The sequence below is a fragment of the Streptomyces sp. NPDC107654 genome (assembly GCF_055639035.1).
The window spans coordinates 57,672-113,893 of the sequence record NZ_JBVKBI010000025.1 but is presented as its reverse complement, the minus strand read 5'-3'; the positions used below and the strand labels follow the sequence as shown (position 1 = coordinate 113,893).

General features: G+C 72.4%; 51 protein-coding genes, 1 pseudogene and 1 riboswitch (1 of these 53 only partly in view). Of the genes and pseudogenes, 38 read left to right on the top strand and 14 right to left on the bottom strand.

Features of this window, described 5'->3' with window-relative positions:
- The first annotated feature begins 121 nt into the window (after positions 1-121).
- On the top strand, positions 122-2,281 hold the full coding sequence (locus ACZ7N4_RS32320; protein ID WP_471365532.1) for a primosomal protein N': 2,160 nt from the start codon (positions 122-124) through the stop codon (positions 2,279-2,281).
- Positions 2,282-2,483: 202 nt separating this feature from the next.
- On the opposite strand, the gene ACZ7N4_RS32315 is transcribed toward ACZ7N4_RS32320, so the two are convergent.
- Positions 2,484-3,017: a hypothetical protein gene (locus ACZ7N4_RS32315; RefSeq protein ID WP_471365529.1), complete on the bottom strand. Its 534-nt coding sequence runs from the start codon at positions 3,015-3,017 to the stop codon at positions 2,484-2,486.
- 233 nt (positions 3,018-3,250) lie between these two features.
- On the opposite strand from ACZ7N4_RS32315, the gene fmt reads away from it, so the two are divergent.
- The 11 genes from fmt (at position 3,251) to ACZ7N4_RS32260 (ending at position 15,967) form a co-directional block, all read left to right on the top strand.
- Positions 3,251-4,180: a methionyl-tRNA formyltransferase gene (gene fmt, locus ACZ7N4_RS32310; protein ID WP_471365525.1), complete on the top strand. Its 930-nt coding sequence runs from the start codon at positions 3,251-3,253 to the stop codon at positions 4,178-4,180.
- 661 nt (positions 4,181-4,841) lie between these two features.
- The gene (locus ACZ7N4_RS32305; protein WP_471365522.1) at positions 4,842-6,260 is read left to right on the top strand and encodes an RsmB/NOP family class I SAM-dependent RNA methyltransferase; all 1,419 of its coding nucleotides are present in this window, start codon (positions 4,842-4,844) and stop codon (positions 6,258-6,260) included.
- A gap of 127 nt (positions 6,261-6,387) precedes the next feature.
- Positions 6,388-7,074, top strand: a complete 687-nt coding sequence (gene rpe / locus ACZ7N4_RS32300) for a ribulose-phosphate 3-epimerase (protein ID WP_471365518.1) — start codon at positions 6,388-6,390, stop codon at positions 7,072-7,074.
- A 90-nt stretch (positions 7,075-7,164) separates the two neighbouring features.
- Positions 7,165-8,208, top strand: a complete 1,044-nt coding sequence (locus ACZ7N4_RS32295; protein WP_356154937.1) for a sugar-binding transcriptional regulator — start codon at positions 7,165-7,167, stop codon at positions 8,206-8,208.
- 121 nt (positions 8,209-8,329) lie between these two features.
- Complete coding sequence (locus ACZ7N4_RS32290; protein ID WP_471365514.1) at positions 8,330-8,752, top strand: guanyl-specific ribonuclease; 423 nt, start codon at positions 8,330-8,332, stop codon at positions 8,750-8,752.
- Entirely contained in the window at positions 8,749-9,078 is a 330-nt protein-coding gene (locus ACZ7N4_RS32285; protein ID WP_471365511.1) for a barstar family protein, read from the top strand. The genes ACZ7N4_RS32290 and ACZ7N4_RS32285 overlap by 4 nt, the downstream gene beginning before the upstream one ends.
- A 132-nt stretch (positions 9,079-9,210) precedes the next feature.
- Positions 9,211-10,653, top strand: a complete 1,443-nt coding sequence (locus ACZ7N4_RS32280; RefSeq protein WP_471365506.1) for a GuaB1 family IMP dehydrogenase-related protein — start codon at positions 9,211-9,213, stop codon at positions 10,651-10,653.
- A 430-nt stretch (positions 10,654-11,083) separates the two neighbouring features.
- On the top strand, positions 11,084-12,571 hold the full coding sequence (locus ACZ7N4_RS32275; RefSeq protein WP_471365504.1) for an amino acid permease: 1,488 nt from the start codon (positions 11,084-11,086) through the stop codon (positions 12,569-12,571).
- Between the two features lie 27 nt (positions 12,572-12,598).
- A complete protein-coding gene (locus tag ACZ7N4_RS32270; RefSeq protein ID WP_471365501.1) occupies positions 12,599-13,051 on the top strand; it encodes an Lrp/AsnC family transcriptional regulator in 453 nt (150 codons plus the stop codon).
- Between the two features lie 375 nt (positions 13,052-13,426).
- Positions 13,427-14,215: a carbon-nitrogen hydrolase family protein gene (locus ACZ7N4_RS32265; protein ID WP_471365495.1), complete on the top strand. Its 789-nt coding sequence runs from the start codon at positions 13,427-13,429 to the stop codon at positions 14,213-14,215.
- Positions 14,216-14,269: 54 nt separating this feature from the next.
- The gene (locus tag ACZ7N4_RS32260; RefSeq protein WP_471365490.1) at positions 14,270-15,967 is read left to right on the top strand and encodes a flavin monoamine oxidase family protein; all 1,698 of its coding nucleotides are present in this window, start codon (positions 14,270-14,272) and stop codon (positions 15,965-15,967) included.
- A gap of 131 nt (positions 15,968-16,098) precedes the next feature.
- On the opposite strand, the gene ACZ7N4_RS32255 is transcribed toward ACZ7N4_RS32260, so the two are convergent.
- Together ACZ7N4_RS32255 and ACZ7N4_RS32250 are read right to left on the bottom strand one after the other, a co-directional pair.
- Positions 16,099-16,785, bottom strand: coding sequence for a DUF5995 family protein (locus ACZ7N4_RS32255; RefSeq protein ID WP_471365484.1), 687 nt, complete (start codon positions 16,783-16,785; stop codon positions 16,099-16,101).
- Between the two features lie 76 nt (positions 16,786-16,861).
- Entirely contained in the window at positions 16,862-18,271 is a 1,410-nt protein-coding gene (locus ACZ7N4_RS32250; RefSeq protein WP_471365481.1) for a uracil-xanthine permease family protein, read from the bottom strand.
- Positions 18,272-18,474: 203 nt separating this feature from the next.
- Here ACZ7N4_RS32250 and ACZ7N4_RS32245 point away from each other — a divergent pair, with 203 nt between their 5' ends.
- Complete coding sequence (locus tag ACZ7N4_RS32245) at positions 18,475-18,933, top strand: acyl-CoA thioesterase (RefSeq protein WP_471365477.1); 459 nt, start codon at positions 18,475-18,477, stop codon at positions 18,931-18,933.
- On the opposite strand, the gene ACZ7N4_RS32240 is transcribed toward ACZ7N4_RS32245, so the two are convergent.
- Positions 18,893-20,104 carry an MFS transporter gene (locus ACZ7N4_RS32240; RefSeq protein WP_471365475.1) on the bottom strand — a complete coding sequence of 404 codons (1,212 nt, stop codon included), beginning with the start codon at positions 20,102-20,104 and terminating at the stop codon, positions 18,893-18,895. The genes ACZ7N4_RS32245 and ACZ7N4_RS32240 overlap by 41 nt on opposite strands.
- A 119-nt stretch (positions 20,105-20,223) precedes the next feature.
- On the opposite strand from ACZ7N4_RS32240, the gene ACZ7N4_RS32235 reads away from it, so the two are divergent.
- Positions 20,224-21,921, top strand: coding sequence for an ROK family transcriptional regulator (locus tag ACZ7N4_RS32235; protein ID WP_471365470.1), 1,698 nt, complete (start codon positions 20,224-20,226; stop codon positions 21,919-21,921).
- 11 nt (positions 21,922-21,932) lie between these two features.
- Here the strand turns inward: ACZ7N4_RS32235 and ACZ7N4_RS32230 are convergent, their stop codons facing one another.
- On the bottom strand, positions 21,933-22,304 hold the full coding sequence (locus ACZ7N4_RS32230; RefSeq protein ID WP_471365467.1) for a hypothetical protein: 372 nt from the start codon (positions 22,302-22,304) through the stop codon (positions 21,933-21,935).
- A gap of 31 nt (positions 22,305-22,335) precedes the next feature.
- Positions 22,336-23,088: an SDR family oxidoreductase gene (locus ACZ7N4_RS32225; RefSeq protein ID WP_471365464.1), complete on the bottom strand. Its 753-nt coding sequence runs from the start codon at positions 23,086-23,088 to the stop codon at positions 22,336-22,338.
- 356 nt (positions 23,089-23,444) lie between these two features.
- A riboswitch (FMN riboswitch) is annotated at positions 23,445-23,575 on the top strand.
- A gap of 161 nt (positions 23,576-23,736) precedes the next feature.
- Between ACZ7N4_RS32225 and ACZ7N4_RS32220 the strand changes: the two genes are divergently transcribed.
- The 9 genes from ACZ7N4_RS32220 (at position 23,737) to ACZ7N4_RS32180 (ending at position 31,064) form a co-directional block, all read left to right on the top strand.
- A complete protein-coding gene (locus ACZ7N4_RS32220; RefSeq protein WP_471365461.1) occupies positions 23,737-24,342 on the top strand; it encodes a riboflavin synthase in 606 nt (201 codons plus the stop codon).
- The gene (locus tag ACZ7N4_RS32215) at positions 24,339-24,980 is read left to right on the top strand and encodes a nicotinamide mononucleotide transporter family protein (RefSeq protein ID WP_471365458.1); all 642 of its coding nucleotides are present in this window, start codon (positions 24,339-24,341) and stop codon (positions 24,978-24,980) included. The genes ACZ7N4_RS32220 and ACZ7N4_RS32215 overlap by 4 nt, the downstream gene beginning before the upstream one ends.
- Positions 24,977-26,278: a bifunctional 3,4-dihydroxy-2-butanone-4-phosphate synthase/GTP cyclohydrolase II gene (locus tag ACZ7N4_RS32210; protein WP_471365455.1), complete on the top strand. Its 1,302-nt coding sequence runs from the start codon at positions 24,977-24,979 to the stop codon at positions 26,276-26,278. Before ACZ7N4_RS32215 ends, ACZ7N4_RS32210 begins: the two co-directional genes overlap by 4 nt.
- 23 nt (positions 26,279-26,301) lie before the next feature.
- Positions 26,302-26,787: a 6,7-dimethyl-8-ribityllumazine synthase gene (ribH, locus tag ACZ7N4_RS32205; protein WP_358646555.1), complete on the top strand. Its 486-nt coding sequence runs from the start codon at positions 26,302-26,304 to the stop codon at positions 26,785-26,787.
- Positions 26,788-26,821: 34 nt separating this feature from the next.
- Positions 26,822-27,094: a phosphoribosyl-ATP diphosphatase gene (locus ACZ7N4_RS32200; protein WP_471365449.1), complete on the top strand. Its 273-nt coding sequence runs from the start codon at positions 26,822-26,824 to the stop codon at positions 27,092-27,094.
- Positions 27,095-27,145: 51 nt separating this feature from the next.
- A complete protein-coding gene (hisG, locus tag ACZ7N4_RS32195) occupies positions 27,146-27,994 on the top strand; it encodes an ATP phosphoribosyltransferase (protein ID WP_471365445.1) in 849 nt (282 codons plus the stop codon).
- 15 nt (positions 27,995-28,009) lie between these two features.
- Entirely contained in the window at positions 28,010-28,477 is a 468-nt protein-coding gene (locus ACZ7N4_RS32190) for a PH domain-containing protein (protein WP_471365442.1), read from the top strand.
- A gap of 164 nt (positions 28,478-28,641) precedes the next feature.
- The gene (locus ACZ7N4_RS32185) at positions 28,642-29,976 is read left to right on the top strand and encodes a hemolysin family protein (RefSeq protein WP_471365440.1); all 1,335 of its coding nucleotides are present in this window, start codon (positions 28,642-28,644) and stop codon (positions 29,974-29,976) included.
- Positions 29,973-31,064 carry a hemolysin family protein gene (locus tag ACZ7N4_RS32180; protein WP_471365436.1) on the top strand — a complete coding sequence of 364 codons (1,092 nt, stop codon included), beginning with the start codon at positions 29,973-29,975 and terminating at the stop codon, positions 31,062-31,064. Before ACZ7N4_RS32185 ends, ACZ7N4_RS32180 begins: the two co-directional genes overlap by 4 nt.
- On the opposite strand, the gene ACZ7N4_RS32175 is transcribed toward ACZ7N4_RS32180, so the two are convergent.
- Positions 31,061-32,944, bottom strand: coding sequence for an AAA family ATPase (locus ACZ7N4_RS32175; protein ID WP_471365557.1), 1,884 nt, complete (start codon positions 32,942-32,944; stop codon positions 31,061-31,063). The genes ACZ7N4_RS32180 and ACZ7N4_RS32175 overlap by 4 nt on opposite strands.
- Before the next feature lie 429 nt (positions 32,945-33,373).
- The gene (locus tag ACZ7N4_RS32170; RefSeq protein WP_471365553.1) at positions 33,374-33,994 is read right to left on the bottom strand and encodes a uridine kinase family protein; all 621 of its coding nucleotides are present in this window, start codon (positions 33,992-33,994) and stop codon (positions 33,374-33,376) included.
- Positions 33,995-34,275: 281 nt separating this feature from the next.
- Between ACZ7N4_RS32170 and ACZ7N4_RS32165 the strand changes: the two genes are divergently transcribed.
- The 5 genes from ACZ7N4_RS32165 to ACZ7N4_RS32145 all read left to right on the top strand — a co-directional run bounded on the left by ACZ7N4_RS32165 (position 34,276) and on the right by ACZ7N4_RS32145 (position 39,419).
- A complete protein-coding gene (locus ACZ7N4_RS32165) occupies positions 34,276-35,232 on the top strand; it encodes a hypothetical protein (RefSeq protein WP_471365433.1) in 957 nt (318 codons plus the stop codon).
- A gap of 41 nt (positions 35,233-35,273) precedes the next feature.
- A complete protein-coding gene (locus tag ACZ7N4_RS32160; RefSeq protein WP_471365430.1) occupies positions 35,274-36,812 on the top strand; it encodes an amino acid permease in 1,539 nt (512 codons plus the stop codon).
- 154 nt (positions 36,813-36,966) lie between these two features.
- On the top strand, positions 36,967-38,331 hold the full coding sequence (locus tag ACZ7N4_RS32155; RefSeq protein ID WP_471365427.1) for a peptidase C39 family protein: 1,365 nt from the start codon (positions 36,967-36,969) through the stop codon (positions 38,329-38,331).
- 155 nt (positions 38,332-38,486) lie between these two features.
- On the top strand, positions 38,487-38,627 hold the full coding sequence (locus ACZ7N4_RS32150) for an SCO1431 family membrane protein (protein ID WP_471365424.1): 141 nt from the start codon (positions 38,487-38,489) through the stop codon (positions 38,625-38,627).
- A gap of 123 nt (positions 38,628-38,750) precedes the next feature.
- A complete protein-coding gene (locus ACZ7N4_RS32145) occupies positions 38,751-39,419 on the top strand; it encodes a TetR/AcrR family transcriptional regulator (protein WP_471365421.1) in 669 nt (222 codons plus the stop codon).
- Here ACZ7N4_RS32145 and ACZ7N4_RS32140 read toward each other — a convergent pair.
- Positions 39,412-40,656, bottom strand: a complete 1,245-nt coding sequence (locus ACZ7N4_RS32140) for a glycoside hydrolase family 18 protein (protein ID WP_471365418.1) — start codon at positions 40,654-40,656, stop codon at positions 39,412-39,414. The genes ACZ7N4_RS32145 and ACZ7N4_RS32140 overlap by 8 nt on opposite strands.
- 400 nt (positions 40,657-41,056) lie before the next feature.
- On the opposite strand from ACZ7N4_RS32140, the gene ACZ7N4_RS32135 reads away from it, so the two are divergent.
- From ACZ7N4_RS32135 to ACZ7N4_RS32125, 3 genes are all read left to right on the top strand, one after another.
- Complete coding sequence (locus tag ACZ7N4_RS32135) at positions 41,057-42,229, top strand: acyl-CoA dehydrogenase (RefSeq protein ID WP_471365415.1); 1,173 nt, start codon at positions 41,057-41,059, stop codon at positions 42,227-42,229.
- Between the two features lie 342 nt (positions 42,230-42,571).
- Positions 42,572-43,672 carry an Rv3169 family protein gene (locus tag ACZ7N4_RS32130; RefSeq protein ID WP_471365412.1) on the top strand — a complete coding sequence of 367 codons (1,101 nt, stop codon included), beginning with the start codon at positions 42,572-42,574 and terminating at the stop codon, positions 43,670-43,672.
- Positions 43,673-43,689: 17 nt separating this feature from the next.
- Positions 43,690-44,787: a phosphotransferase family protein gene (locus ACZ7N4_RS32125; RefSeq protein ID WP_471365409.1), complete on the top strand. Its 1,098-nt coding sequence runs from the start codon at positions 43,690-43,692 to the stop codon at positions 44,785-44,787.
- A gap of 6 nt (positions 44,788-44,793) precedes the next feature.
- On the opposite strand, the gene ACZ7N4_RS32120 is transcribed toward ACZ7N4_RS32125, so the two are convergent.
- Positions 44,794-45,228 carry a hypothetical protein gene (locus tag ACZ7N4_RS32120; RefSeq protein ID WP_471365406.1) on the bottom strand — a complete coding sequence of 145 codons (435 nt, stop codon included), beginning with the start codon at positions 45,226-45,228 and terminating at the stop codon, positions 44,794-44,796.
- A gap of 234 nt (positions 45,229-45,462) precedes the next feature.
- Between ACZ7N4_RS32120 and ACZ7N4_RS32115 the strand changes: the two genes are divergently transcribed.
- From ACZ7N4_RS32115 to fxsA, 7 genes and pseudogenes are all read left to right on the top strand, one after another.
- Positions 45,463-45,903 carry an Lrp/AsnC family transcriptional regulator gene (locus ACZ7N4_RS32115; protein ID WP_391844817.1) on the top strand — a complete coding sequence of 147 codons (441 nt, stop codon included), beginning with the start codon at positions 45,463-45,465 and terminating at the stop codon, positions 45,901-45,903.
- 68 nt (positions 45,904-45,971) lie between these two features.
- A complete protein-coding gene (locus tag ACZ7N4_RS32110; RefSeq protein WP_471365403.1) occupies positions 45,972-47,588 on the top strand; it encodes an amidohydrolase in 1,617 nt (538 codons plus the stop codon).
- Between the two features lie 619 nt (positions 47,589-48,207).
- Complete coding sequence (locus ACZ7N4_RS32105; protein ID WP_471365399.1) at positions 48,208-49,002, top strand: polyprenol monophosphomannose synthase; 795 nt, start codon at positions 48,208-48,210, stop codon at positions 49,000-49,002.
- Between the two features lie 110 nt (positions 49,003-49,112).
- On the top strand, positions 49,113-50,075 hold the full coding sequence (locus ACZ7N4_RS32100) for an IS481 family transposase (protein ID WP_471365396.1): 963 nt from the start codon (positions 49,113-49,115) through the stop codon (positions 50,073-50,075).
- A 333-nt stretch (positions 50,076-50,408) separates the two neighbouring features.
- A complete protein-coding gene (locus tag ACZ7N4_RS32095) occupies positions 50,409-51,530 on the top strand; it encodes a M48 family metallopeptidase (protein ID WP_471365393.1) in 1,122 nt (373 codons plus the stop codon).
- 26 nt (positions 51,531-51,556) lie between these two features.
- Positions 51,557-52,443: pseudogene (locus tag ACZ7N4_RS32090) on the top strand (IS5 family transposase); the annotation flags it as partial.
- Between the two features lie 153 nt (positions 52,444-52,596).
- Positions 52,597-53,154 carry an FxsA family membrane protein gene (gene fxsA / locus ACZ7N4_RS32085; protein WP_471365390.1) on the top strand — a complete coding sequence of 186 codons (558 nt, stop codon included), beginning with the start codon at positions 52,597-52,599 and terminating at the stop codon, positions 53,152-53,154.
- A 100-nt stretch (positions 53,155-53,254) separates the two neighbouring features.
- Here fxsA and ACZ7N4_RS32080 read toward each other — a convergent pair whose 3' ends face one another.
- The 4 genes from ACZ7N4_RS32080 to yczE form a co-directional block, all read right to left on the bottom strand.
- The gene (locus ACZ7N4_RS32080) at positions 53,255-53,629 is read right to left on the bottom strand and encodes an RNA polymerase-binding protein RbpA (protein ID WP_003977404.1); all 375 of its coding nucleotides are present in this window, start codon (positions 53,627-53,629) and stop codon (positions 53,255-53,257) included.
- 278 nt (positions 53,630-53,907) lie between these two features.
- Positions 53,908-55,254, bottom strand: a complete 1,347-nt coding sequence (locus ACZ7N4_RS32075; protein WP_471365386.1) for an MFS transporter — start codon at positions 55,252-55,254, stop codon at positions 53,908-53,910.
- Positions 55,255-55,307: 53 nt separating this feature from the next.
- Positions 55,308-56,084, bottom strand: coding sequence for a glycerophosphodiester phosphodiesterase (locus ACZ7N4_RS32070; RefSeq protein WP_471365383.1), 777 nt, complete (start codon positions 56,082-56,084; stop codon positions 55,308-55,310).
- A protein-coding gene (yczE, locus tag ACZ7N4_RS32065) for a membrane protein YczE (protein WP_471365380.1) crosses the window boundary here: on the bottom strand, positions 56,081-56,222 show its end. Its footprint extends 545 nt past the window's final position; the window shows 142 of its 687 coding nt (coding positions 546-687); its start codon lies beyond the right edge, outside the window — the gene reads right to left on this strand; its stop codon occupies positions 56,081-56,083. The genes ACZ7N4_RS32070 and yczE overlap by 4 nt, the downstream gene beginning before the upstream one ends.

Genomic DNA, 56,222 nt, shown 5'->3' with positions numbered 1-56,222 from the left:
CGCGGGTCCTCCAGCGGACGCGATGCCGATGCGGTCATGGTCGTGGGCCCAGGGGCGCACCGCCGGGGCGGGAACCGGCCGGGCGGCGGCGTTGTCAGTGGCGTTTGGTAAGAATGCAAGCGTGAGCAGCGAGAACGGGGTTCCCGGAGCGGACGGGGGCGGCGGGGCCGAGGGGGCGCCGCCGGAGCAGCTCGCGCTCATCCGGGAGAGCGTGCGCCAGGCCAGGACGCCGCGGGCCAAGCCGCGGACGTGGCGGGGGGCCGCGCTCGCCAGGGAACTGCCCGTCGCGCGGGTCCTGGTCGACAAGGGCGTGCTGCACCTCGACCGGTACTTCGACTACGCCGTGCCCGAGGAGCTGGACGCGGAGGCACAGCCCGGCGTGCGGGTCCGGGTGCGGTTCGGGGCCGGGCGGCACCGGGTGCGCGAGGGGCGACGGGAGGGCGGCGGGCTCATCGACGGCTTCCTGATCGAGCGGCGTGACGAGTCCGACTACTCCGGGCCGCTGGCCGCCCTCGCGCAGGTCGTGTCGCCGGAGCGGGTGCTGAGCGAGGAACTGCTCGGCCTCGCCCGGGCCGTCGCCGACCGGTACGCCGGCAGCCTCGCCGATGTGCTGCAACTGGCCGTCCCCCCGCGCAACGCCCGCGCCGAGCAACGCCCGTCCCCGGCGCCGCTGCCCCCGCCGAACGCACCGGACACCGGCTCCTGGGCGCGGTACGAGCACGGGGGCGCCTTCCTGGACGCGCTGGCCTCCGGAGGGACCCCCAGGGCCGTGTGGAACGCGCTGCCGGGGCCGCTGTGGAGCGAGGAGCTGGCCCGGGCCGTCGCCGCCGCTCTCGCCTCCGGGCGCGGCGCCCTCGTCGTCGTACCGGACGGGCGGGCCGCCGCGCGCGTGGACGCCGCGCTGACCGCGCTGCTCGGCACGGGCCGGCACGCGCTGCTCACGGCCGACGCCGGGCCCGAGAAGCGGTACGCGCAGTGGCTGGCGGTGCGGCGCGGTTCCGTCCGTGCCGTCGTGGGGACCCGGGCGGCGATGTTCGCGCCCGTGCAGGAGCTGGGGCTCGTGGCGATCTGGGACGACGGCGACGACAGCAACAGCGAGCAGCACGCCCCGCAGCCGCACGCCCGCGATGTCCTCCTGCTGCGGGCCGCGCTGGACAGGTGCGCCTTCCTGCTCGGCAGCCGGAGCTGCACCGTGGAGGCCGCCCAGCTCGTCGAGAGCGGCTGGGCCCGGCCGCTGGTCGCCGGACGGGAACAGGTACGGCTCCACGCGCCCCTCGTCCGGACGGTCGGGGACGAGGACCTCGCGCGCGACGAGGCCGCCCGCGCCGCCCGGCTGCCCACCCTCGCCTGGCAGGCGGCCCGCGAGGGGCTGCGGCACGGGCCCGTGCTGGTGCAGGTGCCCCGGCGGGGTTACGCGCCCCGCATGGCCTGCGCGCAGTGCCGGGCTCCCGCCCGCTGCCGGCACTGTGCCGGCCCGCTCCAGGGCCAGGACGCGGGCGTTCTGCGGTGCGGCTGGTGCGGACGCGAGGAAGGCGCCTGGCACTGCCCGGAGTGCGGCGGGTTCCGGCTCCGCGCGCAGATCGTGGGGGCCCGCCGCACCGCCGAGGAACTGGGGCGGGCCTTCCCCGCCGTACCGGTGCGGACCTCCGGCCGCGAGCACGTGCTGGACACCGTGCCCGACACCCCCGCGCTGGTCGTCAGCACCCCGGGCGCCGAACCCGTCGCCGAGGGCGGCTACGCGGCGGCCCTGCTGCTGGACGGCTGGGCCATGCTCGGGCGGCCCGACCTGCGGGCCGGTGAGGACGCCCTGCGCCGGTGGATCGCGGCCGGGGCGCTGGTGCGGCCCCAGGGCGAGGGCGGCACGGTGGTCGTGGTGGCCGAGCCGACGCTGCGGCCGGTGCAGGCGCTGGTGCGCTGGGACCCGGTCGGGCATGCCGTGCGGGAGCTCGCCGAGCGGGCCGAGCTGGGCTTCCCGCCGGTGTCCCGGATGGCGGCCGTGTCCGGGCCGCCCGACGCCCTCGGCGAGTTCATGGCGGCGGTCGAGCTGCCGCCGGACGCCGAGGTGCTCGGTCCGGTACCGCTGCCGCCCGCACCGTCCGGCCGGCCCCGCAGACCCGGCGCACCGCCACCCGGCGAACACTGGGACCGGGCCCTGGTCCGCGTACCCCCGGGCAGCGGGGCCGCTCTGGCCGCCGCCCTGAAGACCGCCCAGGCCGCGCGCATGGCCCGGGGCGGCGCGGAGGCGGTACGGGTGCGGATCGACCCACCGGACATCGGCTGACGCGGACATCGGCTGACGCGAGGGTGGCCGACGCGGGGAGAGGCGACCCGGGGAGAGGCGACCCGGGGAGAGGCGACGCGGGGAGAGGCCGACGAGGGCGGGCCGGGAGGGCGGTGCGGAAGGGGCCGCGCACGCGGCTGCCCTCCCGGGGACGGGCCGGGAGGGCAGGGACGGCGGAGGGACGGGAAGGGCGACGGGGGAGTCAGCCGTTGCGCGGGCCGGGGAAGGCCGTCGGGCGTACGTCGTCGCGCAGCGTAGGGCTGCCCGCGGTCGGCTGGGTCGGCATGGAGCGGGCCGCGGGGACCGTGGGCAGACCCGCGGTCACGTTGAGCGTGCGGCTGCCGGACGGCTCCGGCGACCGCTCCGCCTCGGCCGCCGCCTGGGCCGCGGCGCGGCGGGCGCCGTAACGGCGGTGCACCGCCTGCTTGGTGACCCCGAGCGCCGAGCCCACCGCGTCCCAGGAGAAGCCGAGCGAGCGGTCGAAGTCCACGGCGGCCGTGACCAGGGTTTCGACACTGTCCCGGAGCTCCTGGGCGAGACGGACCGTCGGGGCGGGAGCGCGTCCGTAGACGACGAAGCCCGTGGACGGGCCGGTGCGGCGCGGGCGGTAGACGTTGCCCAGCTGGGCGGTGAGCGTGCGCAGCGCGTCCACCTGCCGGCGGACCCGCTCGATGTCCCGCACCAGCAAGTGCAGGCTGGCCCGGGCCTGGGCGTCGTGGGTTGCGTGGTCGGCCATGAACAAGCCTCTCGAACCGGCGTTGAAAGGAATTGGGCCGCGAAAGCGGGAAAGCGGCCCGATGTGGTCAACTCTTTCTTGACCAACGCTCTCGCGGTCCGCTGGTCACGGGGTGGGGGCGTACGGGCATATGCGTACGCCGCCTGCCCACCCGTGCGCCGTGCGGCGCGGGTTCGTGGTCATAGACTGGTGCGCTGCCCGCCGCCCCCCGCCCGAGAGGCCCGATCCCGCCCATGAAGCTCGTCTTCGCCGGTACCCCCGAGGTCGCCGTTCCCGCTCTGGACGCTCTGCTCGCCTCAGGGCGGCACGAGGTGGCCGCCGTCGTCACGCGGCCCGACGCGCCGGCCGGGCGCGGGCGCCGACTGGTCGCGTCGCCCGTGGCCGAGCGGGCGGAGGAGTCCGGCATCGAGGTGCTGAAGCCGCTGAAGCCGCGGGACCCCGAGTTCCTGGAGCGGCTCAGGGAGATCGCGCCGGACTGCTGCCCGGTCGTGGCCTACGGCGCCCTGCTGCCGAGGGCCGCCCTGGACATCCCCGCGCACGGCTGGGTCAACCTGCACTTCTCGCTGCTGCCCGCCTGGCGCGGAGCGGCGCCGGTGCAGCACGCCATCATGGCCGGCGACGAGATCACGGGCGCGTCCACCTTCCTCATCGAGGAGGGGCTGGACTCCGGCCCGGTCTACGGCACCGTGACCGAGGAGATCCGCCCCACCGACACCAGCGGTGACCTGCTCACCCGGCTCGCCTTCGCGGGCGCCGGACTGCTCGCCGCCACCATGGACGGCATCGAGGACGGCACCCTGAAGGCCGTACCGCAGCCCGCCGAGGGCATCACCGTGGCGCCGAAGATCACCGTCGAGGACGCCCGGGTCGACTGGGCGACGCCCGCGCTGCGCGTCGACCGGGTCGTACGCGGCTGCACCCCGGCGCCCGGTGCCTGGACCGTCTTCCGCGGCGAGCGGCTCAAGCTGATCCAGGCCACGCCCGTACCCGACCGGACCGACCTCGCCCCGGGCCGGCTCGCGGTGGGCAAGAACAGCGTCCACGTGGGCACCGGTTCCTACGCCGTCGAGCTGCTGTGGGTCCAGGCCCAGGGCAAGAAGCCGATGCGTGCGGCCGACTGGGCGCGGGGGGTGCGCATCACGGAGGGGGAGAGGCTGGGCTGACGCCCCGGCCGACGCCGGCGGCGCGGATCCGGGCGGCGGTGTCGCGGCGGATCCGGGCGGCGGCGGCCGGTCCTTCGAGAGGGCTGGCGCCGCGCTTACGAGCGGACCGGCGCGGCGCTTGCGAGGGCGCGGGCAGGTGCCTGAGAGCGGACCGGCACGGTCGCGCAGGAGACCAGGTGCTTGTGATGGTGAGGGGCCCGGCGGTGTGCGTACGACGGGCTCTGGCGTGGTGCCTGCGAGCAGCCGCCGGGTGCTTTCGCGGGGACCAGACCCAGTGCCTGCGAGCGGACCACCATCCTGCTTCGCAGGGGACCGCAACCGTGCTCCGAGCGCACCGGTACGGTGCTGCACGAGGGGACCGCAACGGTGCTCTCCGGGACCGCAAGGTGCTTTGCGAAGGGACCGCGACCCCCGCTTCCGAGGAGACCGCGACCCCGCTTCCGAGGAGACCGCAGCCCCGCTTCCGCGGGGACCGCAAACCCTGCTTCCGAGAGGACCGCAAACCCCGCTTCCGAGAGGACCGCAACCTCGCTTCCGAGGGAACCGGAACCCCGCTTCCGAGCGAACCCAACGTCGCCGAGGAGCCCGGGCGATGGTGGCGGGGGTTCGGCGACGTACGCTGGAGGCGCATTCCTCTCTTCACACCCGGAGCACCTTTCTCGTGAGCGAGCAGTCCCGGCGGCCGCGCAGGCCCGCCAAGCCCTACCGCCGTCCCCAGAAGGACCCCGTCCGCGTCCTCGCCTTCGAGGCGCTGCGCGCGGTGGACGAGCGGGACGCGTACGCCAACCTCGTGCTGCCCCCGCTGCTCAGGAAGGCCCGCGAGAAGGGCGACTTCGACGCCCGGGACGCCGCCCTCGCCACCGAGCTGGTCTACGGCACGCTGCGCCGGCAGGGCACCTACGACGCCGTCATCGCCGCCTGCGTCGACCGGCCGCTGCGCGAGGTCGACCCGCCGGTGCTCGACGTGCTGAGCCTGGGCGTGCACCAGTTGCTCGGCACCCGGATCCCGACCCACGCCGCCGTCTCCTCCTCCGTGGAGCTGGCCCGGGTCGTACTCGGGGACGGGCGGGCCAAGTTCGTCAACGCCGTGCTGCGGAAGGTGGCCCAGGACGATCTCGACGGCTGGATCGAGAAGGTCGCGCCGCCCTACGACGAGGACCCCGAGGACCACCTGTCCGTCGTCCACTCGCACCCCCGCTGGGTCGTCTCCGCGCTGTGGGACTCCCTCGGCGGCGGCCGGGCCGGCATCGAGCGGCTGCTGGCGGCGGACAACGAGCGGCCGGAGGTGACGCTCGTCGCCCGCCCGGGCCGGTCCACCACCGAGGAACTGCTCCGCGAGGACGCCGCCGTCCCCGGCCGCTGGTCGCCGTACGCCGTCCGGCTCGCCGAGGGCGGGGAGCCCGGCGCGGTCGAGGCCGTGCGCGAGGGGCGGGCCGGCGTCCAGGACGAGGGCAGCCAGCTGGTCGCGCTCGCGCTGGCGAACGCCCCGCTCGACGGGCCCGACGCGAAGTGGCTCGACGGCTGCGCGGGCCCCGGCGGCAAGGCCGCACTGCTGGCCGCGCTCGCCGCCGAGCGCGGGGCCGCACTGCTCGCCTCCGAGAAGCAGCCGCACCGCGCCGGACTGGTGGCCAAGGCCCTGCACGGCAACCCGGGGCCGTACCAGGTCATCGCCGCCGACGGCACCCGCCCGCCGTGGCGCCCCGGCAGCTTCGACCGGGTCCTGGTCGACGTGCCCTGCACCGGCCTCGGCGCCCTGCGCCGCCGCCCGGAGGCCCGCTGGCGCCGCCGCCCCGACGACCTCGACGACTTCGCCCCGCTCCAGCGCGGGCTGCTCCGCTCCGCCCTGGACTCGGTCCGCGTCGGCGGTGTCGTCGGCTACGCCACCTGCTCCCCGCACCTGGCGGAGACCCGCGCGGTCGTCTCCGACGTCCTCAAGCAGTGCGCGGACACGGAACTGATCGACGCCCGTCCCCTCCTCCCCGGCGTCCCGGACCTGGGCGAGGGCCCGGACATCCAGCTCTGGCCGCACGTACACGGCACGGACGCGATGTACCTGGCGTTGATCCGCAGGACCGCTTGACGCCGCTCAGGAACGCGCCCCGGAAGGGGCGCGGCCGACTGCGCGACCAGCCCCCACCGGCCCCGCAGCCGCACCACAGCCGTGGACCGCGCTACAGCCCGGGGCAGCGGCATGGCAGGCTTGGGTCATGGCCGCGCAGATCAACCCCAGCATCCTGTCCGCCGACTTCGCCCGCCTCGCGGAGGAGGCCAAGGCGGTCCAAGGCGCCGACTGGCTCCACGTCGACGTCATGGACAACCACTTCGTCCCGAACCTCACGCTCGGCGTGCCGGTCGTGGAGTCCCTGGCCCGTGCGACGGACACCCCGCTGGACTGCCACCTGATGATCGAGGACCCCGACCGGTGGGCCCCCCAGTACGTCGAGGCGGGGGCCTCGTCCGTCACCTTCCACGTGGAGGCGGCGGCCGCGCCCGTGCGGCTCGCCCGGGAGATCCGCGCCAAGGGCGCCCGTGCCTCGATGGCGCTCAAGCCCGCGACGCCGATCGAGCCGTTCGAGGACCTGCTGCCGGAACTCGACATGCTGCTCGTCATGACGGTGGAGCCGGGCTTCGGCGGCCAGGCGTTCCTCGACATCATGCTGCCGAAGATCCGCCGCACCCGAGAGCTGATCGACAAGCACGGTCTGCAGCTGTGGCTGCAGGTCGACGGAGGTGTCTCGGCCTCGACGATCGAGCGGTGCGCGGACGCGGGAGCGGACGTGTTCGTCGCCGGCTCGGCCGTCTACGGGGCGAAGGACCCGGCGGAGGCCGTACGCGCCCTGCGCTCGCAGGCGGAGGCGGCCACCGCCCGGGCGACCTGGGCATGCGACCACTGAGCCACGGCCAAGTGAACGCTTGAATGAACGCCGCCCATCAGGGCGGAGCAGTCGCGCCGAATCTGCAAGGATGAACGGCGAATCCAGAGTGTGAACAGCAGTGAGGAGATCGCCGTGTCGGGTATGTCGGCGGGCCGGTCAGCCATGCGGATGGGACCCGCTGAGCTGGTGCAGGCGGCGGCCATGGCCCGCCGCTTCTACCTCGAGGGCAAGTCCAAGATCCAGATCGCGGAGGAGTTCGGCGTCAGCCGCTTCAAGGTGGCCCGGGTCCTGGAGACGGCCCTCGAACGGGATCTCGTACGCATCGAGATCCGCGTGCCGGCCGAGCTGGACGCCGAGCGCTCCGACGCGCTCCGCGCCCGCTACGGCCTGAGGCACGCCGTCGTGGTCGAGTCCCCGCCCGAGTCGGAGGAGACCCCCGACCCCGAGAACCTCGGGGAGGTCGCCGCCGACCTGCTCGGCGAACTCGTCAACGAGGGGGACGTGCTCGGGCTGGCCTGGGGCCGGTCCACCATCCACATGGCGGCGGCGCTCGACCGGCTGCCGCCGTGCACGGTGGTGCAGCTGACGGGCGTGTACGACGCCGGGACCGCCGAGCGCGGTTCGGTGGAGGCGGTCCGCCGGGCCGCCCAGGTGTCGGGGGGCGACGCCCACCCCATCTACGCGCCGATGCTGCTCCCGGACGCGGCCACCGCGGTGGCGCTGCGCCACCAGACCGGGATCGCCCGGGCCTTCGAGTACTTCGACAAGGTCACGGTCGCCTGTGTCTCCATCGGCTCCTGGGAGCCGGGCATCTCCACCGTCCACGACATGCTCAGCGACGAGGAGCGGGCGCACTACGCCTCGCTCGGGGTCGCCGCCGAGATGTCGGCACACCTCTTCGACGCGGAGGGACGCCGGATCGGACGGGACCTGGGGGAGCGCTGCATCACGGTCAAGGCCGACCAGCTGCGTCGTATCCCGGAGGTCGTGGCGATCGCGGGCGGGCAGCGCAAGGCCGCCGCGATCGACGCGGTGCTGCGCTCGGGGCTGGTCACCAGCCTGGTCACCGACACCTCGGCCGCCGACTACCTGATGACGGCGGGCCCCACGCCGAAGCCGGCGCTCAGCCGCCAGGACCCCGACGGGGTCTGACAGCGGCTGGCGGCGGGCCAGTGCTGGAGGGCCTGACAGCGGGTGGCGGCGGGTCCGTGAGGGGGCCAGACAGCGGGTCGCGGGGGGCCCGTGACGGGACGGCCGTGGCAGCATCGTCCGCATGCCGCAGCGGTTCGTCCCTCGTGCTCTCGCCGGGCTGCTGGTCTGTCTCGCCGTCCTCCTGACGGCGTGCTCCAGCGCCTCCGGCCCGGCCCCCCGTGCCCCCTCCGCCTCACCGGCCGCGTCCACCCCGGCCTGGGCGCGGGGCACGGCCACCGTCCCGGTGTCCCGGCTGCCCGCCGAGGCCCGCAGGACACTGGTCCTCGTCGACCGGGGCGGTCCCTTCCCCTACGCCAGGGACGGGACCGTCTTCGGGAACTTCGAGGGCCGTCTGCCGAAACACCCGCGCGGCTACTACCACGAGTACACCGTGCCGACCCCCGGCTCCCGCGACCGCGGTGCCCGGCGCCTCGTCACGGGGCGGGGCGGGGAGATCTACTACACCGACGACCACTACGCGACGTTCCGGGCGGTGCTGAGATGACGGAAGACCTGGGTGGCCGGTACACGGTCACCCTGGACCTGGACGGGGTCACCGGCAAGGCGGCCCTGATGGACCGGGTCGCCCGGGCCCTGGCGCTGCCCGACTGGTTCGGCCGGAACTGGGACGCGCTGGCCGACTCCCTCTCCGACCACACGGTGTGGCCCCAGGCCGCCGTGGAGCAGGGGCTGCTGATCGTCGTACGGGGCTGGCGGCCGTACGCCGACGCCGCGCCGGAGGAGTGGCGGACCGCCGAGGAGGTGTTCACCGAGGCCGCGGACCGGACGGAGGCCCTCACCGTCGTCCTCGCCCTTGGAGGAACCTCCTAGGTGATCGGCGGCGACCCTGGATGTTCTGTCAGGGCATGTCACATGCGCCGACATGGGAGAATGAAGTACGTGCTCTTTCCCCCTGGCACACCTGTCAGGGGGTCACCTCTGATCGACTGGGATGTGCAGCACGTGCGTTTCCTCAATGACATCCAGCCCGCGTACGACCTGACGTACGACGACGTGTTCATGGTGCCGAGCCGCTCCGCGGTGGGCTCGCGTCAGGGCGTGGACCTCGCCTCGCCGGACGGCACGGGCACCACCATCCCGCTCGTCGTCGCCAACATGACCGCCATCGCCGGCCGCCGGATGGCCGAGACGGTGGCCCGCCGGGGCGGCCTGGTGGTCATCCCGCAGGACATCCCGATCGACGTCGTCACCGACGTCGTCTCCTGGGTGAAGAGCCGCCACCTGGTGCTGGACACCCCGATCGTGCTGGCCCCGCACCAGACCGTCGCCGACGCCCTGGCGCTGCTGCCCAAGCGGGCGCACAACGCCGGTGTGGTCGTGGACGAGCACCAGCGGCCCGTCGGTGTCGTCACCGACACCGACCTGTCCGGCGTCGACCGCTTCACCCAGCTCGAAGTGGTCATGTCCAAGGACCTGCTCCTGCTGGACGCCGACATCGACCCGCGCGAGGCCTTCAACACCCTCGACCACCACAACCGCCGCTACGCCCCGGCCGTCGACAAGGACGGCAGGCTCGTCGGCATCCTCACCCGCAAGGGCGCCCTGCGGGCCACCCTGTACACGCCGGCCGTGGACGCGAACGGCAGGCTGCGGATCGCCGCCGCCGTCGGTATCAACGGCGATGTGGCGGGCAAGGCCAAGCAGCTGCTCGACGCGGGCGTGGACACGCTCGTGATCGACACCGCGCACGGCCACCAGGAGTCGATGATCAACGCGATCAAGGTGGTGCGCGGACTCGACCCGCACGTGCCGATCGCCGCGGGCAACATCGTCTCCGCCGAGGGCGTCAAGGACCTGATCGACGCGGGCGCGGACATCGTCAAGGTCGGTGTCGGCCCGGGCGCCATGTGCACCACCCGCATGATGACCGGCGTGGGCCGCCCGCAGTTCTCCGCCGTCCTGGAGTGCGCCGCCGAGGCGAAGAAGTACGGCAAGCACGTGTGGGCCGACGGCGGTGTCCGGCACCCGCGCGACGTCGCCATGGCGCTCGCCGCCGGCGCCTCCAACGTGATGGTCGGCTCCTGGTTCGCCGGCACCTACGAGTCGCCCGGTGACCTCCAGCACGACGCGCAGGGCCGCGCCTACAAGGAGTCCTTCGGCATGGCCTCCGCGCGCGCGGTGCGCAACCGCACGTCCGAGGAGTCGGCGTACGACCGTGCCCGCAAGGCGCTGTTCGAGGAGGGCATCTCGACCTCCCGCATGTTCCTCGACCCGGCCCGCCCGGGTGTCGAGGACCTGATCGACTCGATCATCGCGGGCGTCCGCTCCTCCTGCACCTACGCCGGCGCCGGTTCCCTGGAGGAGTTCGCCGAGAAGGCCATCGTCGGCATCCAGAGCGCGGCCGGCTACGCCGAGGGCAAGCCGCTGCACGCCAGCTGGAGCTGACCCGCACGCCCCCACCGACGGCCCCCGTCGTTCCCGAGCCCGGGAGCGGCGGGGGCCGTCGTCATGCCCGTCGTCATGCCCGTCGTCATGCCCGTCGTCATGCCCGGTGGCGTGTCCGACGGCGTGGCCGGTGGCGCGTGGGCGATCAGGAGAAAACGGACTCCCGGGACCCCTGCGCAACAGTCCACAGGTCCCGCGCAACGATTTGTCATTCCGACCCGATGAACGCAATGATCATGCGGGGATGCGCAAGGTTGCTGCATTACGCCCGTGAAGGCCCGCCTCGTAGGGTGCTGCGCTAGTACGTGCGTGGCAGGGACCCCGCTCGGTGGGTTCCCGCCCTTGCGGGCTCCACCGGTCCCCACCACGAGGGCCGGCCGTCACGCCGGTCCGCACCCCCGAATCACCGGCAGCGATAAGGAGCCAGCGCGTGCTCGACCAAGGCGCACCAGCGCAGAACCAGATACCGGCCGCCCCCGCGTCCCAGGGCGTCGCCGCGCGCCTGATGCGTCGCAAGCCCGTGGAACTCCTGATCGCGGAGGGCGGTCAGGGTGAGGGAGGGCAGCTCCGACGCTCCCTCGGGCTGTGGCAGCTGACCATGATCAGCATCGGTGCCACCCTCGGCACCGGTATCTTCGTCGTCCTCGGCGAAGCCGTGCCCAAGGCCGGTCCCGCGGTCACCCTGGCCTTCGTCCTGGCCGGTCTCACGGCGTTGTTCTCGGCCCTGTCGTACGCCGAACTGGCGGGCAGCATCCCCGTCGCCGGCTCCTCCTACTCGTATGCGTACGCAACGATGGGTGAGCTGGTCGCCTGGGTCTGCGGCTGGTGCCTGGTGCTGGAGTACGGCGTGTCGGTGGCCGCCGTCGCCGTCGGCTGGGGCGAGTACCTCAACGAGCTGCTCGACGGCACGATCGGGGTGACCATCCCGGCCTCGCTGTCCTCGGCGCCGGGTGAGGGCGGCATCGTCAACCTGCCCGCCCTGATCGTCGTCCTCCTGGCGATGGCGTTCCTGCTCGGCGGCGCCCGCGAGTCCGCCCGCGCCAACACGATCATGGTCTGTGTGAAGATCGCCGCCCTCGTGCTGTTCTGCGCGATCGGCTTCATGGGCTTCCAGTCCGGCAACTACGCCGACTTCATGCCGCTCGGCATGACCGGGGTCAGCGCCGCCGGTGCCTCGCTCTTCTTCTCGTACATCGGTTTCGACGCCGCCTCCACCGCCGGTGAGGAGGCGAAGGACCCCAAGCGGGACCTGCCGCGGGCGATCATGCTGTCGCTGATCATCGTGACCGCGCTGTACGTCCTCGTCGCGGGTGTCGCCGTCGGCGCCTGGAACTGGAAGAAGTTCGACGGTTCCGAGGCCGCCCTCGCCGCGATCATGAACGACGTCAGCGGCCAGACCTTCTGGGGCACCCTGCTGGCGCTCGGCGCGGTCATCTCCATCGCGAGCGTGGTGCTCACCGTGCTCTACGGCCAGACCCGCATCCTCTTCGCGATGTCCCGCGACGGGCTGGTGCCGAAGGCGCTCGGCAAGATCCACCCCAAGACCGGCGCGCCGCGTCTCAACACGGTGATCGTGTCGCTCTTCTGCGGTGTGCTCGCCGCCTTCATCCCGCTCGGCAAGCTGGTCGACGCCACCAGCATCGGCACCCTGTTCGCCTTCGGCCTGGTCAACATCGCGGTGATCGTCCTGCGGTACAAGCGCCCGGAGCTGGAGCGCACCTTCAAGGTGCCGTTCGGGCCGGTCCTGCCGGTGCTGGGCTTCCTGTTCTGCGCGTACAACATGTTCAGCCTCGACACCGTCACCTGGGTGGTCTTCGGATTCTGGATGGCGGCCGGGCTCGTGTTCTACTTCCTCTACGGCTATCGCCGTGCCCGTCTCGCAACCGGTGAGGGTCTCGCGGTGACGGTGGAGAAGTGACCGGACCGAAGAAGTGAACAACCCCCAGTGCTGAACGATCTCGACGAACGCATCGTGCACGCCCTCGCCGAGGACGCCCGCCGCTCCTACGCGGACATCGGGCAGATGGTCGGCCTGTCCGCGCCCGCGGTGAAGCGGCGCGTGGACCGGCTGCGGGCCACAGGAGCGATCACCGGATTCACCGTGCGGGTGGATCCGGCCGCACTCGGCTGGGAGACCGAGGGGTTCATCGAGATCCACTGCCGGAGCAACACCTCGCCGGAGACCATCCAGCGGGGTCTGGAGCGGTACCAGGAGGTCGTGGCCGCGTCCACCGTCACCGGGGACGCGGACGCGATCGCCCAGGTCTTCGCGTCCGACATGCGTCACTTCGAGCGGGTGCTGGAGCGGATCGCGGGGGAGCCGTTCGTGGAGCGGACCAAGTCGGTGCTGGTGCTGTCGCCCCTGCTGCGGAGGTTCTCGTCGGGAGCGCCCGGGTAGGGGCGGCTCGGTCCCCTTCCGCCGGGCGCGTTCCGCGCACCGAGCCGACGGCGTCCGGGCGGCAGCGGTCCTCTGGACCGCTGCCGCCCGGACGCCGTTCGCGTGTGGTGGCCCTCCCGGGTCCGTGCAGGCCCTCCCGGGCCCGTCCCGGGACCGGCGAGCCGCACCGAGGTGGCCCGCCGCAGGTCGGGAGCGTGATCCAGCCCGGCCCCCGGCGCCGTCCCTCCGCCGACCGCGCAACGAATCGCCGTCCCGCGCCCGCTCCACGCAACGATCCGCGCACCGGCGCGCAACGGCTCCTTCTTGTCCGGCCGAGCGTGCCGACCGTACCGTCTTTCTGGCCCCCTAAACCCCCCGTTCCGGTGAGGATCACGCATGCGCACCGCCCTGCTCCAGAGCTCCGGCCGCCCCGGCTCCGTCGCCGAGAACCTCAAGGTCCTCGACGAGGCCGCGGGCCGGGCCGCCGCCGCGGGCGCCGGGCTGCTGGCCGTGCCGGAGATGTTCCTCACCGGGTACGCCATCGGCGACGACATCGCCCGCCTCGCCGAGCCGGCCGACGGTGACTCCGCCGACGCGGTCGCCGAGATCGCCACCCGGCACGGCCTGGCCGTCCTCTACGGCTACCCGGAGCGCGAGGGCGAGACCGTCTTCAACTCCGCCCAGCTGATCTCCGCCGACGGCACCCGCCTCGCCAACTACCGCAAGACCCACCTCTTCGGCTGCTTCGAGCGCGACCACTTCACGCCGGGCGAGCAGCAGGTCGTCCAGGCCGAGCTGAACGGCCTCACCGTGGGCCTGCTGATCTGCTACGACGTCGAGTTCCCGGAGAACGTCCGCGCCCACGCCCTGGCCGGCACCGACCTCCTCGTCGTCCCGACCGCGCAGATGCACCCCTTCCAGTTCGTCGCCGAGTCGGTGATCCCGGTGCGCGCCTTCGAGAACCAGATGTACGTCGCCTACGTCAACCGGGTCGGCCGGGAAGGGGAGTTCGATTTCGTCGGCCTCTCCGTCCTCGCCGGTCCCGACGGCGTCGCCCGCACCCGCGCCGGACGCGCCGAACAGCTGGTGCTCGCCGACGCCGACCCCGCCTTCCTGGCCGCCTCCCGGGAGAACAACCCGTACCTGAAGGACCGCCGCCCCGGTCTGTACGGCTCCCTGGTCTGAGCCGCCGCCCCCAGCCCTCCCCCTGTTTCACCTCGTGCAAGGAGTCCGTACCCCATGACGTCCACGGTGCCCAACGCCGTCGAGCACACCGACGAGCAGCAGCCGCCGATCACCATGTTCGGCCCGGACTTCCCCTACGCCTACGACGACTTCCTCGCCCACCCCGCGGGCCTCGGCCAGATCCCGGCCACCGAGCACGGCACCGAGGTCGCGGTCATCGGCGGCGGTCTGTCCGGCATCGTGGCCGCCTACGAGCTGATGAAGATGGGCCTCAAGCCCGTCGTCTACGAGGCCGACCAGATCGGCGGCCGGCTCCGCACGGTCGGCTTCGAGGGCTGCGACGACTCGCTGACCGCCGAGATGGGTGCCATGCGCTTCCCGCCGTCCTCCACCGCGCTCCAGCACTACATCGACCTGGTCGGCCTGGAGACCAGGCCGTTCCCGAACCCGCTCGCCGAGGCGACCCCGTCGACCGTGGTCGACCTCAAGGGCGAGTCGCACTACGCCGAGACGATCGACGACCTGCCCCAGGTGTACCGGGACGTGGCCGAGGCCTGGGGCAAGTGCCTCGAAGAGGGCGCGGACTTCTCCGACATGAACCGCGCCATGCGCGAGCGGGACGTGCCGCGCATCCGCGAGATCTGGGCGAAGCTGGTCGAGAAGCTCGACAACCAGACCTTCTACGGCTTCCTCTGCGACTCCGAGGCCTTCAAGTCCTTCCGGCACCGTGAGATCTTCGGCCAGGTCGGCTTCGGCACCGGCGGCTGGGACACCGACTTCCCGAACTCCATCCTGGAGATCCTCCGCGTCGTCTACACCGAGGCCGACGACCACCACCGCGGCATCGTCGGCGGCTCCCAGCAGCTGCCGCTGCGCCTGTGGGAGCGCGAGCCGGAGAAGATCGTCCACTGGGCCCACGGCACCTCGCTGGCGAAGCTGCACGAGAACAGCGAGCCCCGCCCGGCCGTGACCCGCCTGCACCGCACCGCCGGCAACCGGATCACCGTGACGGACGCGAACGGTGACATCCGCACCTACCAGGCGGCGATCTTCACCGCCCAGTCCTGGATGCTGCTGTCCAAGATCGCCTGCGACGACTCGCTGTTCCCGATCGACCACTGGACCGCGATCGAGCGCACCCACTACATGGAGTCCAGCAAGCTCTTCGTGCCCGTGGACCGGCCGTTCTGGCTGGACAAGGACGAGGAAACGGGCCGGGACGTCATGTCGATGACGCTCACCGACCGCATGACCCGCGGCACCTACCTGCTGGACGACGGCCCGGACAAGCCCGCCGTCATCTGCCTGTCGTACACCTGGTGCGACGACAGCCTGAAGTGGCTGCCGCTGTCCGCGAACGAGCGGATGGAGGTCATGCTGAAGTCCCTCGGCGAGATCTACCCGAAGGTCGACATCAGGAAGCACATCATCGGCAACCCGGTGACGGTCTCCTGGGAGAACGAGCCCTACTTCATGGGCGCGTTCAAGGCCAACCTGCCGGGCCACTACCGTTACCAGCGGCGCCTGTTCACCCACTTCATGCAGGACCGGCTGCCCGAGGACAAGCGGGGCATCTTCCTCGCCGGTGACGACATCTCCTGGACGGCCGGCTGGGCCGAGGGTGCCGTCCAGACCGCGCTGAACGCGGTCTGGGGCGTCATGCACCACTTCGGCGGCGAGACCGACGCGACGAACCCGGGCCCGGGTGACGTCTACGACGAGATCGCGCCGGTGGAGCTTCCCGAGGACTGACCCGGGAGACAGACGAAGGCGCGGGCGGCCGGCCCGGACTCCGGCCGCCCGCGCCTTTTCCAACCCCGCGCCCGGTCATGAAGGGGCCGCGTCGGTCGCGAAGGGGCGGCGCCGGCCGGGAGGCGGCAGCATCAGTCGGGAAGCGGCGTCAGCAGCATCCGGCCCGCGAACCCCACCGCCGCGTCCAGCCGTTCGGTGAACTCCTCGGCGACCTCGCCGCAGTGCCGCAGCGCCCACAGGGCCCGGGCCGCGGCCCAGGTCGCGTCGCGGGCCCGCTCCAGGCTCCAGGAGCCCAGCAGATGGGTCAGCGGGTCGGCGATCTGGAACAGGTCGGGGCCCGGCATCAGCTCCTCGCGGATGCGTTCCTCCAGTGCCACGAGGAGATCGCCGACCCGGTCGAACTCGTCCTCCAGATCGGCCGGTTCGCAGCCGAGCGTGCGGCAGGCGTCGACCACGGCCAGCGCCAGGTCGTGCCCGATGTGGGCGTTGATGCCGGCCAGCGCGAACTGCAGCGGACGTACCCCGGGATGGCGGCGGAGTTGGAACAGCGGCCGCCAGCAGGCGGGCGGACGGCGGTCCGCGGCGGCGGCGTCGACCGCGGCGAGATAGCGCTCGGCGAACCGCACGTCCAACGCGGTCGCCGCACGCGGGTCCGGGAACTCCCCGGCGTCCAGGCGCCGGCCGACCTCCTCGGTGACGGCCAGGTAGACACGGTTGAACACGGCGACCCCGTCCCGCGCGGGCAGGGTCGCGTCCAGCGCGCGCATCCGTGCCACGACGGCGTCGACGGGGGCGGTGAGGTGTTCCAGCTGCACCATGGGGGAAGGGTGCCAGCCCGGGGCCGGCCGGCGTGCCGACCGGCCCGGTGCTTCGCCGGAACGAGGGAACGCCGGGCTACGATTCGGCGCGCGGCGCCGCCGGGCCCGGGTCCGCCTCCGCGTCGTAGGAGGACGTGCCCTCGTCCAGCAGCGGTCCCTGTCGCTTCAGATGGGCCGGGGCGAAGGCGCGCAGCGCGTGGTAGCCGGTGATGACGACCAGGGTGCCGAGGGCGATGCCGCTGAGCGAGAAGGTGTCGGTGAACTTCATGGAGACGTTGCCGACCCCGATGATGATGCCCGCGGCGGCCGGCACCAGGTTCAGCGGGTTGCGCAGGTCCACCTTGGCGTTCAGCCAGATCTGGGCGCCGAGCAGGCCGATCATGCCGTAGAGGATGACGGTGATGCCGCCGAGGACGCCGCCCGGGATCGCGGCCACGACCGCGCCGAACTTCGGGCACACGCCGAAGAGCAGCGCGAAGCAGGCGGCGGCCCAGTAGGCGGCGGTGGAGTAGACACGGGTCGCCGCCATCACGCCGATGTTCTCGGAGTAGGTGGTGTTGGGCGGGCCGCCGACGGCCGTCGACAGCACGGAGGCGACGCCGTCCGCGGAGATCGCCGTACCGAGCTTGTCGTCCAGCGGGTCGCCGGTCATCTCGCCGACCGCCTTGACGTGGCCCGCGTTCTCGGCGACGAGGGCGATCACCACCGGCAGCGCGACCAGGATCGCCGACCACTGGAAGGACGGCCCGTGGAAGGAGGGCAGACCGATCCAGTCGGCCTTGGAGACGCCGGAGAGGTCCAGGCGCCAGTGGTCGGTGAGCTTGCCGCCCGGGTCCGCCGAGTGGATCCTGCCGAAGATCCGGTCGAAGGCCCAGGAGATGCCGTACCCGAAGACCAGGCCGAGGAAGATCGCGATCCGGGACCAGAAGCCGCGCAGGCAGACGACGGCCAGGCCGGTGAACAGCATCACGAGCAGGGCCGTCCACTGGTCCTGCGGCCAGTACGTGGACGCGGTGACCGGGGCCAGGTTGAAGCCGATCAGCATCACGACCGCGCCGGTGACGATGGGCGGCATGGCGGCGTGGATGATCCGCGCGCCGAAGCGCTGCACGGCGAGGCCCACCAGGAACAGCACCACACCGACGACCAGCACGGCGCCGGTCACGGTCGCGCTGGTGCCGCCCTGGGCGCGGATCACGGCGGCCACACCCACGAACGACAGGGAGCAGCCGAGGTAGCTCGGCACCCGGCCGCGGGTGGCGAGCAGGAAGATCATGGTCGCCACGCCCGACATCATGATCGCCAGGTTCGGGTCCAGGCCCATGAGGACGGGGGCCACGAAGGAGGCGCCGAACATGGCGACCACGTGCTGGGCGCCGAGGCCCGCGGTACGGGGCCAGGAGAGCCGTTCGTCGGGGCGTACCACCGCTCCGGGCGCGGGCGTGCGCCCGTCACCGTGCAGTTTCCAGCGCACGCCGAGGTCCATGGTGGGTTTCGCTTTCTTGGGTACGTGAAGATGGTCCGGACCCATTGTCAGGGGTAGTCGGCGGCTCCACGTTCCCACGGTCCTCGACAGCGGGCCTCGCCGCTGACCTGGGGGGCTTCCCGGCCCGGATCCTGAGCGGTCGCTTAGTATGGGGCCGTACGGGGGTGTCACCACCCCTCCCGCACCGCCCAGGAGCCCTTCCCGTGACCGCCGAAGCCCCGATCGCCCCCGCCGTCTCCCACGGCCGGCTGATTCCCGTCACCGTCCACTTCGACGACCTCGACGCGCTCGGACTGCTGCACAACGCCCGCTACCCGCTCATGGTCGAACGCGCCTGGACCGAGCTGTGGAACGAGCACGGCGTCCGCTTCGACGGCGACTGGGTGGCGGCCGGCGACGCCTGCAACGCGGTCAAGGAATTCCGGATCACCTACGAGGCCCCGGTCACCCGCCCCGGCACCTACGCCGTCCACCTCTGGCTGGAGCGGCTGGGCACCACCGGGCTCACCTACGGCTTCCGGTTCTGCTCGGCCGACGGCACCGAGACCTATGCCCGGGGCGCCCGGGTGCTGGTCCGGCTGGACCCGGCGACCATGCGCCCCGCGCCCTGGACCGAGACCTTCAGGGCCGCGGGTCGGGAACTGCTGCGGCCCGCCGGCTGACCTCCCCGCGACCCCGCTCGGCGGTGCGCAGCACGCCCGCGCACACCGCGAGCCCGCACGCCAGCGCCGTCACCACCCCGAAGGACACCACCAGGCTGGTGGCCTGGGCCACCCCGCCGATCAGGCTCGGCGCGATCAGCCCGGAGGTGTAGGTGATGGTCGCCACGCCCGCGATGGCCTGACTGGGGCTGGGGCCGGCGTGCCCGGCCGCCGCGAAGCACAGCGGTACGACCACCGCGATGCCGAGCCCCATGAGCGCGAACCCCGTCATGGCCACCGCCGGGTGCCCGGCGCACACGACCAGCAGCCCGCCCAGCCCCGCGAGGACACCGCCGGCCCGCACGGTGCGGACCGCCCCGAAGCGGTTCACCACGGCGTCCCCGGCGATCCGGGCGACCGCCATGGTCAGCATGAACCCGGTCGTGCAGGCCGCCGCCAGCCCGGCCGAACTCTCCAGCCGGTCCCGCAGGAACACCGCCGACCAGTCCAGGCTCGCGCCCTCCGCGAACACCGCGCAGAACCCGACCGCACCGATCAGCAGCGCGGAGCGGGGCGGCAGCGCGAACCGCGGCGGCGGTTCCTCGTCCTCGGCTGGCTGGAGGTCGAGCACCCAGGCGCAGGCCACGAAACCCAGCAGGGTGAGCGTGGCCGCCGCGAGCGCGAAGTGCAGGCGGGCGTCCGCGCCGAGGTGCGCGGCGAGGGTGCCGGCCGCCGAGCCGACCAGCGCGCCCGCACTCCACATGCCGTGCAGCCCCGACATGATCGACTTCCCGAGCAGCCGCTCGACCTCCACGCCGAGCGCGTTCATCGCGACGTCGGCCATGCCCGAGCTCGCGCCGTAGGCGAACATCGCCAGACACAGGGTGACCAGGTTCGGCGCGACCGAGGGCAGCACCAGGGAGAGCGTCCACAGCACGAGCAGGCCGCGCAGTGCCGTACGGCTGCCGAAGCGGTGGCTGATCCGGCCCGCGAGCGGCATCGCGCAGGAGGCGCCGAACGCCGTGAAGGCGAGCGCGAACCCCAGCCGGCCCGCGCCGAGCGAGGCGTGGTCCTGGATCCATGGCACCCGGGTCGCGAACGACCCCGTCACGGCGCCGTGCACCGCGAAGACGGCCGCCACGGCGTACCGGGCGCGCCTGACCTCGCCCGGCGCGTGCGTCACGTCTCTCATGATCCTGTCCCCTCCCCGGGCGCGCCCGGCGCCGGCCCTCGCGACTGCGCCGTAAACTATCAGGAACCCTGCCTGATAGATAGGGACCATCGCGTCGGCGATCTGGGAGGATTTCCGTCATGCCCGCATCACCCAGCACCGCCCGGGCCATCAACGACCGGCTGGCCCTACGGCTGTTGCAGCAGGAAGGCCCGCTCACGGCAGGGCAGCTGAAGCAGCTGACCGGCCTGTCCCGGCCGTCCGTCGCCGACCTGGTCGACCGGCTCACCGCCTCCGGACTGATCACCGTGGTCGGCGAGTCCGGAGCGCGGCGCCGGGGCCCGAACGCCCGGCTCTACGGCATCGTCGCCGACCGCGCCCACCTCGCCGCGCTCGACGTCCGCACCGAGGGTGTCCTCGTGCTCGTCTCCGACCTGCTCGGGCGGGTGCTCGCCGAGGCGTTCGCGCCGATCGGCGGGGACACCGGGACGGGAGCCGCCGTCGAGCAGGCCGTGGCCGCGGTGGAGAACGCCGTGAAGGAGGGCGGAGCCGACCGGCTGCACACCGTCGGCATCGGCGCGCCCGGCCTGATCGACCCGGCCACCGGAGACCTCCGGGACTCGGCCGGGCTGCCCGCCTGGCACCGCAGCCTGGCCGCCACCCTCCAGGACCGGCTGCCCGGCGCCCGGGTCACCGTGGAGAACGAGACCAACCTGGCCGCCCTCGCCGAACAACGCGAGGGCGCCGCCCGGGACCGGGACACCTTCGTCCTGCTCTGGCTCGGTCACGGCGTCGGCGCCGCGGTCGTCCTGGACGGCACCCTGCGCCGCGGCGCCTCCGGCGGCACGGGCGAGATCGGCTTCCTGCCGGTACCGGGCACGCACACCCTGCCCTCGGCCGCCGACTGCGGCGGCGGCTTCCACTCCCTGACCGGGGCGGGGGCGATCATCTCCCTGGCGGCGGAGCACGGCCTGCCGACCCCGGCGGCGGTGGACGGCCCCGGGGCGGCCGAGGTGGTGCGGGGGGCGGTGGCCGACGTCACCGTGGGGGGAGGGGGGACGGGCGTCCCTGCGGGGGGAGAGGTGACGGGCGTCCCTGCGGGCGGAGGCGTGGTTGGTATCCCCGCGGGTGGAGCCGCGGCCGGTGGTCGCGTGGGCGGAGCCGGGACCGGCCTGCCCCCGGCCGGAGCCGGAACCGATGTCCCGGCGGCCGGAGCCGTGGCCGGCGTTCCGGCGACCGACAGCCCCGCGAGCAGCGTCTCCGCGAGCAGAGCCGCGACCGGCCTCCCCGCGCCCGGCGCCGTCACCGACGTCCCCGCGCCCGGAGCCGGGGCCGGCCTGCCCCCGAACAGAGCCGCCACCGACGTCCCCGCGCCCGGGGCCGGAACCGGCCTGCCCCCGAACAGAGCCGCCACCGACGTCCCCGCGCCCGGAGCCGGAACCGGCCTGCCCCCGAACAGAGCCGCCTCCGACGTCCCCGCGCCCGGAGCCGGAACCGGCCTCCCCCCGAACAGCGCCGCGACCGAGGTGATCGCCGACCCCGGTGCTGCCCCCGCCCGCTTCCTGCGGGCCCTCGCCGAACGGGTCGCCGTCGGGGTCGCCTCCGTGGTGGCCGTGCTCGACCCCGGCTGTGTGGTGCTCGGCGGGGAGGTCGGGCAGGCCGGGGGCGCGGTGCTCGCCGGGCTGGTGGAGGAGCGGCTGCGCCGGATGTCACCGCTGGTCACCGAGGTGCGCGCGAGCAGCCTCGGCGGGACGGCCGTCCTGCGCGGAGCGCTCCTGACCGCCCGGGACCGGGCGCAGGACGAGCTGTTCGGGCCGCCGGAGCGATCCGGGGGATGAGCCGCCCGGGTTCAAGGGCGGAGCTGCTCCTCCGGCCGCCAGGGGACCCAGGCGAGCGCCTCCCGCCAGCCCGGCCGCCCGAAGGCCCAGGCCTGCACCACCTCGGCCACGGGCTCGACGGCGAAGACCTCGCTCTCGCGCGGCACACGGGCCTGGAAGTGCCGGTCCGGGCCGCCCTCGCGGTACTCCACCCGGTAGCTCAGGTCGTCGTCGAGACACACCTGGATGTAGTGCTGGTCGACCGGTTCCCGGTCCAGCCGCTCGACGATGACGAACCGCCAGGTCAGACTCATGTCCGCCAGCAGATCGTGGATCCGCTCGGCGGACGGGTCGTCCCACGCCGTCCCGTCCCACTCGATCGCGCGGATCACCGGTGCCGTCATGCGCGTGACTGTACCGGCGCCGGCCCGCCCGTCAGCGGGCCCCCTGCCCGAACCTCCGCTCCAGGTACTCCTCGAAGGTCCCCTTGCCCACCGCCCGGTCCGGTGCGGTGTGCCCGCCCGCGCGGAAGGCCCGGTACGCCTTCCCGAACAGCGGCACCCGCACCACCGGCCGGCGCCGGCCGCTCGCCCGCAGATAGGCGCGGGCCAGCGAGTCGAACGTACGGACCTCCGGACCGGCCAGGTCCGGCACCCGCCCGGCCGGAGCCGCGAGCGCCAGCTCCGCCAGCCGCTCGGCCACCTCGGCGACCTCGACCGGCTGGTCCGGCACCCCCGCCGGAACGGCCAGCACCGGCGACTTGGCCAGGGCGTCGAGGAGCGTGACCACCAGGTCGTGGAACTGCGTGGCCCGCAGCACGGTCCAGCCGAGCCCGGACTCCTCGACCATCCGCTCCACGGTGAGCTTGGAGCGGTAGTAAGGGAAGGGCACCCGGTCGACGCCGACGATCGAGATGTACAGCAGATGGCCCACGCCGGCGCGCCGGGCCGCCGCCAGCAGGTTCCGCGCCGCCTGCTCGTCGCCGCCCCTGGGCGAGCTGGCGCAGTGCACGACCGTCTCCACGCCGGCCAGCGCCGCGTCCAGTCCGGCACCGCCCGTGCGCAGGTCGACGGCGTACGGCGGCGTGCGCCGGCTGAGCACCCGTACCTCGTGCCCGTCCGCCCGCAGCCGCTCCGTGACGAGCCGGCCGAGCGTGCCGGTTCCGCCGGTCACCAGGATCGTGGTCATGCCGTTCTCCGTCCCTTCGGACACCGGGCGCTCCCCGCTGGAGCGCCCTTCGTCCACAGGACCGGACGGAGCCCCGGAAATGTGACATCCCGCGGCGGATTTCCTTCCTGGTGACCGCCTTGGCGGCCCGGCGGCGGGCAAGGGCCGTCGTCACCGCCACCGGGCCCGCCCGCACCCTAAAAGGACTAGACCAGTGCGGTCAATGGTCCGGACCAGGCTCAACGCTCCTGCGGTGCGGCCGTGTTGGGCGGCCCGACTGCGTGGCGCGAAAGCGACGCCACGCACTGTGAGCGAGCCCACATCCCTCACCCACATGGACGAGTGGCGGTCGTGGCACACTGGCCCTGTACCAGAAGCAGCGCACTCCGGGGTCGGTGAAAGTCCGAACCGGCGGTTACAGTCCGCGACCCGGTCGCTTCCAGCGGCCGGTTGACCAGGTGGAATTCCTGGACCGACGGTTAAAGTCCGGATGGGAGGCAGTGCGCGGCGGGCGGGCATGCGTATTCGTGTGCGCGCCGCCGTATCGGGACGTGTCCATGTGCGGACGCGTCCGTTCCGGCGACGCACCGGTGTGTTGCTCACCCGTAGATTCTGTCGTCATCGACAGGCCCCGGAGTCCGTGCCCCAAGAGGCAGGAGGACCCGGGAAGTGTTCACCGGAATCGTCGAAGAGCTGGGCGAGGTCACCGCCGTCGAGAACCTCGGCGACGCCTCCCGCTTCCGGCTCCGCGGCCCCGTCGTGACCGAGGGCGCGCAGCACGGCGACTCCATCGCCGTGAACGGGGTCTGTCTCACGGTCGTCGAGCACGAGGGTGACGAGTTCACCGCCGACGTCATGGCCGAGACCCTGAACCGCTCCAGCCTCGGCGCGCTCTCCGTGGGCTCCCGCGTCAACCTCGAACGCCCCACCGCCGTCGGCGCCCGCCTCGGCGGACACATCGTGCAGGGACACGTGGACGGCACCGGCGAGATCCTGGCGCGCACGCCGTCCGAGAACTGGGAGATCGTGAAGATCTCCCTCCCCGCGCAGCTCTCCCGGTACGTCGTGGAGAAGGGCTCCATCACCGTCGACGGCATCAGCCTCACCGTCGTGGACGCCGGCCCCGACCACTTCACCGTCAGCCTCATCCCGACCACCCTCGCCCTCACCACGCTCGGCGTGAAGCAGCCCGGCGACCCGGTCAACCTCGAAGTGGACGTCATCGCCAAGTACGTGGAGCGGCTGCTCGCGGCCGGGCAGGGGGCCGGCAAGTGAGCTGGATGAACTCCGAGGCGTTCACCCTCTTCGGCCAGCACATCATCTGGTCGGACATGATCGGCAACATCCTGGGCCTCGTCACCCTCGCCCTCGGCTGGCGCCGCTCCCTGTGGACCTGGCCCCTCCAGTTCCTCTCCGGCCTCGTCCTCTTCGCCGCCTTCTACGGCCATCTGACCGGCAGCGCCGGCAAGCAGGCCGTCGTCATGGCCGTCGCGCTGTACGGCTGGTGGCAGTGGCGGCGTGGCCGGGGCACGTCCGACGACGGCCGGATCACCGTACGCTTCGCCGGCTGGCGCGAGCGCGGCCTCATGCTCGCGGCGGCCGCCGTCGGCACGGTCGCCGTCGCCCTGCTGTTCACCGCCTACCCGAAGCTGTCCTGGGACCCCTGGCCCGACGCCTACATCTTCGTCGGCACCATCGTCGCGATGTACGCCCAGGCCAAGGGCATGGTCGAGTTCTGGTTCGCCTGGCTGCTCGTCGACCTCGTCGGCGTCCCCCTCAACTTCGCCAACGGCTACGCCTTCTCCGGCTTCGTCTACGTCATCTACGGCGCACTCGTCCTGTGGGGCATGCGCGACTGGTGGCTGCGTTCCCGCCGGGGCACGCAGCCCGCACTGGAAGGAGCGCCGGCATGACCTCGGCACCGCTGCTGTACGACCCCGCCGACATCGAGGACTTCGCGCTCGACCCGGTCGAGCAGGCCATCGCCGACATCGCCGCGGGCCGCCCGGTGGTCGTCGTGGACGACGAGGACCGGGAGAACGAGGGCGACCTCGTCATCGCCGCCGAGAAGGCCACCCCCGAGATCGTGGCCTTCATGATGAGCGAGTGCCGCGGCTTGATCTGCGCTCCCATGGAGGGCGAGGAACTGGACCGGCTGCGACTGCCGCAGATGGTCGAGGACAACACCGAGTCGATGAAGACCGCGTTCACCGTCTCCGTGGACGCCTCCGCCGCTCACGGTGTGAGCACCGGCATCTCGGCCGCCGACCGCGCCACCACGCTCCGGCTGCTCGCGAGCGGCACGGCCGAGCCGGCCGACCTCGTCCGCCCCGGCCACGTCTTCCCGCTGCGCGCCCGCCCCGGCGGCGTCCTCACCCGTGACGGCCACACCGAGGCCGCCGTCGACCTCGCCCGGCTCGCGGGGCTCCGCCCGGCCGGCGCCATCGTGGAGATCGCCGGCGAGGACGGCCGGATGCTCCGGCTGCCCGAGCTGATCCCGTTCGCCCGCAAGCACGGCCTGACGATCATCTCCATCGAGGACCTGATCGCCTACCGCCGCGGCAGCGAGCCCACCGTCCGCCGCGAGGCCGAGACCCGCCTGCCCACCCGGCACGGCACCTTCACCGCCTACGGCTACCGGTCCACCGTCGACGGCGTCGAACACGTCGCCCTCGTCCACGGCGAGATCGGCGACGGCGAGGACGTCCTCGTCCGCGTCCACTCCGAATGCCTCACCGGCGACGTCTTCGGCTCCCTGCGCTGCGACTGCGGCCCCCAGCTGGACGCCGCCCTGGAACGCATCCAGGCCGAGGGCCGGGGCGTCGTCGTCTACCTGCGCGGACACGAGGGACGCGGTATCGGCCTGCTGTCCAAGCTGCGCGCCTACGCGCTCCAGGAGCAGGGGCACGACACCCTGGACGCCAACCTCGAACTCGGCCTGCCCGCCGACGCCCGCGACTACGGCGCCGGCGCGCAGATCCTCGCCGACCTCGGGGTGCGCGGCGTCCGGCTGATGACCAACAACCCCGACAAGACCGACGCGCTGCTGCGCCACGGCCTGAAGGTCACCGGCCGCGAGCCGATGCCCGTCCAGGCCGGCGAGCACAACCTCCGGTACCTGCGCACCAAGCGGGACCGGATGGGGCACGACCTGCCCTGGCTGGACACGCCCGCCGTACCGGCGTCCGCGGCCACCTGCGGCAACCAGTAAGCAAGAAAGCACTGAGGAGAGACGTGAGCGGCAAGGGTGCACCGGAGCTGTCCGTACGCAACGTGAGCGACCTGCGGGTCGCGGTCATCGCGGCGCAGTGGCACGAGAAGGTGATGGACGGTCTGGTGAACGGCGCCCTGCGCGCCCTGCACGACCTGGGCATCGACGAGCCGACCCTGATCCGGGTCCCCGGCAGCTTCGAGCTGCCGGTCGCCGCCAAGGTCCTCGCGGGCCGCGGCTACGACGCCGTGGTCGCCCTCGGCGTCGTCATCCGGGGCGGCACCCCCCACTTCGACTACGTGTGCCAGGGCGTCACCCAGGGCCTCACCCAGGTCTCCGTCGAGACCGGCGTACCCGTCGGCTTCGGCGTGCTCACCTGCGACACCGAGGAGCAGGCCCTGGACCGGGCCGGCCTGGAGGGCTCGAACGAGGACAAGGGCCACGAGGCGGTGACCGCCGCCGTGTCGACGGCGGCCACGCTCCGCTCGGTATCCGAACCCTGGCACTAGGGAGTCGCCCGCACCGCGTAGGGTGGGGCTCACCATGTCCAAGAAGACGTTCGAGCAGCTCTTCACAGAGCTGCAGCAGAAGGCCGCCCACGGCGATCCCACCACCTCCCGCACCGCAGAGCTGGTCGGCAAGGGCGTCCATGCCATCGGCAAGAAGGTCGTCGAGGAGGCCGCCGAGGTCTGGATGGCCGCCGAGTACGAGGGCAAGGAGGCGGCCGCCGAGGAGATCTCGCAGCTGCTGTACCACGTCCAGGTGATGATGGTCGCCCGCGGCATCTCCCTGGACGACGTCTACGCCCACCTGTAGCCGCACCCCCGCACCCGATCCCGTAGAGAACGAGCAAAGGAAGCCGACCTCATGCTGCGCATCGCCGTCCCCAACAAGGGTTCACTGTCCGGCCCTGCGGCGGAGATGCTGCATGAGGCCGGCTACCAGCAGCGACGCGAGTCCAAGGAGCTGCGGATCGTCGACCCGGAGAACGAGGTCGAGTTCTTCTACCTCCGCCCCCGCGACATCGCGATCTACGTCTCCTCCGGCCGCCTCGACATCGGCATCACCGGCCGTGACCTGCTGATCGACTCCGGCGCCGACGCCGAGGAGATCCTGCCGCTCGGCTTCGCCCGCTCCACCTTCCGCTTCGCCGCCAAGCCCGGCACCGCGAACGGCATCGAGGACCTCAAGGGCAGGACGGTCGCCACCTCGTACGAGGGCATCGTCGCGGGCCACCTCGCCGACAGCGGCGTCGACGCCTCCGTCGTCCACCTGGACGGCGCCGTCGAGACCGCGATCGAGCTGGGCGTCGCCGAGGTGATCGCCGACGTCGTGGAGACCGGCACCAGCCTGCGCAACGCGGGCCTGGAGGTCTTCGGCGAGCCGATCATGAAGTCCGAGGCGATCGTCGTCCGCCGCACCGGCGCCGACGTCGAGGAGCCGAAGGTCCAGCAGTTCCTGCGCCGCCTCCAGGGCGTCCTGGTCGCCCGGACGTACGTGATGATGGACTACGACTGCCGGGTCGAGCAGCTGGAGAAGGCCGTCGCCCTCACCCCCGGCCTGGAGTCCCCGACCGTCTCCCCGCTGCACAACGAGGGCTGGGTAGCGGTCCGCGCCATGGTTCCCGCCAAGGAGGCCCAGCGGATCATGGACGACCTCTACGCCATCGGCGCCCGCGCCATCCTGACCACGGCCATCCACGCCTGCCGCCTGTAGAGGGGTACGCCACCGATGTCCGACCCGACCCCCCTTCCCGCTCTCCCCGTCACCTTCCGGCCCGGTCACACCCGGGTGATCCTGCTCACCGCCGGAGTCCTGATCTTCGTGGTGATCTCCGGGATCGCGCTGCTGCTCGACATCGGCCCGGGCTCACGGGTGACCTTCGTCGTCACGGGAGCGCTGATCTTCTGGGCGCTGGCCCGGCTGGCCCGGGTGAAGGTGGTCGCCGACGACTCCGGCGTCACCGTCGTCAACATCGCCGGAAAGCGGCGCCTGGCCTGGGAGGAGATCCTCCGGGTGAACCTCCGGCCGGGCGACCCGTGGGTCTTCCTCGACCTCAGTGACGGCACCAGCCTGCCCGCGCTCGGCATCCAGCCGGGCCTCGCCAGGCAGCGGGCCATCGCCGACGCCAAGGCCCTGCGCGCGCTCGCCGAGGCCCACTCGGCGTCGTCCGCCCTGCCGCACGAGCCCAGATCTTGATTAATCTGGTGGGCGGAGGCCTTCTCGCTGCGCCTCCGCCCCTGCGCGCCGCCCGGTGCACAGGGGCTCCTGCTACCCGAGGAGTGACTCCCCCCGGCGATGGACGGATCGTCCTGTAGTACCTGCGCCACCCCTGCCCGGCACCACGGGAAGGCGGTGGCAGCGTGACCACCCCCCTGCTGCTCCTCGGAGCGGCGTTCCTGCTGATCCTCGCCAACGGATTCTTCGTGGCGGCGGAGTTCGGCCTGGTGACGGTCGAGCGACCGGAGGCCGAGCAGGCCGCCGCCGACGGCGACGGCCGCGCCCACCGGGTCGTGGAGTCGTTGAAGGAGCTGTCCTTCCAGCTCTCCGGCACCCAGCTCGGCATCACCATCACCTCCCTGGTCGTCGGCATGCTCGCCGAACCGGCCCTGGCCGGGCTGCTGCGCGGCCCGTTCGCCGCTCTCGGCGTTCCCCGGGGTGCCGCCTCCGGCATCGCCGTGGTCGTCGGCATGCTGCTCGCCTCCGCCATCCAGATGGTGATCGGCGAACTCGTACCCAAGAACTGGGCGGTGTCCCGGCCACTGCAGGTCGCGCGGTTCGTCGCCGGCCCGCAAGCCCACTTCTCCCGCCTGTTCCACCCGGTGATCTCCGCGCTGAACACGGTCGCCAACCGGCTGGTCCGCGCCCTCGGCGTCGAACCCGCCGAGGAGCTGGCCTCCGCCCGCACCCCCGGCGAGCTCGTCTCCCTGGCCCGGCACTCCGCCCAGGCCGGCGCCCTGGAGCAGGACACGGCCGACCTGTTCGTCCGCACCCTGTCCCTGGGCGAGCTGACCGCGCAGCACGTCATGACCCCGCGCGTGAAGGTGAGCGCGCTGCAGGACTCGGCCACCGCCGAGGACGTCGTCAACCTCACCCGCGCCACCGGCCTGTCCCGCTTCCCCGTCTACCGGGAGAAGATCGACGACGTCGTCGGCATGGCCCATCTGAAGGACGCGCTGGCGGTCCCCGTGCACGACCGTCTGCGCACCCCGGTGACCCGCATCGCCCGCAAGGCACTGCTCGTCCCCGAGACCCTGCCGGTCCAGCCGCTGCTCTCCCGGCTCCGCTCCGAGCAGCCCATCGCGGTCGTCGTCGACGAGTACGGCGGCACGGCCGGCGTGGTCACCCTGGAGGACATCGTCGAGGAGCTGATCGGCGAGGTCCGCGACGAGCACGACGCCAAGGACATGCCCGAGCTGGCCCCCGCCCCGCCCGAGGACGGCAGGCCCGCCTGGGAGGCGGACGGCAGCTGCCGCGTCGACATCCTCCAGCGGATAGGCCTCGACGTGCCCGAGGGGCCGTACGAGACCGTCGCCGGGCTGGTCGCCGACCTGCTGGGCCGGATCCCGGCCCCCGGCGACCGGGCCGAGCTGCCCGGCTGGCGGCTCTCGGTCCGCCAGGTCGGCCACTACCGCGCCGAACGGGTCCGCCTGGTCAGGACGGCCCCAGTGGCGAACGCGATGGAGGCCGCCCGGTGAGCGTCCTGCAACTGGTCTTCGCCGCGCTGCTCGTGCTCGCCAACGGTTTCTTCGTCGGCGCCGAGTTCGCGCTCGTCTCCGTCCGCCGCAGCCAGATCGAACCGCTCGGCACCGCCCGGGCCCGCCAGGTGCTGTACGGCCTCGAACGGCTGCCGCAGATGATGGCCGCCGCCCAGTTCGGCATCACCGTCTGCTCCCTGACGCTCGGCGCGGTCGCCGAGCCGACGGTGGCGCACCTGCTGGAACCGGTGTTCGAGTGGATCCACCTGCCGCACGGCGCGATCCACCCCCTCGGCTACGTCATCGCCCTGGCCGCCGTGGTCTTCTTCCACCTGGTCATCGGCGAGATGGTGCCGAAGAACCTCGCCATGGCCGCCCCGGAGAAGGCCGCGCTGTGGCTCAGCCCGGGCCTGGTCTGGTTCGCCCGCCTGTGCAGGCCGATCACGGTGTCCCTCGGCGCCTGCGCCCAGGGCATCCTGCGGCTGTTCCGGGTCGAGCCGAAGGACGAGGTGGAGGCGGTCGTCACCACCGAGCAGCTCAACCGCCTGCTGGAGGACTCCGGCCAGGCGGGACTCCTCGACCCCGAGGAGCGCGAGCGCCTGGAGGACGCCCTGGAACTGGGCTCCCGGCCGGTGACGGACGTCCTGCTGCGGCGGGAGTCCCTGGTCACGGTGGAGCCCTCGGTCACTCCGGGGCAGATCGTGGAGCTGACCGCCCGCACGGGCTACTCCCGCTTCCCGGTCGCGGCCACCGAGAAGGGCCCCTTCATGGGGTATGTGCACGTGAAGGACGTCCTCGACCTGGAGGACTCCGACCGGGCCGTCCCCCAGCAGGTGTGGCGCCCCATGGCCACCCTCCGCGCCGAGCTGCCCCTGGACGACGCCCTGACGGTCATGCGCCGGGCGGCCACGCATCTCGCCCAGGTCGCCGACGCGACCGGCAAGGTGCTGGGCCTGGTGGCACTGGAGGACGTGCTGGAGATGCTGGTGGGCGAGGTCCGGGACCCCGCGCACCGTGAGGATCCCGCCATGAGGGTGACCGAACCGAGGGCCAGCGGGGAACCGGAGGAGGCCGGCGCGATGGCCTAGGTGTAGGACGACGGATCCTGCGGCCCCCGCCCCGACAGCACCTCCCCGTAGGCCTGCATCAGGTCGGGCAGCCGCAGGGTCGCCAGGTCCTCCCGGGTCAGCGACCCCGGATACGTCGACAGCCGCAGATCCCGGTACGCACAGCTCTTCTCGTACAGCGTCCGCAGGAACCGCCCGTTGCCCAGCTCGTCGATCCACCCCTGGTCGACCACGTGCCCGGCGATGGACCGCAGCTCCTCCAGCGCCTCGGCGTCCCACAGGTCCCCGTTGTCCGCCGCGAGCACCTTGCCGATCTCGGTCAGCTCCGGCGGCCGGTAGGAGGGGAAGTCCACCCGGGTGGTGAACCGTGAGGACAGTCCGGGATTGGCGGCGAGCAGGCGGTCCATGCCCTCGGGGTAGCCGGCGAGGATCACCACCAGGTGGTCCCGGTTGTCCTCGGCCCGCTTCAGCAGCACCTGCAGCGCCTCGTCGCCGTACGCGTCCCCCTTGCCGTACCCGGAGTTGGACAGCGAGTACGCCTCGTCCACGAAGAGCACCCCGCCGATCGCGGAGTCGATCAGTTCGTTGGCCTTCACGGCCGTCTGCCCCAGGTACTCGCCGACCAGGTCGGCCCGCTGGGCCTCCACCAGGTGGTCGCCGCCCAGGAGCCCCAGCGCGTAGAAGACGCGCCCGAGGATCCGCGCGACCGTGGTCTTGCCCGTCCCCGACGGCCCGGAGAAGACGAAGTGCCGTTTGGGCGGCTGCACCGGCAGCCCCTGACCGGCCCGCAGCCGCGCCATGTTCAACTGCGCGGACAACGCCTTGACCTGGCGTTTGACCGGTTCCAGCCCCACCATGCGCTCCAGCTCCGCAAGCGCCTGTTCGAGTAACGCGGGGTCCGTCGGCCCCGTCGGGATCGGCGAGGCGGACATCCCGGGCACCCCCGGCACACCCGTCTTCGTCCGCACCGAGGGATCGGTCACCGACGGCAGCGGCCCGGTCGGCAGATCGGGCTCCGGCAGCCGCAGGTCCCGGCCCTCCGTGCCGAACAGCGGATCGAACCCGTCCGGCCCGTCCACCGTGTCCTGCCCCGCGCCGGTCAGCGTGATCGAGGCGAGGTCGGCCGTCTCGTCGTACCCGTCGCCCTCGGCGATCGCGGCCAGCCGGGCGGAGGTGTCCATGAAGGCCGGGTCGACCCGGTGCACCGCCCGGTACAGGGGGAGCGCGGCGGCCGACCGCCCCGTGCCCTCGTGCGCCCTCGCCAGCCAGTACCGCAGCTCCTTGCGCTGCGGCTGCTCGCTGCGGCACCGCATCAGCGCCGCCGCCAGCAGCGGCTCGGCCTGGCCGTACATCTCCAGCCGGACCCGGGCCATGCCGCCGAACAGTCCGGCCTCGATGCCGAGCAGGGCGTCGTCCAGCAGCGGGTCGGTGTGCCGGACCAACTGGTCCCAGTCCTTGACCAGATAGGCGCGGCAGGCGTGCAGGAAACGGACCTGCGGGTCGGCGTCGACCGGGGGCAGGCCGGCGAGCGCGCGGTCCAGCTCCGGGATGTGCCGGCCGTCCAGCCAGTGGGAGGCGTGCGCCAGCAGCAGATCGCGCGGGCTCTCCAGGACCGGCTGAACCCACCAGCCCAGCCAGTACCAGGAGTTGAGGGCGCGGCGGTGCCGGGTGCGCTGTTCGCCGAAGCGGTCGCGGTGGCGGAACATCCGCAGCAGCGCGGTGGTCGTGTCGACCCGCAGTGCGTGCAGCCCGAGCCAGCCGTCGGCCATGCCCGGGTCGATCCGCACCGCGGTGCGGAACTCCTCCTCCGCCTGCGGGTAGGCGCCCATCGTGTAGGCGTCCACGCCCCGCAGCCAGGCGAGGTCGGCCGGGGCCTCGGAGCCCTGCGTGCCGAAGTCCATCACGTCCCCCCACGAACCGTGCCCCCGTGGTTCACCACCGGGCAGTCGCCCGACGGCCGCCGCGGTCGAACCGCTGTGCCGCGGACCGGAGTTGCAGTGCGCGAGGCAGCCGCTCGAAGGTCGCACCGAGGGCATCGTACCCGCGGGACCGCACGCGCCGTAGGGTGCCGCACGGGCCGTCAGGCGAGGTGGGAGCAGACGGGGCGCACGGCGTTTCGTGACCGAGGGTGAGAAGGGCGGCGCGCGAGGCGCCCCGGAAAACCGTGCCCCGGGCAGAACGAAGCCCCCGGTCACGGGGGAACAACCGGGGGCTTCGCGTGGGTGGGCGACTCCGAAAGCCGCACATTGAGAACGTAAGACCTGTACGGCCCCCGGGTCAAGCGAAGTTGGGGCACTCGGGGAACTTCCCCCACAAGGCCCTTCACACCTTCACCACATCGGGGCTGGTCCGTCACGCTGGGTCACGCCCCGCCCGGCGTCGGGAGTCGCCCCGGGTCCCGGCAGCACCTCGTACCCCTCCTGCCGCTGCAGCACCAGCAGATCGGCATGGGGGCGTGAGGGGTCGGCGGCGAAGTGCGCTTGCTCCGCCGCGACCCAGCCGTCCCAGAACGCGCGCTGCTCCGCTCCGTCCCGCCGCCGGCCGCGCGCCCAGGACTCCTGTCGGGGCAGCTCCATCCACAGCAGGCGGGCCAGATGCGGCCGCAGGGCCCGGCGGCCGGCGCCGACGCCCTCGATCAGGACGACGGGCGCGGGCGGCAGCGGGACCGGGCCGCCGAAGGTGCGGGCCCGCCAGTCGTACGGGGTGTAGTGCGCGTCCTCGCCGCGCGCCAGGGGCTCGATCACCTGGGTCATGAGCCGGTCGGTCCAGGCGAAGAGCTGCTCGTGGCTGGCGATGTCGTCGAGATGAAGCACCGGAGCCCCGCCCAGGGCCCGCGCCAGCCGCCCGGCGAAGGTCGACTTCCCGGAGCCGGCGTGCCCGTCGACGGCGATCAGCCGGACCGGTCCCAGGGAGGGAGGGAGCCCGTGCAGCCGGGCGGCGAGGTCGTGAATGGTCTTTCCCGGGGTGTGGTGCTGGGGGTGTGGTGTCGCGGGTGCGGTGTGACCGGTCGCGCTGGGGGGCGGGACTCGTGGTCCGGTGTGTGGTTTTTCCGTGAAACGGTCCCGCAGTAGTCACCTTTTGAACCACCGGCTGGCGGCCAGTCAATGGTACCGAATAAACATTCCGAATCCCCTGACCGATATGTCGAATTCGGCGTTCCAGGTGTGCCCCACGCTGAGTAAGGTGCCTCCTGCGCAACGTGATGCGTCGAACGGGGAGTAGGCAGGGGGACATGGCCGCGGAGTTATTCGACGGGCAGTACGTATGGCATCCGGCGGCCGACGACCGCGTGCTGGCGAGCGTGTGCGTCGACGTACGGGCCGGGCGCTATCGGTACGCCCACGAGGCGCTCGCCGAGACACGTTCCGACTTCGCCCTGCGCGCCCACCGCTCCCTGGTGCTCGCCTCCGAGGCGGCCGGCACCGACCTGGTGGAGCGCTGGCTCGCCGAGGAGCCCACGCCGGAGGCCGCGTTGATGTGGGCCCGGGTCGCCGTGCAGCGCGCACTGCGGGCCGCCGACGCCCACGACGACCGCGCCGAGGCGCTGGAGCGAATCGCGCTGACCGCGTGCGACCGGGCAGCCGAAGCGGCCCCCGCCGACCCCACCCCCTGGGTCGCCCGGCTCGCCATGGCCCGGCTGCACCGGCTGCGCGACCCCGCCCCGCAGGGCCTGCTCACCGCCCCGCCCGGCCCCTGGCGCCTGTTCGCGCACATCCTGTCCCTGGACCCCTGGCACCGCGAGGCACACCACCGCTTCCTGTCCTGCTTCTTCACGCGGTACGGCGGCTCGGTCACCGCGGCCTGGGACGTCGCCGCCTTCCTCAGCCAGCGGGCACCCGCCGACTCCGCCCTGCGGCTGCTGCCCCTGGCCGCCCTGGTGGAGAGCTACAACCCCACCCAGCTGCTCGCCGACCGGGTCTGGGAGCAGCCCCAGTGGCGCTCCACCGCGCTGGCGATCTACCAGAACTGGCTGCCCACGGTGGCCGGTTACCGCTTCACCCCGGTGCTCGACCTGGCCTACCTCGGACACGCGCTGGTCATGGGCCGGCGCGAGTTCGAGGCCCGGGCGGTCTTCACCGCGATGGGCCCGTACGCGTCCCGCATGCCCTGGAGCGCCTTCGGCGACCCCGCCGACCAGCTCTCCCGGGCCCGGCGCGCCTGCGGCCTGCCCGTCCCGGGACCCGCCTGACCCGCTCGTCCCCACCCCCCCGTCAAGAGAAAGGCCGATCTGTGTCGGAACGGATGTCGACCCCCCGGGCCCACGCCCGCGCGGCGGACTCCGTCGTGCTCGACGACGACGCCACCCTGCACGCGATGGGTTATCCGCGGAAACTGACCCGGCGCTTCCAGGCGTTCGACAACTTCGCGATCTCCTTCACCATCATCAATATCCTCTCGGGTATTTTCTCGTCCTTCGGATTCGGTATGAACGCGGGCGGCCCGCGCATTCTCGTGTTCGGCTGGATCGGTGTCTCGCTCATGGTGCTGCTCATCGGAGCGGCCATGGCGGAAGTCGCCTCCGCCTATCCGACGAGCGGTGCCCTGTATTTCTCCGCGGGTAAACTGGCCAAGCGGCACAAAGGCGCCTGGTCCTGGTTCACGGGCTGGCTGAACTTCGTGGGGCAGATCGGCGGGACCGCCGCCACCGGCTACGCCGCGGCCACCTTCATCCAGGTGTTCGTGCAGTTGCAGTGGCCGTCCTACCGGCCGACCGCCCACCAGACGGTCCTCATCACGGTTCTCGTCATCGCCCTGCAGGGACTCGCCAACACCTACACCGTGCAGCTCGTCGCCGTACTGAACCGCATTTCCGTGTGGTGGCTGCTGATCGGACTCGTCGTGATCGTGGGCGCACTCATAGTGATGCCCGATCATCACCAGTCCGCGTCCTTCGTGACGCATTTCGAGAACAACACCGGCTTCACGAGCGGACTTTACGGCGGCATGCTCGGCCTGCTGGTCACCAGCTGGACGTTCACCGGGTTCGACGGCAGCTTCCACATGTCGGAGGAAACGGTCCGCGCGACCGTCAGCGCACCGAAGGGGATCACCCGCGCCATCGGCTATTCGGCGGTCGCCGGCCTGGTGCTGATGCTGGCACTGGTCTACAGCATCGGAAACTACGCCGAGGTGGCCGGCGCCGCGGCGCCGCCCGTCCAGATCCTCATCGACGGCCTCGGCCTGCGCGTGGCCAAGGTGATGCTCCTCATCGTCATCGGCGCGATGCTCTTCTGCGGTCTGGCCAACCTCACCAGCAACACCCGGCAGATCTTCGCCTTCTCCCGGGACGGCGCCATGCCCGGCTCCCGCTGGTGGCACTCGGTCTCGCCGCGCACCCGTACGCCGGTGAAGGCGGTGTGGCTCGCGGTCGCCTGCTCGCTGGCGCTGGTCGTGCCGGGCTGGTGGTCGCACACGGCCTTCACCGCGATCGTCAGCGTCAACGTGGTCGGGCTCTTCCTGGCCTACGCCGTGCCGATCTTCCTCCGCCTGCGGCTCGGTGACGCGTTCCAGCCGGGGCCCTGGCACCTGGGCCGCTGGGGCAGGCCGATCGGCTGGCTGGCGGTGACCTGGATCCTGCTCAGCAGCGTCCTCTTCATGCTGCCGCAGGCCTCGCCGATCACCGTCGACTCCTTCAACTACGCGCCGATCGCCCTCGCCGTCGTCCTGCTGGTGGCCACGGTGTGGTGGTTCGCCACGGCCCGCCGCCGCTTCCAGGGGCCGGTGAGCTACGGACGCCCCGACGAGGTGGCCGCGATGGATCTCGTCTGACGTGCCTCCGGGCGCGGGCCCCCACCCCCGCCATTGGCCGAGACCAATATTCGTGCCGCGGCATGCGCCGAAGTGCTGGCAGCGGAATCCGGCCTGCTCCATAGTTACCGGACCGGACCAGCCCGCCTCGGACACCCTGGGGGTCATCGCGCCCATGAGCAGAGCCCAAGAGCCGTCCCGCAGAACCGTTCTGGCCGTGGCCGTCGCCGCGGCGGTCACCGGCACCGCGGCCCCCGCGGCCGCCGCCGCACCGCGCTCCGCCGCCGACGACCCCGGCCAGACACAGGCCCGCCCGATCGACTACCACGCCTGGACGACGTACCGCGACTGGCGCTGCGGCACCGCCCAGGGCACCCGGGCGGTGTCCGGACGGCGCCCCGGCATCCTGATCGGCGCCCCCGTCGGCCGTACCGACTACACGGACCCGCACACCGGCACCACCGCCACCTGGGAGTACGCCACCTGGACCGCCCCGGTCCACCGGCTCACCGTGCCCGCGACCGAGGTCGTCGCCTCCTGGAACGCGCACACCCCCGACGGCACCTGGCTCCAGGTCGAGCTGCGGGGCACGTACTCGGACGGCACCGACACACCCTGGTACGTGATGGGCCGCTGGGCGGCCGGCGACCAGGACATCAAGCGGACCTCGGTGGACGACCAGAGCGACGGCAGGAGCACGATCTGGACGGACACCTTCGCCATCGACGACGCGGGCACCGGCCTGCGCCTGGCGTCGTACCGGTTGCGCCTCACCCTCTACCGCCGGCCCGGCACGCGGCTCACCCCGACCGTCTGGCGGCTCGGCGCGATGGGCTCCGACATCCCCGACCGGTTCACCGTCCCGGCCTCCGCCCCCGGCCTCGCCCAGGAACTGGCCGTACCGCGCTACTCCCAGGAGATCCACAAGGGCCAGTACCCCGAGTACGACAACGGCGGCGAGGCCTGGTGCAGCCCCACCTCCTCGCAGATGATCATCGAGTACTGGGGCGGCCGGCTCACCCCCGAGCAGCTGTCCTGGGTGGACCCGTCCTACGCCGACCCGCAGGTGTGCCACGCGGCCCGCTCCACCTACGACCACCAGTACCAGGGCTGCGGCAACTGGCCCTTCAACGCCGCCTACGCGGCCACCTTCGCGGGCCTGCAGGGCGTGGTCACCCGGCTCGCCTCGCTCACCGACCTGGAGACGCTGATCGCGGCCGGCATCCCGGCCATAACGTCCCAGTCGTTCCTCAAGGACGAGCTGACGGGCGCCGGCTACGGCACCTCCGGCCACCTGATGACGGTCATCGGCTTCACCGCGGACGGGGACGTGATCGCCAACGACCCCGCCTCGCCGAGCGACGAGGCGGTGCGGCGCGTCTACAAGCGGCGCGAGTGGGAGAACATCTGGCTCAGGACCAAGCGGTACAACGCCTCCGGCAAGGTCGTCTCCGGCACCGGCGGGGTCTGCTACCTGTACTTCCCGGCGCACCCGACCCCGCACCAGCGCAAGGCGCTCGCGGCGGTGGGCGTGTACTGAGGCCGCCGGAAGCGTGCACCGCGGGCGTGTGACGGAGGTGTGCGGCGCGGACGCGTGTGACCAAGCTCATCGCCGCACGCGCCCGCGGGGGTGGCAAGGTGGAGGAACGGATGGGGGAGTCCGTTCCCGTAGGACCGATCTCTGCGAGTGACACCATGACCGCACACCCCGCCACCGCCCCCCGCGTCCGCACCGGCGGCCCCCGGGAAGACGGTCCGAAGATCGTCGAGCACGTCATGGGCTGGGTCCTCGTCGCGGTGCTGGCGATGCTCGTGACGCAGCTCGGACTGCTCTGAACCGACCGCTCAGGCAGCTCTCGACGACCGCTCGGACAGCTTCGAACCGACCGCTCACGCGCGAGGCTTGTTCTGACATACTGCGGACGTCCCGTCGCGCCTAGACCAGGGTCGATCTTGAACATGCCGCAGCAGCGTGCCGCCGCCCCGGTGCGGGGCACCGAGCGCTCCGTGGCGCGCCGCGCCGAACTCATCGCCATCGGGCGGAAGTTGTTCGCCGACACGTCCTACGACGCGCTGTCCATGGACGACATCGCCCGCCAGGCGCAGGTCGCCAAGGGGCTGATCTACTACTACTTCCGGTCCAAGCGCGGCTACTACCTGGCGATCGTCCAGGACTCCGTCGCCGACCTGGTCACCTCCGCCGCCGGCGGCCTCCATCTGCCCGCCGTGGACCGCGTGCACCGCACGATCGACGGCTACCTGCGCTACGCCGAACACCACCAGGCCGCCTACCGCACCATCGTCAGCGGCGGCGTCGGTTTCGACACCGAGGTGCACGCGATCCGGGACGGCGTGCGCGAGGCGATCGTCGCCACGATCGCCGAGGGCGCCTACGGCCGCGCCGACATCTCCCCGCTGGCCCGGATGGGCCTGCTGTCCTGGGTGTGCGGTGTGGAGGGCGCCACCCTGGACTGGATCGACCGTCCCCGCCTGTCCCGCGACACGATGCGCGAACTGCTGGTGAAGACGCTCGGCGGGGCCCTGCGCGCCATCGAGGAGCTGGACCCCGCCCACCCCGCCCCGGCGCCCGCCCGCCGGGACGGCCGACCCGGGGGAGCCGTCAGCTGATCGACTTGATCAGCTCACCGTTCGCGGTGTCGCCGCTCAGCTCCCAGAAGAAGGTGCCGCCCAGACCCTGCTGGTTCTTGTACGACATCTTGGTGGCGATGGTGGCCGGGGTGTCGTAACTCCACCAGTCGCTGCCGCACCTGGCGTAGGCGGTGCCGCCGACGGTGCCGTTCGCCGGACACTTGGCCTTGAGCACCTTGTAGTCCTCGATGCCCTGCTCGTACGTTCCGGCGGCCGGACCGGTGGCCGTACCGCCGGGGGCCGTCTGGGTGACGCCGGTCCAGCCGCGGCCGTAGAAGCCGATGCCGAGCAGCAGCTTGGCGGCCGGGATGCCGAGGCCCTTGAGCTTGGCGATGGTGGCCGAGGTGAAGTAGTCCGCCTTGGGGATGCCCGCGTAGGAGTTCAGCGGGGAGTGGGGGGCGGTCGGGCCGGTCGCGTCCCAGGCGCCGAAGTAGTCGTACGTCATCGGGTTGTACCAGTCGACGTACGGGGCGGCGCCCGCGTAGTCCGCCGCGTCGATCTTGCCGCCGCCGGTGGCGTCCGCGGTGATCGCGGCGGTCACCAGGTTCCCGGAGCCGAACTTCGAGCGCAGGGCGGACATGAGGTTCCTGAAGGCCTCCCGCCCGCTCGCGTCGCAGGTGTTGCCGCAGGCGTTCGGGTACTCCCAGTCGATGTCGATGCCGTCGAACAGGCCCGCCCACTTGGAGTTCTTCACCAGGTCGTAGCAGGACTGGGCGAAGGCGGCCGGGTTCTTCGCGGCCTCTCCGAAGCCCCCGGACCAGGTCCAGCCGCCGAAGGACCACAGGATCCTCAGGCCCGGGTGCTTCTTCTTCAGCTTCAGCAGCTGGTTGAAGTTGCCCCGCAGCGGCTGGTCCCAGGTGTCGGCGACGCCGTCGACGGACTCGGCGGCGGTGTAGGCCCGGTCGGTGGCGGCGTAGGCGTCGCCCATCGCGCACTTGCCGCCGGTGACGTTGCCGAACGCGTAGTTGATGTGGGTGAGCTTGTTGCCGGAGCCGGAGGTCTCGACGTTCTTCACGTAGTACTTGCGGTCGTAGGTGCCCCATTCGGTGAAGTAGCCGACGACCTTGGACCCGGCCGTCAGCCGCGGGGCGCCGGGCGCCGTCGCGCTTGCCGTTCCCGTGCCGGCCAGCAGTCCGGCGCCGAGGGCGGCGGTACAGGCGGCCGAGACGAGCGTGCGGACGCGGGAGTGGCGGCGAGGGCGGTGGGGAGTGTGCATCGGGTGTCTCCTCGTGGGGGGAGGGGATCGCGCGCCGATTGGCATGAACGCGGTAAAGCGTGGGTCATGCACAGTAGGAGGACTAGACCACCAGGGTCAATGGTTCGGACCAATATCGAGGCGAGGTGGAACCCCGGCGGCGACCCCGCCGGGGCCCCGGGGGAGGCCCGGGCCGCACCGCGCCGGGAGCCCTGGAGGAGGCCCGGACTGGACTCCTGAAGTAAGCGGTCGTTAACTGGTGACGGGAGGTCGCTGATCGGGCATACTCACTGCGCATGCCGCAGGTCAGCAGCTTCCGAGACCCGGGAGCGGGTGCCTGAGGCCCAGCGCAACGACCAGGCGGAGCCGCCCCCACCCCGGGCCGGACCGCCGGTGCCCGAACAGGGAGGAGCCCGACGCCATGTCCGACCGCGACCCGCAGCCGGTGGAGCGTCAACTGCCCACGGAAGAGGCGAGAGACCTGCTCGCCCTCGTCCGGGACATAGCCCAGCGCGAGATCGCGCCGAAGGCCGCGGAGGAGGAGGACGCGGGCCGCTTCCCACGCGAGATCTTCACCCTGCTCTCCGAGTCCGGCCTGCTGGGCCTGCCGTACTCCGTGGACTACGGCGGCGGGGAGCAGCCCTACGAGGTGTACCTCCAGGTCCTGGAGGAGCTGGCCACCGCCCGCCTCACCGTCGGCCTCGGCGTCAGCGTCCACACGCTCGCGTCCTACGCGCTCGCCTCCTACGGCACCAAGCAGCAGAAGGTCGAGCACCTGCCCGCCATGCTCGGCGGCGGCCTGCTCGGCGCGTACTGCCTGTCCGAACCGTCCTCCGGCTCCGACGCCGCCTCCCTGCGCACCAAGGCGGTCCGGGAGGGCGACGGCTGGGTGATCGACGGCACCAAGGCCTGGATCACCCACGGCGGGATCGCCGACTTCTACACCGTGATGGCCCGCACCGGCGAGGACGGCCCGCGCGGGATCACCGCCTTCCTCGTCCCCGGCGACACCCCCGGGGTGAGCGGCGCGGCGCCCGAGAAGAAGATGGGCATGAAGGGCTCGCCCACCGCGCAGGTGCACTTCGACGGCGTCCGCGTCCCGGACGACCGGCGCATCGGCGAGGAGGGCCAGGGCTTCTCGATCGCCCTCTCCGCGCTCGACTCCGGCCGGCTCGGCATCGCCGCCTGTGCCGTCGGCCTCGCCCAGGCCGCCCTGGACGAGGCGGTCCGCTACGCCACCCAGCGCCGCCAGTTCGGCCGGCCCATCGCCGACTTCCAGGGCCTGCGCTTCATGCTCGCCGACATGGCCACCCAGATCGAGGCGGGCCGCGCGCTCTACCTCGCCGCGGCCCGGCTGCGCGACGCCGGCCGGCCGTTCGCCAAGCAGGCCGCCATGGCCAAGCTGCACTGCACCGACACGGCGATGAAGGTCACCACGGACGCGGTGCAGATCCTCGGCGGCTACGGCTACACCGCCGACTTCCCGGCCGAGCGCTACATGCGCGAGGCCAAGGTCCTGCAGATCGTCGAGGGCACCAACCAGATCCAGCGGATGGTCATCGCCCGTCACCTGGCGGGGCCGGAAGGTCGCTGAACTGGCCCGTGCGGACCGTCGGGGCCGCCAGCCTGACCCATTCCGGGTCGTGGCGGCCCGGCAGGGTGCGGCCCCGGTCGGCCCAGGTCCGCATCAGGTCGCGGTAGATGGGCGGGTCCTGCGGCGCCGCCGGCGGAACCCATTCCGCCGGGCGCGGGACGAAGATGCGGCGCTGACGCCCGGTCGCCGAGTACGTGGGGGTCATACCCGGGCAACGCGGAGACGGCGGGACAGGTCACCCCCTGGCGGAATCGTGCGTCAGTCCACCCCCGTCCGGTCACCGCTCTGGCCACCTCCGGTCGGCTGACGTACCGTCAGCTGACCATCGTCCAGGGGGTGTCCGTGGCCGACGACCGTCCCGTACCGCTCGACGAGTACCCGGTGCACCAGGTGCCGCTCTCCATGAAGCATCTGGCCACCGGCGACCGGAACGCCTACGACCGCTGCATCTTCCACGTCTTCGACCACACCGGCCGCGCCCTGCTCATCCTCGGCCTCGGCGTCTACCCCAACCTGGGCGTGATCGACGCCTACGCCACCCTGCGCACCGGGGACAGCCTGCACGCCGTGCGCGCCTCGGACGCCCTCGGCGAGGACCGGATGCGGCTCGTCGTCGGCCCGCTGCGCATCGAGGTGCTGCGACCGCTCCAGCGCCTGCGCCTGGTCTGCACCGACCCGCGGCTGTCGTACGACCTCACCTGGACCGCCGCCTTCCCGGCCCTGTGGGAGCCGCACCACCTCCAGCGCCGGGGCGACCGGCTGACCCTGGAGGGCCGCCGCTTCGTCCAGGCCGGGCGGGTCACGGGCGTGATCCGGGCGGCCGGCACGGAGTTCGCCGTCTCGGCGGAGGGCTGGACCGGCACCCGGGACCGCAGCTGGGGCGTGCGCCCGGTCCCCGGCGAGGACGGCGGCCGGCTCGCCGCCGACCACCCCACCGAGGGCTTCCACTGGATCTGGTGCCCGGTCGTCTTCGAGGACCGCTTCCTGATGGTCATCACCCAGGAGGACGCCGACGGCTACCGCTCCCTGAACGACGCCACGCTCGTCCGCCCCGGCCACCGCGACCGCCAACTCGGCTGGCCACGGGCCGAGATCGGCTACCGCTCCGGCACCCGGCACCCCGAACGCGCCGTCATCCACCTCGGTGACCCGCGCAAGCCGGAGGAGCTGGAGGTGGAGATCCTGGCCTCCTCCCCGCTCGCGATCGGCGCGGGCTACCCGCCGGCCGACGACTGGCAGCACGGGACCTGGCAGGGCAGGGGCTGGGTGGACCGCCGCAGCTACGACCTGTCCGCGCCGCACCCGCGCGCCGCCTACGGCGTCACCGACCACTCCGCACGCTTCCGCATGGACGGCCGGACCGGGTACGGCGTCTTCGAGCACGGCTGTTTCGGCCGGCACGACCCGAGCGGCTTCACCGGCTTCGACTCCACCGCGCCGTAAGGAGGGTCCCCGTCGTCATGGCCTCGGCACCGCGTCCCCGCACCACCACCCGGGACCCCGGGGAACTGACCCGCCGCCTCACCACCTGGCTGGGCGCCCGCCTGCCCGGCGCCAAGGCGGCCGGTGTGACCGTCCCGGCCTCCAACGGCATGTCCAGCGAGACCCTGCTGTTCGAGATCGACCATCCGCGGCCGCCGGTCCGCTCCTGCGTGCTGCGACTGGCGGCCGACCCGTCGGCGTACACCGTCTTCCCGGAGTACGACATGGGCCGCCAGTACCGCACCCTGAGGCTCGTCGCCGAGCGCACGGACGTACCGGTGCCCCGGGTGCTGTGGCTGGAGGAGGACCCCGGCCCGCTCGGGGCGCCGTTCCTCGTCATGGCACGGGTGGCCGGGCGCGTGCCCCCGGACGTCATGCCGTACACCTACGAGGGCAACTGGCTGCACGCGGCGAGCGACGCCGAACGCGAGCACCTGGAAGCGGCCATGGTCGGGCTGCTGGCCCGGCTGCACGGCCAAGTGCCCGCGGCAAAAGCCGGGTTCCTCGACCTGCCGGGCCCCGGGGACGCGCTGCGCCGGCACGTGACGGCCCAACGCGCCTACTACGCCTGGGTGGTCGACGGGCTCGCCCGCTCGCCCCTCATCGAGGCCGCGTTCGACCGGCTGGAGCAGCTGTGGCCGCGCGACCCCGGTGAACCCGTCCTCACCTGGGGGGACGCACGCATCGGGAACGTCGTCCACGACGGCTTCGAGCCCGTCGCCGTACTGGACTGGGAGATGGCGGCGCTCGCCCCGCGCGAGGTGGACCTCGGCTGGACGATCTACCTGCACCGGTTCTTCCAGGACCTCGCGACCGGCTCCGGGCAGCGGGGCCTGCCGGACTTCCTGCGCCGCGACCGCGTCGAGGCCCGGTACGCGCGCCTGACCGGGCACACCCCGCGGGACATGGACTTCCACACCCTCTACGCCGCCCTGCGGCACGCGATCGTCATGCTGCGCATCGCCTACCGGCGGGTGTACTTCGGGGAGGCCGCCGTCCCGGCGGACCCGGACACGCTGATCCTGCACCACGACAGCCTGCGCGCCATGGTGCAGGGCACGTACGGGGTGGAGTGAGCCGGCTCAGGCGGCCTGGCGGCGCATCACCGGCACGCGCATCGGGCGCGAGCCCGGGCCGCCGACGTGCGAGAAGGGCTGCGTCCGCCAGTCGAGACCCTGGGGGAGCGTCAACAGCAGGGCGGTGTCCTGCTCCTGCGGCTCGACGGACTCGTCCGCCGGGCGGGCGTCGGCCGCCGCACGGCCCGTACCCGCGCACACCGTGAGCCCGAACGGGTTCCACGGCGAGGCGCACAGCGCGTGCTCCGGCAGGACCTCCTCGTCCGCCAGCAGCGCGATGGGCTGCGCGCAGTCCGGGCAGATCACCCGGTACATCTCGAAGGTGTCGTAGGCGTCCGTTTCCTCGTCGAAGGTGTCGGGTTCGACGCCCTCCGGCTCGGGCTCGGCGACCTGCTGCCGGTGCGCGGACGCGGAACGACCAGGGCGATGGGCACTCTGCATGGGTTTCTCCCCCTAAGGCTGGGCCGTGAAGGCACTGCGGCCTCGACCACAGCAAGCACTTCCCGTCCGGTCTCGGCGGTAATCACGAGAACATCACGGAGCCCGCCGGAGGCGTGTGGCGTTCATCACACGTCGTGCGTGGGTGCCCGTCCCGGTGCATTTTCCACGGAACAGGGAATGACCTGCGCCTCTCAGGTATCCGTGGAGATCAAGCGCACTGTAGGTTGAGGCGCCATGGAGGAGCTGGACCGTCAGATCGTGCAGCTGCTCGTCAAGGACGGGCGGATGAGCTACACAGACCTGGGCAAGGCCACGGGCCTGTCCACGTCGGCCGTGCACCAGCGGGTGCGCCGGCTCGAACAGCGTGGCGTCATCCGCGGCTACGCCGCGGTGGTCGACCCCGAGGCCGTCGGGCTGCCGCTGACCGCGTTCATCTCGGTGAAACCGTTCGATCCCAGCGCCCCCGACGACATCGCGGACCGGCTTGCCGGCGTCCCCGAGATCGAGGCCTGCCACAGCGTGGCCGGCGACGAGAACTACATCCTCAAGGTGCGCGTCTCCACCCCGCACGAGCTGGAGGAGCTCCTGGCCCGGCTGCGCTCGCTGGCCGGGGTGTCGACGCGGACCACGGTGGTCCTCTCGACCCCGTACGAGGCCCGGCCGCCGAGGATCTGACGGCGCCCGGGCGCCGTGCGGGTGCCCCGGGTGCGCTCCGGATCGGCGGGGGCGGGAAACTGTCGGCTATGAGCAACCGCACCGCCGAGCCCCCCAAGACCGTCCTGCTCCGCCGCGGCGAGGTGCACAGCCCCGCCGACCCCTTCGCCACCGCGATGGTGGTGGAGCGCGGCCACGTCGCGTGGGTCGGCAGCGAGGGGGCCGCCGATGCCTTCGCCGACGGCGTGGACGAGGTGGTCGACCTCGACGGCGCCCTGGTCACCCCGGCCTTCACCGACGCCCATGTGCACACCACCGCCACCGGTCTCGCCCTGACCGGCCTCGACCTGTCCGGCGCGCCCTCCCTGGAGGCGGCCCTCGCCCGGATCCGCGAGTTCGCCGCGGCCCGCCCCGGTGACCGGGTGCTGCTGGGCCACGGCTGGGACGCCGCCCGCTGGCCCGGCGGCCGGCCGCCGGGCCGCGCGGAGCTCGACGAGGCCACCGGCGGACGTCCCCTGTACCTGTCCCGCATCGACGTGCACTCGGCGGTCGTCAGCACCGCCCTGCTGGACCTGGTCGCCGCCGACGTGCCCCGCGAGGACGCCCCGCTCACCAAGGACGCCCACCACGCCGTCCGCGCGGCCGCCCTCGCCGCCGTCACCCCCGCCCAGCGCGAGGAGGCCCAGCGCGCCGCGCTGGCGCACGCCGCCTCCCTCGGCATCGGCACCGTGCACGAGTGCGGCGGCCCGCAGATCTCCGCCGAGGACGACTTCACCGGCCTGCTGCGGCTCGCCGCCGAGCTGCCGGGCCCCCGCGTGGTCGGCTACTGGGCCGAGCGGGGCGAGGAAGGGGTGGCCAGGGCCCGCGAGCTGGGCGCGGCCGGCGCCGCGGGCGACCTGTTCGCCGACGGCGCCCTGGGCTCGCACACCGCCTGCCTGCACGAGCCGTACGCCGACGCCGGGCACACCGGCACCGCCTACCTCGACGCCGACGCCGTCGCCGCCCACGTGGTGGCCTGCACCGAGGCGGGCCTCCAGGCCGGCTTCCACGCCATCGGCGACGCCGCCGTGGCCGCCGTGGTCGAGGGCGTGCGCGCCGCCGCCGAGAAGGTGGGCCTCGCCCGGATCCGCGCCGCCCGGCACCGCGTCGAACACGCCGAGATGCTCACCCCCGACACCATCGCCGGTTTCGCCGAGCTGGGCCTGATCGCCTCCGTCCAGCCCGCCTTCGACGCGCTGTGGGGCGGCGAGGACGGCATGTACGCCCGGCGCCTGGGCCCCGGACGGGCCCGCACCCTCAACCCCTACGCCGCGCTGCTGCGTGCCGGTGTCCCGCTCGCCTTCGGCTCCGACAGTCCGGTCACCCCGCTCGACCCTTGGGGCACGGTCCGCGCCGCCGCCTTCCACCGGACGCCCGAGCACCGGGTCTCCGTCCGCGCCGCGTTCACCGCGCACACCCGCGGCGGCTGGCGGGCCGTCGGCCGCGACGACGCGGGCGTCCTGGTGCCGGGCGCACCCGCCGACTACGCCGTCTGGCGGACCGACGAGCTGGTCGTCCAGACCCCGGACGACCGGGTCGCCCGGTGGTCCACCGACCCGCGCTCCGGCACCCCCGGCCTGCCCGACCTCACCCCCGGCCGTGACCTGCCGGTCTGCCTGCGCACCGTGGTGGGCGGACGGACGGTGTTCGTACGGCCGGGCGAGTGATCTCCCGGGGTGGCGCACCGGCCGCCGGCCGCCGGGGCATCGCCGCCCGACCTGCGCATCCTCCGCGCCGACCGGGGCGCCGGAGCCGTCAGCCCTGGTCGGACGGGGGTTTGACAGTCTCCGGCCGGGGGCCGGTAGGTTCTTGCGAGTCCACCACCGGACGTCCGACCGGGGGACGTTCAGCCGACTCGTCGCGGCGCCGCTGGGTCAGGGACGGTGTGCCGCACCGGGGCACCGCCACTGGGAGCCAGGCTCAGCGCCCGCGCCGACGAGGGGACGTCCAGGCTGGTCGGCCAGGTGTGACCCGGGTGGGGCCCGGGCGCTCAGTAGACAACGGCTTTCGGTCGATCCGCAGCCAGCGGGTCCCAGGTCGGCCCGAAGGGCGCCGGGCCCCCATCCGCAGCGGTACCAAGGTGCCTAGGCGACCGGAACGATCCCGCAGGCTGCCGGAGCACGTCCGCAGGCGGCCGGAAAGTGCCGGGAGGCGGCCGGAAGGCGCCGAAAAGCAACCCTCTTACCCCGCTCTTGGGGAATCGACACCACGATACGCACGCGCTGTCACGTCTTCCCAGGCGGCGGCCACTATGGTGGACCCTGCGTACGACATGAAGGGGCAGCAGTGAACGACGGCGACGGGACCCTCGCGGCCAAGGCCCAGGGGAGGCAGTTCGGTCCGCTCGGCACGGCCTTGGTGATCATCCCGACCTACAACGAGGCCGAGAACATCAAGACCATCGTCGGCCGGGTGCGCAAGGCCGTCCCCGAGGCGCACGTACTGATCGCGGACGACAACAGTCCCGACGGCACCGGCAAGCTCGCCGACGAGCTGGCCGCCGAGGACGACCACGTCAAGGTGCTGCACCGCAAGGGCAAGGAGGGCCTCGGCGCCGCCTACCTCGCGGGCTTCCGCTGGGGCATCGAGCGGGACTACGGCGTGCTGATCGAGATGGACGCCGACGGCTCCCACCAGCCGGAGGAGCTGCCCCGGCTGCTCACCGCCCTCAAGGGCGCCGACCTGGTCCTCGGCTCCCGCTGGGTGCCCGGCGGCCGGGTCGTGAACTGGCCCAAGTCCCGCGAGTTCCTCTCGCGCGGCGGCTCCACCTACTCGCGGCTCATGCTCGACGTGCCGATCCGCGACGTGACCGGCGGCTTCCGGGCCTTCCGCCGGGAGACCCTGGAGGGGCTCGGCCTCGGCGAGGTCGCCTCGCAGGGCTACTGCTTCCAGGTCGACCTGGCCCGCCGCGCGGTGAAGGCCGGGTACCACGTGGTCGAGGTGCCCATCACCTTCGTGGAGCGCGAACTCGGCGACTCCAAGATGAGCAAGGACATCGTGGTCGAGGCGCTGTGGCGGGTGACCGCCTGGGGCGTCGGGGACCGCCTGGGCAAGTTCACCGGCAAGGACAAGCACGTCTAGGTGTGCTGTCCCGGGACGTTGGTGACACGCGTGCTGGGTGCTTGAACAGGTGAGGGCCTTCTGGGTTCGGTGTGGATTGCGACATCTGCACCAACGCCCAGGAGGCCCTCGTGTCCCACCGTAATGCCCCGCTGACTCCTACTGGCAGGCTGCGTCTGGCCCGGTGTGTCGTGGACGACGGCTGGCCGTTGCGGCGGGCTGCGGAACGCTTCCAGGTCAGCCACACCACTGCCGCCCGCTGGGCCAGCCGCTACCGGCAGCTGGGCGAGGCCGGGATGCACGACCGCTCCAGCCGTCCACGCCAGAGCCCGCGCCAGACTCCTGCTGCGGTCGAGCTGCAGGTCGTGCGGCTTCGGCGCCAGCACCGTATCGGGCCGGTGCGGCTGGCCGCCCGAGCCGGTGTCGCCGCCTCCACCGCCCACCGCATCCTGGTCCGGCACGGCCTGCCCGCCCTGGCCGCCACGGACCGGGCCACCGGCGAGCCCGTCCGCCGCTACGAACGCGCTCGGCCCGGCGAACTGGTCCACATCGACGTCAAGAAACTCGGCCGCATCCCCGACGGCGGCGGCCACAAAGTCCTCGGCCGGGCGGCCGGCAGCCCGAACAAGGACCGCCGCAACGGAGCCGGCTACGCCTACCTGCACACCGCCCTGGACGACCACACCCGCCTCGCCTACACCGAAGACCTGCCCGACGAGAAAGCCGCCACCTGCGCCGGCTTCCTGCGGCGAGCGGTCGCCTGGTTCGCCGAATGCGGCGTGACCGTCGAACGCGTCCTGACCGACAACGCCTGGGCCTACACCAAAAACACCTGGCGCGACACCTGCCACCAGCTGGGCATCAGCCCCCGCTGGACCCGGCCCTGGCGCCCGCAGACCAACGGCAAGGTCGAACGCTTCCACCGCACCCTGCTCGAGGAATGGGCCTACCACCGGCCCTACACCTCAGACGCCGAACGGCAGGCCGCGTTTCCCGACTGGCTGGACTGGTACAACTACCACCGACCCCACACCGGCATCAGCGGCCAACCACCAGCCAGCCGCGTCACCAACCTCTCCGGACAGCACATCTAGGGCGTGTTTCGAAACTCGCCCATCCATCCCCGACGACAGCCCGGAGGCCCCCCTCACCCCGGGTCCTTCAGCTCCAGAAGCATATGGCCACGCTGACAGTCGCAAAGGTTGAGCAAAGGCTGAATCAAGCCTGCTGCCGCGTCACTCACAGAGTCAAGATCATTCCTCATGGATGAGGATGTAGGCTCCATGTGTCCGCAGTGTCATGTGTCCCTGCCGGAATCGGATCCCCGGTTCAGCGCCTGGTGTCCAGCCTGCGACTGGAACCTTGACCCGCGCAGCGATGATGCCTCCTGGAAGGGCGGACCGCGTGATTTGGCCCGTCAGGAGCGAGTGTTCCACAGCGCATTGACGGGCCGGGCGGGGGCAGCACCGTGGAATGCTGCACTTTTCGGAGCACTGGTGCTTGCAACCGCAGTCCACTTGGTCACCGTCGTGCTCGCGGGTACAGGCGTGTGGTTGCTCGTCGTCGGAACCTGGCCGGAGCGGATTCTCGGCGCGGTGGAAGTTCTCGTCGCATTGGTGCTCCGTCCGCGGTTCGGGAGGATGCCCGGATACCCCCTGAAGCCGGCCGCTGCGCCGACGCTTTATGTAGTGATGAAGCGGATAGCTGCCGAGCTCGGCATCCGGCCGGTACATGCGATTGCCGTCGATGCGCGGTACGGCTCGGGCTGCATGGTGGCGGGTCTGCGTCGGCGGCGCGTACTCGTATTGGGCTTGCCGCTGTGGGAGGCGCTCACCACGGACCAGCGGCTGGCCCTGCTCGGCCATGATCTCGGTCGTGCCTCGGCTGGAAGGGGTGCAAGCGGTGCCTGGGTCCAGACAGCCCTGGATGCGCTCACTGCCTGGGCGGACGTGATCAAACCCTCTCCCGAGCTGGAGGACGCTCGACAGGGCGTGCTGGACGCCAATGCGTTCCGTACAGGAGGCATAGGAGGAGTACGTCAAAACACCACTGTCAGCATGGGCCAGGCGCTTGCTCAACCACTTCAGAACCTGTTGGCTGCCGGAATGCTTGTGCTCCACCGACTGCTGAGCCGACTCAATGACCGCTCCGGCGGACAGGCGCAGTACCGGGCTGACGAGATGGCCGCCCGCGTGGCCTCCGCCGACTCGGCGGACGGACTGCTCCGGGCTCTGTTGCTGGAGGACACTGCTAGCTTCGCCCTCGAATACGCCACCCGCAGCGGGGACGACGTCTGGGCGCGCGTGCGCGCATCCCTGGCGTCGGTTCCGGACACGGAGCGTGAGCGGCGCCTGCGCCTTGCCCAGCTGCGCGGTGACACGTGCGACGAGGGCTCCCCTCCCACCTACTTCCGCATCCAATTCGTCAACGAGATCTCCTGCCACAACGCAGCAGTGACGCTGAGCAGTGAGGAGGAGCAGGCGATCGATGCCGAACTGCTGCCCCTCCGGAACGCGATCGCCGACGAACTTCGAGACAAGGCCAGTTAGATTAGGGTGTGCTTTAGAAGTGGATCTTGACATGTCAAGATCCACTTCATGGGAAGCACCATCTGACGAATGCGCAGTGGGCGGAGTCGGAGCCTCTGCTCCCCGCTGGGAAGAAGTCCGGACAACCGCCGGTACACACCAAGCGGCAGCTGATAGACGGCATACGCTGGCGCACCCGCGTCGACACTCCGTGGCGGGACGTGCCCGGGCGGTACGGCCCATGAGAGACGGTGCGCGGACTGTTTCCGCCTTGGCAGCGGGACGGCACCTGGCATCGCATTCTTTAACAATCGCAGGCCCGGGCCGATACCGAGGGGCTGATCACCTGGGATGTCTCGGTGGACTCGACCACGCCCGCGCCACCAGCAGCGGCGGGTGCCCGCAAAATGGGGATCTGCGGGTCGAGCCGCCCGGCGGTGTGTTCACCGAGCCCGACGGCCACGGGCTCGGACGCTCCCGGGGCGGGCTGACCACCAAGCTCCACCTGGCGGACGAACAGGCCCAGCCGCAGATGTCGCTGGTGATCACGGCCGGACAGCGCGGTGACCCCCCCGCAGTTCCAGGTGGTCCCGGGTCGCATCCGGGTGCCCCGACCCGGGCTCGGCCGTGCGCGTACCCGGCCGGGCAAGGTTCGCGCCGACAAGGCGTACGGCTCCCGCGTGAACCGCGCCTACCTCCGCGAGCGTGGTATCCGCTGCACGATCCCGGAGAAGCGCGACCAGATCGCCAACCCGCAAGAAGCGCGGTTCCCTCGGTGGCCACCGACGTTCGACCCGGCCGACTTCGAGGAGCGACACGCGGCGGAATGCGGCATCAATCGTCTCAAGCTCCACCGCGCGGTCGCCACGAGATACGGCATGCTCGCCGGCCGCTACGGGGCGACGTGATGGTCGCAGCCATCAACAAATGGCTAGGACCAGCATTTTCGAAGCACGCGCTAGCCAGGCCTGACCGAGCCCGACCAGGCCTGGCGGAGCGGGACCCGACCGCCTGGCCGAGCGGGAGCCGGCGTCGGCAGACCGCAGCCCTTATCCCGTGCTGAGCCGCGTCCAGGCACACTGGGAGCATGACGACTGGCGCTCCGACCTCCCCGAACACCACCCGCCGCCGGCCCTCCCGGCTGCGCAGGTATCTGCCGCTGGGCCTCGCCGTGTGGCTGGTGCTGGAGATCTGGCTGCTGACCGTGGTCGCGGGCGCGGCGGGCGGGCCCACGGTGTTCCTGCTGCTCGTCGCGGGCGTCGTGGCCGGCTCCGTGGTCATCAAGCGGGCCGGCCGCCGCGCCTTCCGGAGCCTGAACGAGGCACTGCAGCAGGGCGGCTCGCCGGCGCGCGGCGGGGGCAACGGCCTGATGATGCTCGGCGGTCTGCTGCTGATCATCCCCGGTCTCGTCTCGGACGCGGCCGGCCTGCTCCTGCTGCTCCCGCCCGTCCAGAAGGCGGTCGGCCGCCTCACCGAGAACGCCCTGGAGCGCCGCCTGCGCAAGGCCGTTCCCGGCAGCCTCGGCGACGCCTTCCAGCAGGCCCGCATGCACCGGCCCGACGGCAGGGTGGTGCAGGGCGAGGTCGTCCGGGACGACCAGCCGCACGGCGCCCCGCAGGGGCCCCGCCCGCCGCTGACGCGCTGACCCGCGCAAGCAGAAGACTGCGGGCGCCGTACGTGGAATCCACGTACGGCGCCCGCCGTCGTATGCGTTGCGCTGTAGACCGGCCGAAGCCCCGCTGGGACTAGGCGCTCTTGCGGCTGTCCCGGGGATGGACCGCGATGTTCATCGCCCCCGAACGCAGAACCGCCAGACGCTCCTCGAGGACCTCTTCGAGTTCCTCACGGGTACGCCGCTCCATCAGCATGTCCCAATGGGTACGCGCGGGCTTGGCCTTCTTCTCCTCAGGGCCGTCGCCGTCCACCAGGAGTGCCTGGGCGCCGCAGACCTTGCACTCCCACTCCGGCGGGATCTCCGCCTCGACAGAGAAGGGCATCTCAAAACGGTGCCCCTTCTCACATGCGTACTCCACGGCCTGGCGCGGGGCCAGGTCGATACCGCGGTCCGTCTCGTAGCTGGTCACCACGAGGCGCGTACCGCGAAGAGCTCGCTCACTCATGAATCGTGCCTCCCGGGCTTGTCGCCCACAGGACAGGTGTCGCTGTCGTCGTCATCCGGTCAACGTCCGGTCGGCGGTAAAGATTCCCGTTCCGAGTCCCGTTCCGGGTCATGCGTCGCCGTCGTAGCCGCCCCTTGTTCTACCCACAGGCGCCCGGTTTGTCACATCTGCTAGCAGATGTCACCCAGCGTTTCGGCATCTTTGACGCGCAGTAACGGTACGCCTGGCAGGCCAAACGCGTACACTACCGCCCTTTCACGCCGTGTGTGAAATCGACGCTAGATCTTTTCCGGAACCGGGTTCCCCGCCTCGTGGATCGCACGCCTCACCGGAACCCGCGCCAGCAGCACGAAACCCACCACGAAGAAGGCCACCAGGGAGAAGATCGCCGACCGGTAGCTCCCGGTCAGCTGGTAGGTCACGCCGAACAGCAGCGGGCCGAGCCAGCTCATCCCGCGGTCGCTCATCTCGTACGCGGAGAAGTACTCGGCCTCCTTGCCCGGCGGCACGAGGTGCGAGAACAGCGACCTCGACAGCGCCTGGCTGCCGCCGAGCACCAGGCCGATCCCGGCGGCCAGCGCGAAGAACCACACCGGCGCCCGCGCCGGCAGGAACCAGCCCGCCGCCAGCGTGAGCGTCCACGCCACCAGCGAGCCGAGGATCGTGCGCCGGGCGCCGTACGTCCGCGCCAGCCGGCCCATCGCCAGCGCGCCCGCCACGGCCAGCACCTGGACCAGCAGCACGGCCCCGATGAGCGTCGACTGCCCGAGCCCCAGCTCCTCGGAGCCATAGACCGAGGCCTGGGTGATCACCGTCTGGATGCCGTCGTTGTAGACGAGGTACGCCAGCAGGAACGCCAGGGTCAGCGGATGCCGGCGCATGTCCCGGACCGTGGCCGCGAGCTGCCGCAGCCCCGGCGCCGTCGCGTGCGCCGCGCGCGTGCGGCGGTCGCGCAGCCTGCGCAGCGGTACGAGGGTGAAGGCGCCCCACCACAGTCCGGCCGAGGCCAGGCAGATGCGGACCGCCGCCGTCTCGGAGAGGCCGAATGCGCCGTGCGCCGAGTAGAGCACCAGGTCGGCGACGAGCACCAGGGAGCCCGCCGCGTAGCCGAACGCCCAGCCCCGGGAGGAGACGGCGTCGCGCTGCTCGGGCGGGGCGATCTGCGGCAGGTAGGAGTTGTAGAGCATCATCCCGACCGACTGCGCCGCGTTGGCCACGACGAGCAGCATCCCGCCGAGCAGATACCGGTCGCCGTCCAGGAAGAACATCCCGGTGGTCGCCGCCGCGCCGGTGTACGCCGCCGCGGCGAGCAACGGCTTCTTGCGGCCCGTGCGGTCGGCCGCGCTGCCCACCAGCGGCATCAGGACGACCGCCACGATCACCGACAGGGACACCGAGTAGGCGAAGAAGGAGCCCGCGCGGACCGGGATCCCCAGCGGGTGCACATAGCCGTCGCCGTCCGCCGCGTGCTCGGCGACCGAGGTGAGGTACGGGCCGAGGAACACCGTGAGGACACTCGTCGAGTAGACCGAGCACGCCCAGTCGTAGGCGTACCAGCCGCGCTGCTCGCGCCGCAGCCCGGCGGCCTCGTCCGCCGCCCCGGTCCGCACGGTGTCGGTGCTCACCCGTGCCCTCGCTTCCCGTGCTCCTGCGAAGGCTCGGCCGGGCGGCCGGGCGGTCATACCCAGACGCCGCGCTCCTCCATGACCTTGCGCAACGTGTCGATGTGATCGGTCATGATGCCATCAACCCCGAGGTCGAGCAGCCGGTGCATGCGTGCCGGTTCGTTGATCGTCCACACGTGCACCTGCAGCCCGCGCGCGTGGGCGGCGCGGACGAAACGGTGGTCGACCACGGGCACGCCCGACTGGGCCTCGGGCACCTGCGCGGCCACCGCCGAGCGGCGCACCGCGGCTGGCAGACCCCAGGAGCGCAGCCGCAGGTTCAGGATCCCGCGCGTGCCGAACGAGGTGGCCAGCCGCGGTCCGGCCAGCCGCTGCGCCCGCAGCACCCGCGCCTCGGAGAAGGAGCCCACGCAGACCCGGTCCCAGGCGTTCGCGCGCTCGATCAGCTCCAGCAGGGGCCGCAGCGCCGGCTCCGCCTTGACGTCGACGTTCCAGCGGGTGCCGGGGAACGCCTCCAGCAGTTCCTCGAACAGCGGCACCGGTTCCCGGCCGCCCACGCGCGCGTGCCGTATCTCCGCCCACGGCAGGTCGGCGATCCGGCCCGCGCCGTCGGTGACCCGGTCCAGGGTGTCGTCGTGGAAGGCCACCAGGCGGCCGTCCGCCGAGGCGTGCACATCCGTCTCGATGTACCGGTAGCCCAGCTCCACCGCGCGCCGGAACTGCGCCACGGTGTTCTCCAGGCCGTCGGCCGCCCCGCCCCGGTGGGCGAAGGCGATCGGCCCCGGGTGGTCCAGGTAGGGGTGGCGCGGGCGCGGTGTCGTGAGGGTCACGGACGCAGTATGGCTCGTTCCGGTGTCCCGCCGGCAACGACCGTGCTGCCCGTCGACGCCGCCGGGACGGCGAACACCCGCAGGAAGGCCTGGGCGAGCGGGCCGATGCCCACCGCGTACAGCACGGTACCCACCCCG

Excerpts from the sequence above, each read along its gene's own strand:
- ACZ7N4_RS32315 (WP_471365529.1), bottom strand. The coding sequence starts at position 3,017 with ATGGCCGACCACGCAACCCACGACGCCCAGGCCCGGGCCAGCCTGCAC.
- fmt (WP_471365525.1), top strand. The coding sequence starts at position 3,251 with ATGAAGCTCGTCTTCGCCGGTACCCCCGAGGTCGCCGTTCCCGCTCTG.
- rpe (WP_471365518.1), top strand. The coding sequence starts at position 6,388 with ATGGCCGCGCAGATCAACCCCAGCATCCTGTCCGCCGACTTCGCCCGC.
- ACZ7N4_RS32290 (WP_471365514.1), top strand. The coding sequence starts at position 8,330 with ATGCCGCAGCGGTTCGTCCCTCGTGCTCTCGCCGGGCTGCTGGTCTGT.
- ACZ7N4_RS32285 (WP_471365511.1), top strand. The coding sequence starts at position 8,749 with ATGACGGAAGACCTGGGTGGCCGGTACACGGTCACCCTGGACCTGGAC.
- ACZ7N4_RS32265 (WP_471365495.1), top strand. The coding sequence starts at position 13,427 with ATGCGCACCGCCCTGCTCCAGAGCTCCGGCCGCCCCGGCTCCGTCGCC.
- ACZ7N4_RS32260 (WP_471365490.1), top strand. The coding sequence starts at position 14,270 with ATGACGTCCACGGTGCCCAACGCCGTCGAGCACACCGACGAGCAGCAG.
- ACZ7N4_RS32255 (WP_471365484.1), bottom strand. The coding sequence starts at position 16,785 with ATGGTGCAGCTGGAACACCTCACCGCCCCCGTCGACGCCGTCGTGGCA.
- ACZ7N4_RS32250 (WP_471365481.1), bottom strand. The coding sequence starts at position 18,271 with ATGGACCTCGGCGTGCGCTGGAAACTGCACGGTGACGGGCGCACGCCC.
- ACZ7N4_RS32240 (WP_471365475.1), bottom strand. The coding sequence starts at position 20,104 with ATGAGAGACGTGACGCACGCGCCGGGCGAGGTCAGGCGCGCCCGGTAC.
- ACZ7N4_RS32235 (WP_471365470.1), top strand. The coding sequence starts at position 20,224 with ATGCCCGCATCACCCAGCACCGCCCGGGCCATCAACGACCGGCTGGCC.
- ACZ7N4_RS32230 (WP_471365467.1), bottom strand. The coding sequence starts at position 22,304 with ATGACGGCACCGGTGATCCGCGCGATCGAGTGGGACGGGACGGCGTGG.
- ACZ7N4_RS32225 (WP_471365464.1), bottom strand. The coding sequence starts at position 23,088 with ATGACCACGATCCTGGTGACCGGCGGAACCGGCACGCTCGGCCGGCTC.
- ACZ7N4_RS32210 (WP_471365455.1), top strand. The coding sequence starts at position 24,977 with ATGACCTCGGCACCGCTGCTGTACGACCCCGCCGACATCGAGGACTTC.
- ACZ7N4_RS32200 (WP_471365449.1), top strand. The coding sequence starts at position 26,822 with ATGTCCAAGAAGACGTTCGAGCAGCTCTTCACAGAGCTGCAGCAGAAG.
- hisG (WP_471365445.1), top strand. The coding sequence starts at position 27,146 with ATGCTGCGCATCGCCGTCCCCAACAAGGGTTCACTGTCCGGCCCTGCG.
- ACZ7N4_RS32190 (WP_471365442.1), top strand. The coding sequence starts at position 28,010 with ATGTCCGACCCGACCCCCCTTCCCGCTCTCCCCGTCACCTTCCGGCCC.
- ACZ7N4_RS32175 (WP_471365557.1), bottom strand. The coding sequence starts at position 32,944 with ATGGACTTCGGCACGCAGGGCTCCGAGGCCCCGGCCGACCTCGCCTGG.
- ACZ7N4_RS32165 (WP_471365433.1), top strand. The coding sequence starts at position 34,276 with ATGGCCGCGGAGTTATTCGACGGGCAGTACGTATGGCATCCGGCGGCC.
- ACZ7N4_RS32155 (WP_471365427.1), top strand. The coding sequence starts at position 36,967 with ATGAGCAGAGCCCAAGAGCCGTCCCGCAGAACCGTTCTGGCCGTGGCC.
- ACZ7N4_RS32150 (WP_471365424.1), top strand. The coding sequence starts at position 38,487 with ATGACCGCACACCCCGCCACCGCCCCCCGCGTCCGCACCGGCGGCCCC.
- ACZ7N4_RS32145 (WP_471365421.1), top strand. The coding sequence starts at position 38,751 with ATGCCGCAGCAGCGTGCCGCCGCCCCGGTGCGGGGCACCGAGCGCTCC.
- ACZ7N4_RS32140 (WP_471365418.1), bottom strand. The coding sequence starts at position 40,656 with ATGCACACTCCCCACCGCCCTCGCCGCCACTCCCGCGTCCGCACGCTC.
- ACZ7N4_RS32135 (WP_471365415.1), top strand. The coding sequence starts at position 41,057 with ATGTCCGACCGCGACCCGCAGCCGGTGGAGCGTCAACTGCCCACGGAA.
- ACZ7N4_RS32125 (WP_471365409.1), top strand. The coding sequence starts at position 43,690 with ATGGCCTCGGCACCGCGTCCCCGCACCACCACCCGGGACCCCGGGGAA.
- ACZ7N4_RS32120 (WP_471365406.1), bottom strand. The coding sequence starts at position 45,228 with ATGCAGAGTGCCCATCGCCCTGGTCGTTCCGCGTCCGCGCACCGGCAG.
- ACZ7N4_RS32115 (WP_391844817.1), top strand. The coding sequence starts at position 45,463 with ATGGAGGAGCTGGACCGTCAGATCGTGCAGCTGCTCGTCAAGGACGGG.
- ACZ7N4_RS32110 (WP_471365403.1), top strand. The coding sequence starts at position 45,972 with ATGAGCAACCGCACCGCCGAGCCCCCCAAGACCGTCCTGCTCCGCCGC.
- fxsA (WP_471365390.1), top strand. The coding sequence starts at position 52,597 with ATGACGACTGGCGCTCCGACCTCCCCGAACACCACCCGCCGCCGGCCC.
- ACZ7N4_RS32080 (WP_003977404.1), bottom strand. The coding sequence starts at position 53,629 with ATGAGTGAGCGAGCTCTTCGCGGTACGCGCCTCGTGGTGACCAGCTAC.